This window comes from Paenibacillus sp. Dod16 (genome assembly GCF_049893405.1).
Classification (GTDB): domain Bacteria; phylum Bacillota; class Bacilli; order Paenibacillales; family Paenibacillaceae; genus Paenibacillus_AQ.
The window spans coordinates 6,823-64,493 of record NZ_JBNDYG010000028.1; the positions used below are offsets into that span (position 1 = coordinate 6,823).

General features: G+C 48.9%; 50 protein-coding genes, 2 pseudogenes and 1 riboswitch (1 of these 53 running past the window's edge). Of the genes and pseudogenes, 7 read left to right on the top strand and 45 right to left on the bottom strand.

The genetic code is table 11. From position 1 onward, the window contains the following. The 8 genes and pseudogenes from ACPV3A_RS19490 to ACPV3A_RS19525 all read right to left on the bottom strand — a co-directional run. A pseudogene (locus ACPV3A_RS19490) lies at positions 1-370 on the bottom strand (heparinase II/III domain-containing protein); the annotation flags it as partial. An 8-nt stretch (positions 371-378) separates the two neighbouring features. Then, a complete protein-coding gene (locus ACPV3A_RS19495) occupies positions 379-1,146 on the bottom strand; it encodes an SDR family NAD(P)-dependent oxidoreductase (protein WP_426200633.1) in 768 nt (255 codons plus the stop codon). A gap of 15 nt (positions 1,147-1,161) precedes the next feature. Then, entirely contained in the window at positions 1,162-3,033 is a 1,872-nt protein-coding gene (locus ACPV3A_RS19500; RefSeq protein WP_426200634.1) for a cache domain-containing sensor histidine kinase, read from the bottom strand. Beyond that, on the bottom strand, positions 3,030-4,079 hold the full coding sequence (locus tag ACPV3A_RS19505) for a response regulator (RefSeq protein ID WP_426200635.1): 1,050 nt from the start codon (positions 4,077-4,079) through the stop codon (positions 3,030-3,032). The genes ACPV3A_RS19500 and ACPV3A_RS19505 overlap by 4 nt, the downstream gene beginning before the upstream one ends. A gap of 110 nt (positions 4,080-4,189) precedes the next feature. Beyond that, a pseudogene (locus ACPV3A_RS19510) lies at positions 4,190-5,712 on the bottom strand (extracellular solute-binding protein). 125 nt (positions 5,713-5,837) lie between these two features. Next, positions 5,838-6,710 carry a carbohydrate ABC transporter permease gene (locus ACPV3A_RS19515; RefSeq protein ID WP_426200636.1) on the bottom strand — a complete coding sequence of 291 codons (873 nt, stop codon included), beginning with the start codon at positions 6,708-6,710 and terminating at the stop codon, positions 5,838-5,840. Positions 6,711-6,728: 18 nt separating this feature from the next. Then, entirely contained in the window at positions 6,729-7,694 is a 966-nt protein-coding gene (locus tag ACPV3A_RS19520) for an ABC transporter permease (protein ID WP_426200637.1), read from the bottom strand. A gap of 6 nt (positions 7,695-7,700) precedes the next feature. Then, positions 7,701-7,883 carry a tautomerase family protein gene (locus ACPV3A_RS19525; protein ID WP_216532209.1) on the bottom strand — a complete coding sequence of 61 codons (183 nt, stop codon included), beginning with the start codon at positions 7,881-7,883 and terminating at the stop codon, positions 7,701-7,703. 261 nt (positions 7,884-8,144) lie between these two features. On the opposite strand from ACPV3A_RS19525, the gene ACPV3A_RS19530 reads away from it, so the two are divergent. After that, entirely contained in the window at positions 8,145-9,338 is a 1,194-nt protein-coding gene (locus ACPV3A_RS19530; protein WP_426200638.1) for a glycoside hydrolase family 88 protein, read from the top strand. A gap of 24 nt (positions 9,339-9,362) precedes the next feature. Here the strand turns inward: ACPV3A_RS19530 and ACPV3A_RS19535 are convergent, their stop codons facing one another. The 12 genes from ACPV3A_RS19535 to purT all read right to left on the bottom strand — a co-directional run bounded on the left by ACPV3A_RS19535 (position 9,363) and on the right by purT (position 24,984). Then, the gene (locus tag ACPV3A_RS19535) at positions 9,363-10,445 is read right to left on the bottom strand and encodes a sensor histidine kinase (protein ID WP_426200639.1); all 1,083 of its coding nucleotides are present in this window, start codon (positions 10,443-10,445) and stop codon (positions 9,363-9,365) included. After that, entirely contained in the window at positions 10,442-11,134 is a 693-nt protein-coding gene (locus ACPV3A_RS19540) for a response regulator transcription factor (protein ID WP_426200640.1), read from the bottom strand. The genes ACPV3A_RS19535 and ACPV3A_RS19540 overlap by 4 nt, the downstream gene beginning before the upstream one ends. Before the next feature lie 158 nt (positions 11,135-11,292). After that, positions 11,293-12,132, bottom strand: a complete 840-nt coding sequence (locus ACPV3A_RS19545; protein WP_426200641.1) for a sugar phosphate isomerase/epimerase family protein — start codon at positions 12,130-12,132, stop codon at positions 11,293-11,295. 3 nt (positions 12,133-12,135) lie between these two features. Next, a complete protein-coding gene (locus ACPV3A_RS19550) occupies positions 12,136-13,206 on the bottom strand; it encodes a Gfo/Idh/MocA family protein (protein WP_426200642.1) in 1,071 nt (356 codons plus the stop codon). A gap of 408 nt (positions 13,207-13,614) precedes the next feature. Continuing rightward, positions 13,615-14,634: a galactose/methyl galactoside ABC transporter permease MglC gene (gene mglC, locus ACPV3A_RS19555; RefSeq protein WP_426200643.1), complete on the bottom strand. Its 1,020-nt coding sequence runs from the start codon at positions 14,632-14,634 to the stop codon at positions 13,615-13,617. Then, the gene (locus tag ACPV3A_RS19560; protein ID WP_426200890.1) at positions 14,612-16,144 is read right to left on the bottom strand and encodes a sugar ABC transporter ATP-binding protein; all 1,533 of its coding nucleotides are present in this window, start codon (positions 16,142-16,144) and stop codon (positions 14,612-14,614) included. Before ACPV3A_RS19560 ends, mglC begins: the two co-directional genes overlap by 23 nt. A 116-nt stretch (positions 16,145-16,260) precedes the next feature. Continuing rightward, complete coding sequence (locus ACPV3A_RS19565) at positions 16,261-17,313, bottom strand: galactose ABC transporter substrate-binding protein (RefSeq protein WP_426200645.1); 1,053 nt, start codon at positions 17,311-17,313, stop codon at positions 16,261-16,263. Positions 17,314-17,484: 171 nt separating this feature from the next. Continuing rightward, the gene (locus ACPV3A_RS19570) at positions 17,485-18,486 is read right to left on the bottom strand and encodes a substrate-binding domain-containing protein (protein ID WP_426200647.1); all 1,002 of its coding nucleotides are present in this window, start codon (positions 18,484-18,486) and stop codon (positions 17,485-17,487) included. Then, positions 18,479-20,308: a cache domain-containing sensor histidine kinase gene (locus ACPV3A_RS19575; protein WP_426200649.1), complete on the bottom strand. Its 1,830-nt coding sequence runs from the start codon at positions 20,306-20,308 to the stop codon at positions 18,479-18,481. Before ACPV3A_RS19575 ends, ACPV3A_RS19570 begins: the two co-directional genes overlap by 8 nt. Positions 20,309-20,313: 5 nt before the next feature. Then, positions 20,314-21,948 carry a response regulator gene (locus ACPV3A_RS19580; RefSeq protein ID WP_426200651.1) on the bottom strand — a complete coding sequence of 545 codons (1,635 nt, stop codon included), beginning with the start codon at positions 21,946-21,948 and terminating at the stop codon, positions 20,314-20,316. 198 nt (positions 21,949-22,146) lie between these two features. Continuing rightward, a complete protein-coding gene (locus ACPV3A_RS19585; protein ID WP_216532198.1) occupies positions 22,147-23,505 on the bottom strand; it encodes an MATE family efflux transporter in 1,359 nt (452 codons plus the stop codon). 318 nt (positions 23,506-23,823) lie between these two features. Next, a complete protein-coding gene (gene purT / locus ACPV3A_RS19590) occupies positions 23,824-24,984 on the bottom strand; it encodes a phosphoribosylglycinamide formyltransferase 2 (protein WP_426200653.1) in 1,161 nt (386 codons plus the stop codon). A gap of 83 nt (positions 24,985-25,067) precedes the next feature. Beyond that, positions 25,068-25,148, bottom strand: a riboswitch (ZMP/ZTP riboswitch). Between the two features lie 253 nt (positions 25,149-25,401). On the opposite strand from purT, the gene ACPV3A_RS19595 reads away from it, so the two are divergent. After that, entirely contained in the window at positions 25,402-26,844 is a 1,443-nt protein-coding gene (locus ACPV3A_RS19595; protein ID WP_426200655.1) for an ATP-binding protein, read from the top strand. Positions 26,845-26,854: 10 nt separating this feature from the next. On the opposite strand, the gene ACPV3A_RS19600 is transcribed toward ACPV3A_RS19595, so the two are convergent. The 5 genes from ACPV3A_RS19600 to ACPV3A_RS19620 form a co-directional block, all read right to left on the bottom strand. After that, positions 26,855-27,487, bottom strand: coding sequence for a YdcF family protein (locus tag ACPV3A_RS19600; protein ID WP_220684843.1), 633 nt, complete (start codon positions 27,485-27,487; stop codon positions 26,855-26,857). A gap of 266 nt (positions 27,488-27,753) precedes the next feature. Further along, positions 27,754-30,189 carry a diguanylate cyclase domain-containing protein gene (locus ACPV3A_RS19605; RefSeq protein WP_426200658.1) on the bottom strand — a complete coding sequence of 812 codons (2,436 nt, stop codon included), beginning with the start codon at positions 30,187-30,189 and terminating at the stop codon, positions 27,754-27,756. 102 nt (positions 30,190-30,291) lie between these two features. After that, on the bottom strand, positions 30,292-30,813 hold the full coding sequence (locus tag ACPV3A_RS19610; protein ID WP_194543232.1) for a GNAT family N-acetyltransferase: 522 nt from the start codon (positions 30,811-30,813) through the stop codon (positions 30,292-30,294). A 256-nt stretch (positions 30,814-31,069) separates the two neighbouring features. Beyond that, positions 31,070-31,534: a DinB family protein gene (locus ACPV3A_RS19615; RefSeq protein ID WP_194543233.1), complete on the bottom strand. Its 465-nt coding sequence runs from the start codon at positions 31,532-31,534 to the stop codon at positions 31,070-31,072. 129 nt (positions 31,535-31,663) lie between these two features. Then, the gene (locus ACPV3A_RS19620; protein ID WP_426200660.1) at positions 31,664-32,578 is read right to left on the bottom strand and encodes a LysR family transcriptional regulator; all 915 of its coding nucleotides are present in this window, start codon (positions 32,576-32,578) and stop codon (positions 31,664-31,666) included. Between the two features lie 330 nt (positions 32,579-32,908). Between ACPV3A_RS19620 and ACPV3A_RS19625 the strand changes: the two genes are divergently transcribed. After that, positions 32,909-34,117, top strand: a complete 1,209-nt coding sequence (locus tag ACPV3A_RS19625; RefSeq protein WP_426200662.1) for a peptidase — start codon at positions 32,909-32,911, stop codon at positions 34,115-34,117. Between the two features lie 117 nt (positions 34,118-34,234). Here the strand turns inward: ACPV3A_RS19625 and ACPV3A_RS19630 are convergent, their stop codons facing one another. The 3 genes from ACPV3A_RS19630 to ACPV3A_RS19640 form a co-directional block, all read right to left on the bottom strand. Continuing rightward, a complete protein-coding gene (locus ACPV3A_RS19630; protein ID WP_071218688.1) occupies positions 34,235-34,954 on the bottom strand; it encodes a YebC/PmpR family DNA-binding transcriptional regulator in 720 nt (239 codons plus the stop codon). 137 nt (positions 34,955-35,091) lie between these two features. After that, complete coding sequence (locus ACPV3A_RS19635; protein WP_426200664.1) at positions 35,092-36,015, bottom strand: NADP-dependent oxidoreductase; 924 nt, start codon at positions 36,013-36,015, stop codon at positions 35,092-35,094. After that, on the bottom strand, positions 36,012-37,385 hold the full coding sequence (locus ACPV3A_RS19640) for an MFS transporter (RefSeq protein WP_426200666.1): 1,374 nt from the start codon (positions 37,383-37,385) through the stop codon (positions 36,012-36,014). The genes ACPV3A_RS19635 and ACPV3A_RS19640 overlap by 4 nt, the downstream gene beginning before the upstream one ends. Positions 37,386-37,562: 177 nt before the next feature. Here ACPV3A_RS19640 and ACPV3A_RS19645 point away from each other — a divergent pair, with 177 nt between their 5' ends. Together ACPV3A_RS19645 and ACPV3A_RS19650 are read left to right on the top strand one after the other, a co-directional pair. Continuing rightward, positions 37,563-38,435, top strand: a complete 873-nt coding sequence (locus ACPV3A_RS19645) for a LysR family transcriptional regulator (protein ID WP_426200668.1) — start codon at positions 37,563-37,565, stop codon at positions 38,433-38,435. A 234-nt stretch (positions 38,436-38,669) separates the two neighbouring features. After that, positions 38,670-39,875, top strand: coding sequence for an MFS transporter (locus ACPV3A_RS19650; RefSeq protein ID WP_339294162.1), 1,206 nt, complete (start codon positions 38,670-38,672; stop codon positions 39,873-39,875). A gap of 91 nt (positions 39,876-39,966) precedes the next feature. Here ACPV3A_RS19650 and ACPV3A_RS19655 read toward each other — a convergent pair whose 3' ends face one another. From ACPV3A_RS19655 to ACPV3A_RS19665, 3 genes are all read right to left on the bottom strand, one after another. After that, positions 39,967-40,200 carry a sigma factor gene (locus ACPV3A_RS19655; protein ID WP_426200671.1) on the bottom strand — a complete coding sequence of 78 codons (234 nt, stop codon included), beginning with the start codon at positions 40,198-40,200 and terminating at the stop codon, positions 39,967-39,969. A gap of 81 nt (positions 40,201-40,281) precedes the next feature. Beyond that, positions 40,282-42,006 carry an assimilatory sulfite reductase (NADPH) hemoprotein subunit gene (gene cysI / locus ACPV3A_RS19660; protein ID WP_194543240.1) on the bottom strand — a complete coding sequence of 575 codons (1,725 nt, stop codon included), beginning with the start codon at positions 42,004-42,006 and terminating at the stop codon, positions 40,282-40,284. Between the two features lie 36 nt (positions 42,007-42,042). Next, complete coding sequence (locus ACPV3A_RS19665; RefSeq protein ID WP_426200673.1) at positions 42,043-43,881, bottom strand: assimilatory sulfite reductase (NADPH) flavoprotein subunit; 1,839 nt, start codon at positions 43,879-43,881, stop codon at positions 42,043-42,045. Between the two features lie 249 nt (positions 43,882-44,130). Between ACPV3A_RS19665 and cdaS the strand changes: the two genes are divergently transcribed. Then, on the top strand, positions 44,131-44,748 hold the full coding sequence (cdaS, locus tag ACPV3A_RS19670) for a sporulation-specific diadenylate cyclase CdaS (RefSeq protein WP_194543242.1): 618 nt from the start codon (positions 44,131-44,133) through the stop codon (positions 44,746-44,748). Positions 44,749-44,908: 160 nt separating this feature from the next. On the opposite strand, the gene bshB2 is transcribed toward cdaS, so the two are convergent. The 9 genes from bshB2 to ACPV3A_RS19715 all read right to left on the bottom strand — a co-directional run bounded on the left by bshB2 (position 44,909) and on the right by ACPV3A_RS19715 (position 52,442). Beyond that, positions 44,909-45,565 (bottom strand): bacillithiol biosynthesis deacetylase BshB2, encoded by a 657-nt coding sequence (gene bshB2 / locus ACPV3A_RS19675; protein WP_113061801.1) that lies wholly within the window; start codon positions 45,563-45,565, stop codon positions 44,909-44,911. A gap of 22 nt (positions 45,566-45,587) precedes the next feature. Next, on the bottom strand, positions 45,588-45,932 hold the full coding sequence (locus tag ACPV3A_RS19680) for a YojF family protein (RefSeq protein ID WP_071218620.1): 345 nt from the start codon (positions 45,930-45,932) through the stop codon (positions 45,588-45,590). Between the two features lie 102 nt (positions 45,933-46,034). Continuing rightward, on the bottom strand, positions 46,035-46,526 hold the full coding sequence (locus ACPV3A_RS19685; RefSeq protein ID WP_194543243.1) for a DUF523 domain-containing protein: 492 nt from the start codon (positions 46,524-46,526) through the stop codon (positions 46,035-46,037). A gap of 134 nt (positions 46,527-46,660) precedes the next feature. Beyond that, positions 46,661-47,455 carry a helix-turn-helix transcriptional regulator gene (locus ACPV3A_RS19690; protein WP_426200677.1) on the bottom strand — a complete coding sequence of 265 codons (795 nt, stop codon included), beginning with the start codon at positions 47,453-47,455 and terminating at the stop codon, positions 46,661-46,663. A gap of 188 nt (positions 47,456-47,643) precedes the next feature. Next, on the bottom strand, positions 47,644-48,732 hold the full coding sequence (locus tag ACPV3A_RS19695) for a Gfo/Idh/MocA family protein (RefSeq protein ID WP_426200679.1): 1,089 nt from the start codon (positions 48,730-48,732) through the stop codon (positions 47,644-47,646). A 14-nt stretch (positions 48,733-48,746) separates the two neighbouring features. Beyond that, positions 48,747-49,694 carry an AraC family transcriptional regulator gene (locus tag ACPV3A_RS19700; protein WP_194543245.1) on the bottom strand — a complete coding sequence of 316 codons (948 nt, stop codon included), beginning with the start codon at positions 49,692-49,694 and terminating at the stop codon, positions 48,747-48,749. A gap of 22 nt (positions 49,695-49,716) precedes the next feature. Next, positions 49,717-50,718, bottom strand: coding sequence for a Gfo/Idh/MocA family protein (locus ACPV3A_RS19705; RefSeq protein WP_194543246.1), 1,002 nt, complete (start codon positions 50,716-50,718; stop codon positions 49,717-49,719). A gap of 158 nt (positions 50,719-50,876) precedes the next feature. After that, on the bottom strand, positions 50,877-51,401 hold the full coding sequence (locus tag ACPV3A_RS19710) for a YfiT family bacillithiol transferase (RefSeq protein ID WP_194543247.1): 525 nt from the start codon (positions 51,399-51,401) through the stop codon (positions 50,877-50,879). Between the two features lie 60 nt (positions 51,402-51,461). After that, positions 51,462-52,442 (bottom strand): aldo/keto reductase, encoded by a 981-nt coding sequence (locus tag ACPV3A_RS19715; protein ID WP_426200683.1) that lies wholly within the window; start codon positions 52,440-52,442, stop codon positions 51,462-51,464. Between the two features lie 113 nt (positions 52,443-52,555). On the opposite strand from ACPV3A_RS19715, the gene ACPV3A_RS19720 reads away from it, so the two are divergent. Then, a complete protein-coding gene (locus tag ACPV3A_RS19720) occupies positions 52,556-53,983 on the top strand; it encodes a PLP-dependent aminotransferase family protein (RefSeq protein ID WP_426200685.1) in 1,428 nt (475 codons plus the stop codon). A gap of 116 nt (positions 53,984-54,099) precedes the next feature. Here the strand turns inward: ACPV3A_RS19720 and ACPV3A_RS19725 are convergent, their stop codons facing one another. The 5 genes from ACPV3A_RS19725 to ACPV3A_RS19745 all read right to left on the bottom strand — a co-directional run. Next, on the bottom strand, positions 54,100-55,008 hold the full coding sequence (locus ACPV3A_RS19725) for a hypothetical protein (protein WP_194543250.1): 909 nt from the start codon (positions 55,006-55,008) through the stop codon (positions 54,100-54,102). Next, entirely contained in the window at positions 55,005-55,370 is a 366-nt protein-coding gene (locus ACPV3A_RS19730; protein ID WP_194543251.1) for a glyoxalase superfamily protein, read from the bottom strand. The genes ACPV3A_RS19725 and ACPV3A_RS19730 overlap by 4 nt, the downstream gene beginning before the upstream one ends. A gap of 175 nt (positions 55,371-55,545) precedes the next feature. Further along, complete coding sequence (locus ACPV3A_RS19735) at positions 55,546-56,181, bottom strand: DedA family protein (protein WP_426200688.1); 636 nt, start codon at positions 56,179-56,181, stop codon at positions 55,546-55,548. 18 nt (positions 56,182-56,199) lie between these two features. Then, positions 56,200-57,441 carry an MGDG synthase family glycosyltransferase gene (locus ACPV3A_RS19740; RefSeq protein WP_426200690.1) on the bottom strand — a complete coding sequence of 414 codons (1,242 nt, stop codon included), beginning with the start codon at positions 57,439-57,441 and terminating at the stop codon, positions 56,200-56,202. 22 nt (positions 57,442-57,463) lie between these two features. After that, positions 57,464-57,671, bottom strand: the final stretch of a protein-coding gene (locus tag ACPV3A_RS19745) for a phosphatase PAP2 family protein (RefSeq protein ID WP_426200692.1). The gene runs 329 nt beyond the window's last position; only the last 208 of its 537 coding nucleotides appear in the window; the start codon falls outside the window, past its right edge; the stop codon is at positions 57,464-57,466.

A 57,671-nucleotide genomic window follows, 5' to 3' on the forward strand; every position in this document is an offset into this window, starting at 1 on the left:
GCTCCGCGTAGCGGACGATCAGCTTTTTTCCAAGATCGGCGTAGACCTGCTCTCCCGTACCGGCATAGACGGCGGCAGATTGCAGAACGTATCGGGCCATAGCCTGATGCTTGAATACCAGCCAAGCTCCCCTGTACGGTTCCCCCTCCACTTCGCAGCCATAGGGACAACGATACGAGCTGCAATCGGCTTCCAGCGGATCAAACATCAGTTCCGTATGATGTTCGGGACACACGTATTGGTGCCACCAGCCGCCGGGCTCGACAGGAACATCCAGCTTCCGTTCGATGACCTGGTCAAGCTCGGCCTTCAGGACATCGACTGTACGTTCGCTCCACGGATAGAATATCAACTTCGATTTGACCTTCATCCAATCCCTCATCGCATGAACATGCCGCCGTTAATTTCGATCGTCTCCCCCGTTAAATACGAGGACAGCTCCGAGACGAGGAACTGAACGGAGCCGGCGACATCGTCAGGGGTGCCCTCCCGTCCCAGCGGAATGCCCTTGATCGTTGCTTTTCGCGCTTCATCCGGGGTAAAGGTGGCGTGAAAGGCCGTCTGTCCGATAAAGCCCGGCGATACGGCATTCACGTTAATTCCGCTTGAAGCTAGCTCCTTCGCTAGTCCCTTGGTATAGCTCAGGACGGCCGCTTTGCTGGCAGCATAAATGCTTGCGCCGGGTCCGCCGCCGTTATGTGCCGCAACAGAGGTCATATTGACAATGCGACCTTGACCGGCGGCTTTCATGCCCGGAATGACGGCTTTGCTCATGAATACCGTGCTTTTCATATTCACATCCATGACCTTGTTGTAGAGCTCCTCGGTCATTTCCGCATTCGCCAGACGCTCAACCAAATGCCCCGCATTATTAACCAGGATCGTAACCGGTCCGCCAAATGCCTTCTCCACATCAGCTACAAGTGCCTCTGCCTGCTCCACATGCGTAACGTCTGCTCGAAATGCATACGCCTCGCCGCCAAAACTTCGAATCTCCGCCACGGCTTCTTCGGCGGCTTCCTTGCTGTTCAGATAGTTCAGCGCGACCTTGGCTCCGCTTCTTGCCAGCCTTAATGCTACCGCACGACCGATCCCTCCACTCGAACCTGTGACTAAAGCGATGTTACCCGATAAGTTAATATGCATATTAATCCCTCCTGATTAGGTTTGCAGCTGTTTCAGTCTGCTTTCTTGATCACGCACTCTTTCCATTCGCGGCATTGTCATGATGATTTTTGTGCCTTGATCCGGCGAACTATGAACTGTAATCCCATACTCTTCGCCGTAAACCATCTGAATTCGCCGATGGACATTAACGATACCGATTCCGCCCTTGCGCCGGACATGCATTCCGTCTTCATCGTCCACCAGACGGTTTTCCTCGAGCCTCTTACGCAGCTTAAGAAGCTTATGGTCCGCTATGCCTGCGCCGTTGTCCTCTACAATAACCAGCAAATTGTCCTGTTCTATTCTCGTGTCAATCCGAATGTAATGCCAAACTTCGATCCCTTCCGGAAAAGCATGCTGAAAAATATTCTCGACAATCGGCTGCAAGGAGAGCCTGACCATCTTCTCCAATAAGAGCTCGGGCGGCGTCGCCACCTCGATCTCGAAATCGCGCCCGATGCGATGCTTCAATATCATCATGTAATGCCGCACATGATTGAGCTCGTTGGCAATGGTGATCTCCTCCAGGTTCGTCTGGATGGAGTATCGAAGCATGAAAGCCATCGCCTCCACCATGTCCGAGATCTCGTCGGAATCCTGAACGATCGCATAACAATTGATCGTTTCCAGCGTGTTGTACAGAAAATGCGGATTGATCTGTAATTGGAGCGCCTGGAACTCTGCCCGCTGGCGCTCCAGCTGGATGTCCTGCAGCTCCAGCTGCGTTTTCTGATTGTGGAGCTCCGTGTCATAAACCTGCTCGATCATATCGGACAAACGGCTGACCATAAGATTGTAGCTATGGATCAAACCCCCGATCTCGTCCTCCCGCGGTTTCACGTCGGTGATATGCGTCCAGTTCCCCTTCTCCGTCTGCCTCATGCCGTTCTTCAGATTGCGGATCGGATTTACAATCGATTTGCCGAATCGATAGGCGAGAATGAGCGCAATGATCAGTGTAACGAAGCCTACGATAATCGTAGTGGACCGGATACCCGAAATCGGTGCCCGAAGCTCATCCAGCGGCATCATAATGACGAGGCTCCAGCCCGAATACTCCGACTGGCGCGTAATGATCATCGTTTTGTCGCCAAGCACCGGTTCTATGAATCGATGATCGCCTTTGGCGATAATACGATCCGGCAGGTTGGTCGAAGTAATCTCTTCCATATCCACGTGCTCAGGTGCATAGACAACTTCGCCTTCGCGATCCAGAATGAAGAAGAAGCCCTGCTCCCCAAGATCAACGCCGTTCCATAAACTCGACAGCTGGTCTTCATTGAACTCAACCGCCAGCACGCCTTTCACGTCGTACGAGTTCATTCCCCGGATTTTGCGCGCTACCGTAATGACATTGTCCCGATCCTTCTCCAGCAAGCTGGTCTTCAATATGACAATCTCCCCGTTCTCCGGCGTCTTCTCCGTGAGTTCGCGAAGGCGGCCTGACGGATCAATCGACATGGCGGAGAAGCTCTGATTCTGATCAAAAATCGCTCTGCCATGAAACCCGAGTATATACATCATGTGAGTCTGCGTCGGATATTGTATAAAGATCTTCTGAAAGACATCCTTGCGGATAAGATTGGTAAATCGGTAATGTTCATAGCTGTCGCTTGGGTCCATATCCAAAAAGCGTTTGACCGAATCCTGCAGCAAAATCGTACTGCTGATCCGCTCGAATATCTGCAGCTGGTTATCCGTTTGCCTTGCCGCGTTCGTGATGACGGTGGTCATATACTTCTCAACCTGTTCATCAATCGCTTCGGATGATTTGATATAGAAGAATACGCCAACCGTTGAGAGCGAGAACAAAATAACAATAAAGAAGTACAAGAAGATTTGACGAGACAGGCTCTTGCGCATCATTCGATCCCCAACAGCTCCCGATATTCGGAAGGGGTGTAACCGGTGACCTTCTTGAAGGTCTTTGTAAAATGGGGATGATCCGCGTACCCTACTTCGAACGAAATATCCGTAATTTTATAATGCGGAAGGGCGAGGAGCTTCTTCGCTTTCTCCATTCTTTTCTTGATTCGGTAGTGAACAAAGGTCTCATCCGTCATCTGTTTAAACAGCTGGCTGAAATATGACGGGTTGAGCCCAAGCATATCGGCAACCTCATCGAGTGAGAGATCACGGGACAAGTTACGCTCGATATAAGCCTTCGCTTCTTCTACAGGCTCTTTGGCATTTCCTTTCCGCTTGTCGCGTATGAGCTTCACCGTCTGATCCACGGCTTGACGAAATCTCTCGAAATAGTGATGGTTCCCTCCGGGCGCAGACCCCGTGATGCCTGTCATACGCTCGAACGAATACACATCCCGGCCGTTTAACTGCTTGATCAGTTTCGCATACAGTTCATCCAGCAGTTCCTGAAGCTGAATCGATTCAAGCCTGCGCTCGTTGCAGTAATCCTCGATTTCTTGCAGCTTGTGCTGGATATCGTTCATTTGTAAATGCCATACGGCCAGTTCCAGCTTCTCCAGCCAATCCTCCAGCTTGGAGAGCGGAAAATAGATCCGCTGCTTCTCTTGCATGGACTTTCGATCCGCCATCAATTTATTCATGGTGTTATGTACCACCGATTTGGTCACAGGCTTGAGCAGATACTCCTTAACTCCATACGACATGCATTTCTGGGCGTATTCGAAATCACCGTAACCGGAGATGACAACGACCGTGATATCGCCGTATGTTTCATAGAGCTGCTTGCTGAGCTCCAGGCCGTCCATCTTGGGCATTTTAATATCCGTAAAGATGAAATCCGGTCGCGTTGTCTGGATCGCTTCCAGTGCTTCCATGCCGTTGCCGGCCGTTGCCGCTTGAATCATGGCTGGATCCGTCTGCGTGATCAGTTTCGCCAAGCCCATCCTTATCATAGGTTCATCATCAACGACCAGAATGCGGTACATTACCCATTCCCCTTTCAAGACAGCGAGAGTAGTCTAGCTTTAGCAAGATACTCCTCTGCTTAGGCAAGCAGAGGAGTCATTCTTCAACACTATACTAAAACATGCTCTGCCTATTCGAAAGCGTTTTCTTTCTCGTTATATCGTTTCGTAGCCTCCTCAATAATCTCGTTGCCCCCTTTGGACAGATACTCCTCGAGCACCTTGCCGTAGTTATCAATAGGCTCCCTGCCGTATACCATGCGGAGCACATGCTCCAGAATCAGCGGCGGCAGTTCATCCGACTTCGGATTCAGCTCCGGATATTTCACCATCGCCTCCAGTCGCGGATCGAATTCAATGCCGCGGCGACCCTCGTTCGAAAGCATGTTATCAAAAGCATCAATCAGCTCTTTGCCGGAATCGGACAACTCGGATACGCGTTTGTTATAGGTTGTATCCTGCACCAGCCACAGCCAGTAGTTCAGATAACGCATCTTATCCGCACCTGCCGCGTCCGTCGGAACCTCGAAGACCGGCTTGCCGTCGGTTACCTGGTAATCCTCGCCTTCAATGCCGAAGCTGAAGAACAATTCCGCATCTTCGCTGACCATCCAGTTGAAGAACTTCACGATATCCTCGGCTTTATCCTTTGCCTTCGCATTGATGAAGAAGGAGCGCGTGACCGGATTGTAATGAGCATATCCCCCTTTGCCGTCAGGCCCTGCCGGCGAAGGAATCAACGCTACTGTCGCGTCCGGGACATTCTCCTCGTGACGATGGATTTGAAGTCCGCGCTTTCAATCGTCGCGAATTCCTTGCTGATCAATCCTTCCTCATGCATCGTCTTATAGATCTGAATAGCTTGCTTCATATTTTCTTCATCGAAGAAGGTTGGCTTTACTTTGCCGTCCGGGAACACCTTGAATTGGTTCAGGTAACCCAGCACGTCATAGGCACCGAAGAAGGTATCCGCGTATTTGAAATTCTGGCGTCCGGCATAAGGTTGCTCCACCCCGGCTTCTTTGAAGGCGCGCAGCACATCCATCGTCTCTTCCACCGTTGTCGGGATCTCCTTGCCTACTTTCTCCAGCAGGTCGGTCCGAATCCATGTGGCTCGTCTGGACGGATTGGACAAGATCTCGGGAATCCCGTAGATATTACCCGTCTTGGAATCCGTCATCCGCTTCCAGGCTTCCTCGGGTATAAACTTGAGCAGGTCCTGCCCATGCTCCTGCAGGAGGTCGTTCAGCGGGAGAAAGACTCCGTTCTCCACGGCACCCGCCAGCTCGGGACCGCTGATTCCGCCAGTACCCTGCACCACATCCGGAATGTCGTTTGTCGCAAACATTTGCACCATTTTATCCTGATATTCGTTATGCGGAATCAGGCGGATATCCAGATCCGTGTTCGTCATTTTCTCTAGCTCCAGCACGTACTTATCCTTGTTGATATCCGGATTCTTCTCGACGTAGGATACGTTAAGCGTCCGCATCGAAATGGAGAATTTCGTTGGCCCTGCTTCACTACCGCCTTGCCCGTTGCTGTCACCTCCGCCGGCATTGGCTCCCCCGCCTCCGCCATTATTGCCCGAACAGCCAACGAGCAGGGCCAGTACGAGACCTGACGTAAGCATACGTGTCCAACTTTTTCTCATGAATACCCCTCTTTTCAAGCTAATATAGTCGCTCATAATAGCGCTTTCAAACTTAATATCAGTATAGAGAGCCGTCTGGGCGGGAACAAGGAATGTCTTTGGCTCGGTTTGTCGTTTTTTTAGGATTACTCTTTGATCGATCCAATCATCATCCCATGAATGAATAAGCGCTGCAGAAACGGATACAAGAGAATGATGGGCACTGTGGCTACCAGAATAACCGCCATTTGTATGCCTTGTACGGACTGGGAACTTGCCTCAAATGCAAGGTTCCCCGTATCGGTCAGGCCCTCATTCACCAGAAGCTCCCTTAATTTGACCTGCAGCGGATACTTGGCGCGATCATTGATATAGTAGAGGGCGTCCATGTATTTGTTCCAATTGGTTACGGAGTAGAATATCCCTACTGTCGCCAGCGCCGGTTTGGATAACGGAAGCACGATGCTCCATAGCGTACGGACCTCGCTGCACCCGTCAATTCGGGACGAATCGATCAATTCGCTCGGAATTTGGGTGAAGAAGGTTCGAAGCACAAACAGATTGAATGCGCTGATCGCCGATGGCAGCATCAAAGACCATAGCGTGTTGACGAGATTCAGCTCGCGCATCAGAATGAATTGCGGGATCAGCGGTGCCGTGAAAATCATGGTCATCAGGATGATAATCATGATCGTTTTTCTGCCCACGTATTCAGGCCTGGAGAGCGGATATGCGAGCGATGCGGTTGCTGCCAGATTGATGAAGGTTCCGAATAGCGTAATATAGACGCTGATCCCGAATGCTCTCCAGATGGAGATATCGTTGAATACATGCTGGTAGTAGGCAAAGGTAAACTCCACCGGCCAGAACATCACTTCTCCGCGATCAATAGCACCCGGACTACTAAACGACTGAGCAATGACATTGAGAAAAGGGAGCAGCATGGTGAGTGCAAGAAAGGTAAGGATGATATAGTTCACTACAAGAAACAGTTTTCTGCCTGCACTGTCATATTTCACGTTGGTTGTCACTCCCCTCTAATACAGCGACTCGCCGGTCGCTTTCTTGCTGATGGTGTTTGCAATGGAAATCAGGAACAAGCCGACAACGGATTTGAACACCCCGATAGCGGTTGCATAGCTGTACTGGAGCTGCTGCAAACCGGCTTTGTAAATGTACGTGTCCAAGATTTCGCTGGACTGAATGTTGAGTGGGTTCTGAAATACGAATACGCGTTCAAACCCATAATCCATGAAGTCCCCGATCTTGAGCAGGAACAGGATCGTTATCACGGGAAGCAGCGCCGGCAGGGTAATGCTGAGCGTCTGGCGCCATCTCCCCGCTCCATCGATTTCGGAGGCTTCGTAGAGGTCAGGATTAATGCCTGCGAGTGCCGCCAGATAAATGATGGTCCCCCATCCGACATCTCTCCATAATCCGGAGCCCACCAATACCGTTCGAATGTAGGAATCTTCGCCAAGGAAATAGATCGGCTCGATGCCGAACCAGCCGAGCATAACGTTCACGATCCCTGACGATGGAGACAGGATCCCCACAAAGATACCGCTTACAATAACCCATGACAGAAAATGCGGCGCATAGAATATCGTCTGTACAATTTTCTTGTAAACGACCTGGCGCACCTCATTGAGTAATAAAGCCAAAACGATGGGGGCAGTAAAAGCAAACAGAATGTCATATGTACCCAGCAGAAGCGTATTCCGCAGAATTTTCAAAAAATCATAGTGCTGGAACATTCGTTGAAAGTGCTCAAGGCCCACCCAGGGACTTCCCGTCACGCCTGCAAACAGATTATAGTTCTGAAATGCGATCACAGAGCCCATTAACGGAACATACTTGAATAATCCGAAGAACAGCAGTCCCGGCAGCGATATGAAGTACAGCGCTCTGTATTTCCACATGAATCCGAGTAGTCTTCTGCGATTATCGATCTTTCCCTCCAGCTTTGGGCTAACTGCTGCTGCTTTGCTTGGCTCGGCCATCTGTCATCACCTCTTGTTTCTCAAATTGGCCGGTGCGTTGTCATCAATCGGAATTTCGTCAAACTGAATGCTGATAAATTCAGGCTCACGATCAATGATCCGGGACAACTCCCTAGTGAAAACATCAACGATTTCGTCTTTCTGCTGATCCGTGCGTCCTTCATACATTGTAATCGTAATTTGCGGCAACGGCTTTCGCCTCCTTAGGAATGATGATGTGATGAATATCCTTATCCTATAAGTTTCGCGGGCCGGGCAGCAATGGAACATGATCGGTTCCCTTGTGTTTTTTTTAGGTGCTTCGAGGCGCTTGTGTTTTTTTAAGATCGGCTTGTTATTTCAATAGTTCTTAAGCTGTATATGTAGAATTTCCCAGCAATCTATGGAACAATGGATCAAAGCAGTTGCGACAATGAGCCACACGATGACATCAGTCTTGGGAGGTTAGCGATGAACGAACAACAACAGGAAACGATATCGCCCTATTCGTTATTATGGGGGAAATTGGAAAAGAAACTGTCGCGAATGACCGGGCAGCTTCAAGGCAAAGTTCCTCATGCAACAAAGAACGGAATCTATGATTCCACCCGGATCGACTGGTGGACCTCCGGTTTTTGGCCGGGAATGCTCTGGATCATGTATGAGATGACCAAACAGCCGCAGTATAAGGAGTGGGCTTGGGAATGGGATATTCAGCTTGAACAAGCGCTTATCGGGGACAGTAATTTCCATCACGATGTCGGCTTTCAATTTCTGCCTACTGCCGTCATCAAATATAAGCTGACCGGCGATGCGGATGCCAGGCGGAGAGGATTGTTGGCCGCTACCCTGCTGGCAGGGAGGTATAACCCGGTCGGGAGATTCATACGTGCTTGGAATCAGGTGAAACCCGCTTCATGGAACCATGGGAATGAAGGCTGGTCCATTATCGACTCCACCATGAACCTCTCCCTCCTATTCTGGGCTTCCGAGGAGAGTGGTGACCCGAGATTCGCTCATATCGCCAGAGCCCAAGCGAATACGGTTGCCGAGTTTTTCATAAGACCGGACGGCTCCGTTCGGCACATCTGCCGATTTGATCCGTTAACGGGAGAATTTATCGAAGCGTTGGGAGGACAAGGCTATGGTCCGGAATCTGCTTGGAGCCGGGGAGCGGCCTGGGCATTGCATGGCATGGCTAACACCTATCGCTATACCCGCGATATTCAGTACCTTGAAGCCGCCAAGCGGGTTGCCCATTTCTTCATAGCTTCTCTTGAGGAGGATTCCATACCCCGCTGGGATTTCCGTGCGGAGCGCAAGGAGATGGAACCATCCGCTCATGAAGAGACGGAAGCATCCCCAAAGACTACCGAGCCCCGGGATACGTCTGCAGCATCCTGCGCCGCTTCCGGTCTACTTGAACTCGCGGACCTGGTGCCTATAACCGAAAGAACTCTGTACCGTGAAAGTGCCTTGCGTATCATCAACTCCTTAACGGCCCATTACGCCGAATGGGATGACCCCGCTTATGAAGGCATACTGAAGGAAGCCACGGGACATCTGCCTGCCGGACAAAATATAAACGTTTCGCTGATCTATGGAGATTACTATTATGTTGAGTCCGCTGCCAAGTTAATGGGATGGAAAAACCGGATCTTCTGATCCGGTTTTTTGCGTGTCATCCATCTACTCTTCTTTAGGTATCCGGATATAGAAGCAGCTGCCACCCGCATGCTTCCCTCCGCTCTCAGCCCATACCTGACCGCCATGTGCAGTTACCAGCTGCTTGACGATAGCAAGCCCCATACCGCTCCCGCCACTTGACCGATTCCTTGATTTATCGCCCCGATACAGCCTTTCGAAAATATACGGCAGATCGGAGGAAGAGATCCCCTGACCTGAATCCTGTATTCGAATCAGGGCATGTGCCCCTTCGTCCACGAGCTCGGCTTGTACCGTTCCTCCAGCTGGCGTGTAGTGCAAGGCATTGCTTAACATGTTGATCAGAACCTGGAGCATTCGGTCGGCATCCACCTTGGCTAGAATCGGCGAACCGCCGACATATTGCAGGTCCACCTTTTTTTCATAATACATTGCAGTCGCCAAGGTGATGGCCCTCTCCATAATATAGCCAAGATCCTGCTTGGATCGGGATAGCTGAAACTCGGGTGATTCCATGTCATGCAGATCTTCGAGCTCCGTTACAAGCTGAATCAATCGATCAATCTCTTCAAGGCACGTTTGAAACCGATCTGCGGTCGGCTCCCAGATCCCATCCTCAAGTGCACGGGTGTGACTCTTTAATGTGGTTAACGGCGTTCGCAATTCATGTGCGATATCTTGGGTCATATTCCTGCGCAGCAGCTCCTGCTTCTGTAACTGTACAGCCAGCTCGTTCAGCGAAGAACCAAGTCCCGCGATTTCATCGTACCCTTTGGTTGTCACACGGATGTCCCAATTCCCCCGCGTCATCATCTCAGCCGCTCGTTTCATCTGGACGAGGGGAGCCGATATTCTCTTCGCAATGTATATGCCGCTCACGGAAGCAATGGCAATCGATAGGAGACATGTCAATATGATGGATTGCATCTGCGCTTGCTCCAAATGATAATTCAGCTCAGCCATTCCATCATGCACGGATGATTGCTGCTGGAACATGGCGATATGATAATGGTTGGTCACAATATTGATCACGGTAAACATGATCAATATCCCTGCCGTGATACTGATGATGATAGCGGCAAGCCTCAGGTCCAGCCGATGCTTCAAACCCTATCACCTCCAAAGCGGTATCCGAATCCGTAAACGGTGATGATATATTGAGGCTGCCTAGGGTCGGATTCAATCTTTTGCCTCAGATTCTTGATATGCTGATCAATAATTCGGATGTCGCCGATAAAGTCATAGCCTAACACGCGATCAACCAGTTCTTCGCGCGAGAAATTGCGCTGGGGGTACTTGGCCAACAGAAGCAGCAATTTGTATTCGCTTGGCGTCAAGTTTACAACCTGTCCATGGCAGGTAACTTCGTGTTTCATCGAATGAATGGCCAGCGCGCCTTGGTGATACACAATTACGTCCGCCAAGAGCTTACTGTCATCTCCTCGTCTCAGAACGGCCTTGACTCTTGCTACAACTTCCCGAGGGTCGAACGGCTTCACGATATAATCATCGGCTCCGATGGCAAACCCGCCAATCCGGCTGCTCTGGGCCACCTTTGCCGTTAACATGATAATGGGTACCGGGCTGAACGTTCGAATCTCCTGGCATATCCGCTCGCCATCCATATCCGGGAGCATGAGGTCCAATATGACAAGATCCACGGATTGCTCTCGCAGGAAATCGAACGCTTCGGCACCGTTGGCCGCTTCCAGCGTCAGATAATGTTCTTTGTTCAGGTAGGATACAAGAACTTCTCGAATATTCGGTTCATCATCCACGATTAATATGGTCTTCATTCCGGTTTCTCCTTATGGTATCCTTCATCCGTACAAGTCAACTTTAACATAAGACCCTATTGTAACTGAAACTTATGAAGATTCGATGAGGATGAACCAAGAAGCCCCTAGCCCATGACATTCATAGGTGCAGCTGTTGTCTATAGCTCTGAAGCTCGTCATAACTTGGCCGCTTCGATTTGGGACTTCAAATAAGAGATGCTTTGCGGCACTTCACGTTCATGCAAGCCATGAAGAATCAGCGGTCCACTGAAATGGGAAGCGTGCAGGAGCTTCATGTATGCTTCGTAGTCCAGTTCACCGGTTCCGGCTGCCCTATACTGTAATCCTTCAATAGTCGAATAATCTTTGGCATGGGCTATAATGACATGTTCACTGAGCAGCAACAGCGCTTGTTCAATTACCTCTGTTAAAGGCATCCCTTCGTTCGGGTGGAACAAATTCGCTGCGTCCATAACTATCTTTAACCGGGGGGAATCCATCGTATCCAGCAGCCTTCTGGCTTTGACCGCATCGCTGATCACATTGGCGGGCTCAGGTTCGACAGCCAGCTCCAGCTCGTACTCGACTGCGATATTCACTAATTCACGCATGGTCGTAAGCAGGTCATCCCATGCTTCCGGTGAATTGTTGTCCGGATGTGCCCTCCACATATTGTCCTTATCCCTTGTGCCGGTACACAGGGTAATGACCGACGTTCCCATCGAATGGCACATGGCTGCCAAGTGGCGAAATCGTCGGATATCATCCCGCAATCTCTGACGGTCCGGGTGAATCATATTGAAGGTTCCGGATACTGCGGCTATATGTAGATGCCGTTTCTCACATTCTTCTCTTATATACACCGCGGTTTCCAGATCGATCTCGTGCGGCAGTGATGGGAGACCCGCGCAGGAAAGATTGAATTGAATGACACTCAGCCCGGTTGCTTTCACTGCGTCCAAATTCCCCTCCAGTGTCGGCCTCTCAAACGTCTTGGAGAAAATGCCAAGTCTCATGCTTCATACACCTCCCGTTACGTCAGCCAGCCTCACCGTATCCCCGCTTTCCACCGATCGTGCAATCGCCGCCATGGCACGCATAGCAGCCACTCCATCCTCCAGATTGGCCCCTCTCATGGCAACCTGATTCAAAACCGTATCCGCAAAGCCTTCAACCTGCAGCTTGAAGAAATGGGCATCTTCCCCGAGCGGTCGATGATAACAACCATCCCGTGCCGAGAAGACTTCTACGTCGCTGGACTTAAAAAGCCAAGGATTATAGGTCTTGCCAATAACGCTTCCGTGTTCGCCGTAGATCTGAAAGCCCTCATGCCAGTCCATCCGCACGGCAACCGTAAGATCCAGATGTCCTACAGCGCCCGAGGCATACTGCACCGTGACAAACCAGTTGTACGCTCCGAACTTCTGCGTGTTCCACGCCGTAACGCTTTCCATTTCACCGCCTAAAAAACGAGCCGTATCCACCAGATGACTGCCATGCGTCAGCATGAAGTAACGCAGCTTATCCAGCTTCGGATTACCTTCTGGCCTTAAAGCATTCGGACTAAGCTGCACCATCGGCTGCACGTTGTCGGTGACCGTATATCGGTAGGTTGAGTCGCAGTACCATGCTTTCAGCGCCAGCATCTCACCCATTTCTTGATCAATAAACTGCTTGGCATACGCGATGCCGGGATCAAAGCGCTTCATATTTCCGATTTGGACGATACATCCGGTAGCCCCGGCCTTCTGCTGCAATTCCTCACACTCTTCGACGCTGACGCCCAGAGGCTTTTCCACTAGGACATGCTTGCCTGCTGCAATGGCTTTAAGGGCAGCTTCCACATGAAATTGATCCGCGATGCCAATGATAACAGCCTCCACATCGGGATCGGCGAGCATTTTATCATAATCGCTGTAGATCTTGGCTGGCTGGTGGATTTCGGCCATGCGGCTCAGCAAATCCTCCGCGACATCACATATCGCATATAGCTTGGCATTGCGCGCTCTCCGGCAAGCCTCGAAATGTCCATTCTGCGATATGGGGCCACAGCCAAGAACCCCGATATTTAATTCCATCTTATCCATCATCAAATCAGCACCTCCTGTAATGGATGATTATAAGAATAACGTCTATCGACGTACTTTCTCAGAAGACAGACCGCGGTTATAGGATGTTTTTCTTGCGATATCAGGAAGGCCCGTGCTTCGAAGTTTATACTTTCTGATATCTAAAGAAAAACGTCTATCGACGTACTTTCTCGGAAGACAGACCGCGGTTAGAGGAAGTTTTTCTTGCGATATCAGGAAGGCCCAAGCCTCGAAGTTTATACTTTCTGATATCTAAAGAAAAACGTCTATCGACGTACTTTCTCAGACGACAGATCGCGGTTAGAGGATGTTTTTCTTGCGATATCAGGAAGGCCCAAGCCTCGAAGTTTATACTTCCTGATATCTTTACAAAAGCCGCAGGATATATTCCAGCGGCTTTTTTTGCTATTATTTTTTGGCCATGTATTTGCGAATATCAAATGCGACCGCTGCTACGATAATAAGCCCTTTAATGATCAATTGCCAGTATGGGCTGACACCGATAAAGGTTAATCCGTAATTGATGACGCCGAAGATAAGAACCCCAGCCATCACGCCCGGCACCGTGCCGATGCCTCCTGCAGTGGATACCCCTCCAACCACGCATGCGGCAATCGCATCCAGTTCATACATATTGCCGTAGTTATTCGTCGCGCCCCCGGTTCTCGCAGCCTCCAGTACGCCGGCGATGCCGTACAACGCACCGGAAATAGCGTAGATCGCTATCAGATTACGGGCTACATTGATCCCCGATACATGCGCCGCTTGCACGTTGCCGCCGATCGCATACATATTTTTGCCGAGACGGGTCTTGTTGAATATGACCCAGCAGATAAGTGCAACGAAGACGGCGATAATGACGATGAAAGGGAGAGAATATCCACCCCCGAAGTCGATGTAGCCGCTGCCCCACACGGTAAAGTCCGGTCTTAAGCCGCCAATCGGCTGGGATTGGTTCGGCTCCATATCAAAATAGATGGAGTTGACGCCATATATGCCGACCATCGTACCTAGTGTCGCTATGAACGGCGGCACATGCAGTTTAGCTACGATGAAACCATTGATGAACCCAACGATAAGTCCCGCTGCAATACCGATAAGGATCGGCAATACAACCGATACTTGAGGCAGGTCCGGGAAGAAGCGATTTGCGTATACATCCGTTTGCAGCATGGAAGCCGATACGACCGCCGTTAATCCGACAACGCGTCCTGCGGAGAGGTCAACCCCGCCGGTGATCAGAATGAACGCCGCGCCGAGCGCGATAATTAATCGGGTGGAGGATTGCTGCAAAATATCCCGGAGCGTGGAGAAGGCCAGAAAGTTGGGATCTGCGACGGCAATCCCGATAACAAGCAATATTAATACTACGAATATGGCGCGCTGCGCCAAATAATCTTTAACCTTACCGATGGTTTGCGTATTCATCGACTTCCCCTCCCGAATCGGCTGACCGCTGCTGTGCGGCAAGCCGCATGATTTCCTCTTCGCTTGCTTCCTGCCCTGCCAGAATTCCCGTCAACCGCCCTTCACTCATCACAATGATTCGGTCGGACATTCCGAGCAGTTCTGGCATTTCGGAGGAAATCATAATAATGCTCTTTCCTTGCTTGGCTAGCTGCGTAATGATGGAATAAATCTCGAACTTCGCGCCGACATCAATGCCACGGGTCGGCTCATCCAGCAGAAGGATCTCAGGCTCGGTCAGAAGCCATCTTGCCAGCAGCACCTTCTGCTGGTTCCCGCCCGACAGATTCCGTATCTGGGTATGGACCGAGGGTGTTTTAGTTCTAAGCTGCTCCACGTTCATTCGCGCATCCTGGATTCCTCTGCGTTCATTTAACAGAAACGCCCATTTCTGATACCTGCGAAGATTGGCAATGACGGTATTCTCATAGACCGAGAGCACCGGGAATATGCCGGTAACTCTGCGCTCTTCCGTCAGCAGCGCCATGTTATTTTTCTTGGCGTCCGATGGTGATTTGATCTTTACCGGCTTCCCGTTGATCGATATAGTTCCGGAAGCCACCGGACGAAGTCCGAATATGGCTTCAACCAATTCCGTTCGCTGTGCGCCGACAAGGCCGCCGATGCCCAATATCTCCCCCCGCCTTAGCTCGAAGGATACATTCTGAAATGATTTCGGATTCGTGGAGCTTAATTGGTGGACCTGCATCCGGGTTTCGCCGGGAACGTTCGCCCGTTCCGGATAGCGCTCCGTCAAATCCCGTCCCACCATGCGGGTGATAATCAAATCGGTTGTCAGTTCGCCGGCTTGCCAAGTCCCCACATATTTACCATCGCGCATGATCGTCACGTCATCGGATATGCGCAGGATTTCTTCCATTTTGTGCGAGATGTAGACGATCGACACCCCTTGCGAACGCAGCCTGTTCATGATGCCGAACAGATGCTCCACCTCATTCCCGGTGAGCGATGAGGTCGGTTCGTCCATTACAATCACCTTGGAGTGATGAGATACCGCTTTGGCAATCTCAAGCGATTGGATCTTGGATACAGACAGCGCTCCTGTTCTTGCCCTGGGATCAATATCGATATCGAGCTCGCGGAACAGGCGGAGCGTATCTTCTGCCATCTGTTTCTCGTTCACGAATTTCAAAGGCCAGAAACCCGTCATCGGAAATCTTCCCAGCCATATATTCTCCATCACGTTGCGGTGCGGCACGGGATGAAGCTCCTGATGAATCATGGATATTCCGTGATTCAATGCGTCCCTGGAGCTGTTGATGGTTACCTTGCTGCCGTTTAAATAAATGTCGCCTTCATCAGGCTTGTAGATGCCGAATAAACATTTCATCAGCGTTGATTTACCTGCCCCGTTCTCCCCCATGAGCGCATGCACGGTTCCGGGTCTCACCTTGAACGTTACGTCGCTTAATGCCTGAACGCCTGGAAACGCCTTCGATATATTCCGCATCTCCAGCACATACGATTCCGCCACCTTGAATACCTCCTTCGCAGGCCGGGTGAAAAGAGCCCAATATAAAGGGACAACGCTACGAATAGCTGCTGCCCCTTCCCATAACCCTGCTATTATTTCGCGTCGGCGATATTGTCCTTCGTTATTTTTTTGTAAGCGATCCATACGTATTTGCCGTCGGTAATATCAAATCCGGTGTTGTCCTTGTTCGGCGTTTCTCCTTTGGATAGCGCTGCGGCAATCGCAACGGAAGCTTTACCCTGGCTCTTGGCGTCATTAAGCACGGTGCCGAGAAGCGTGCCGTCTTCCAGCGCCTGAATGGCCGGAGCTGTCGCATCTACGCCCACGACCGGCATATACTTGTCGCCGCTGAAGTAACCCGCCGCTTTCAATGCTTCAATAGCACCGAGCGCCATATCGTCATTGTTGGCCAGAACCGCTTCAATCTTGTCGCCATGGGATGCAAGGAAGGCTTGCATCTTTTCCTGTCCCTTCACGCGGTCCCACATGGCGGTATCCACCGCAAGCGCTTCGACTTCGATCCCGGCATCTTGAATCGCCTGAACGGAGAATTTGGTCCTCAGCTCGGCATCCTGATGCCCCGGCTCACCCTGCAGCAATACATACTGCAGCTTGCCATCCCCGTTCTTGTCCGCCTTGGGATTGGCCTTCCAATAATCGACGATAAGCTGACCCGAAATCGTTCCGGATTCCTCCGCTTTTGCCCCTACGTAATACACCTTATCCCACTTGTTCATGTCTTCCGCGATCGGCTCCCGGTTCAAGAATACCACTGGCGTATTCGCAATTTTTGCCTTATCGATAATGACGCCGGCGGCCGTCCGATCCACCGGGTTGATGATCATGGAGCTGTATTTCTTCGAAATAAACAGATCGATTTTCTCATTTTGGGTTGGCTGCGCATTTTGGCTATCCACGATATCCAGTTTGGCTACGCCATTCGCTGCATCGGACATCGCGTTCCGAACGCCTGTCATGAACGTGTCGTCGAACTTGTAAATTGCCACCCCGACTTGAGGTGTGCTGCCGCCTGCCGCCTCATCTTGCTTGCTTTCGCTGCCGGTTGAACTGCTCCCGCCGTTATTGCATGCCGCCGTGGTCAGCATCATGCCGGCTATAAGGATTAACAGCCATTTTTTCTTCACCTGGGTTGACCTCCCTGTTTCATTCGAATTTTCAGTGACGGATACGGCGTTCCTGCGCCATATCGCACTGTCTACCGCCATTATGCCGCAATGCTCCTGACATTCGAATTCAAAATCCTCATGCTTTCTAGCAAAATTCTCATCACTTTGCCTCTAAGTTTCGCGATTTCTTTACTTCACAAATGGAAACAGGACCTTCTGATTATCCATCCAGAACATGTTGTCCGCATCAATCACCTTGGTCTCAAGCACAATCGGCTTGTCATATTTCGAACCATCCAATACCTTTACAGCCTGTTCTACTCCCAGATACCCCGTGCTGAACCCGTTCTGCACAATGAGTTTATGAAGGATGCCATCCTGCAGAAGCTGAAGCTGCTCCAGGTCGCTTCCAAAGGTGACAATCTTGATCTTCCCCTGAACGTTCCGTCTTGCGACTTCTTTTGCCGCTCCCAAGGAGGCCTGAATATCGAGTGCCAGTATCCCGTCAACCGATTCCCGGTCCAGCAGCTGCTTGGCCGCCTGCCAGCATGCATCTTCACGTTTGCCGCATGCTGCCCCGTCCGCTATCTGAATCCCGCTAATTCCCGACAATACGCTTTTGGCTCCCTCTTCGCGGGCAATGAGGTCGGGATCCTCCCTGTCGGATCGAAGTATGGCGACAACCCCCCGATCGCCAAGTAAGTCGGCCAGCTGTTCACCCGCCTTGCGTCCGGCCGCCTCATTATGGATTGCGATGGCGGACAGGACACCTGTGGTCATTCGCTCATCATTCAAAGCAATGATGGGGACATCAGCTGCTGATGCATGATCACCTAATTTCAACAGTACGGCTTCGGATGCCGGATCGATCAGAATCGCGGAGGAACCTTTCTCCAGTACCTTCAATGCAGCTTGCAGCTGCTCCGCTTCATCGTCACTAGGCTCCAGCGGGATATAATCAAGCACCATTCCGTATACCTTGGCAGCCGCCTCGGCGCCTAATCGGATGGCATCCCCCTGCTCTTCGGCGTGTATGGGAGCCACAAGTGCAATGTGCCGGAGTTTGGGCTCATTCTCATCTATGGTTGCGCCTGATGAACACGATGTTAAGAAGATCAAGGATAGAATGAGTACAACAAGACGGCCTTTCTGTACAACCGGTATCCATAACACACGCTGCATGCTAATCATGCTCCCGCTCCTCCCCTGGCTCGTGAATAATCGGTATCCGTATGCGAACGGTAGTACCCTCTTCAAGCTCGCTCTCATATTCCAGACCGTAACGATGCCCATAATATAATTGGATCCGGTCATGAACATTTCGAACGGCCACGCCGGAGCCTGCCGTATTGATAAATGGAGCCGGATGTTGTCGCAGCGCTTCAACCTCTAATATCCTTTCAAGCATCTCGGGAGACATTCCGACTCCATTGTCCCTAACCGTCATCTCCAATAGATCGCCTTGTATAGCAGCCGTTATGTGAATATGTCCTTGATCCACCATATATTCAATGCCATGTACTATGGCATTCTCGATTAAGGGCTGAAGCACAAGCTTTAGCGTGTAGCAAGACTGCGCTGCCTCATCCGCTTCGATCATAAAATCGAATTTCTGTTTATATCTCATCTGTTGGATGGTCAAATAATGCCTTGCATGTTCCAGCTCCTCACGGACGCTTATGGAGGTCTTCCCTTTGCTCAAGCTCAAACGAAACAGCTTCGACAAGGAAGTGATCATCGTAATGACTTCCTCCTTCTTGCTCATGCCCACCATGCGGACAACCGAATTCAAGGTGTTATATAAAAAATGCGGGTTGATCTGAGCCTGCAAGGCTTCCAGCTCGTATCTGCGCTTCGATTCCTGCTCTTTCACAATCTGTTTCATGAGCTGCCTGATCTTATCCAGCATCAGATTGAACCGGCTGGACAGCTGTACCACTTCCAGTGGCCCCTGCATCGGGAGCTCCACATTGAAATCGCCACGTTCCACCGCCTTCATCGTTCTGCCCATCCGGCGGATGGGGCGGGTCAGCATAGCCGAGAGAATCAGGGAAACTACGATGGCAAGCACCAGAACCATCGCGACGACCTGAACCAGATAACGATTGACCTCTTCTCTTGTGGTCATGATTTCATCCAAATAGGAAACCCCAACGATTTTCCATCCTATATTAACGACTGATTTCACCGTGTTCAGCCGCTTGACTCCATCCGATTCATCAATGTAGCTGTCAGTGGAAGTAAGTGACCGCTCAACACTCTCATTCCGAAGCCCCATGTAAATTAATTGCTGCTGGGGATGATACACGATGTTTCCCGCTCCTTCATCGATGATGTACGCATACCCCCGCTTACCCAAGCTAATGCGGCTGCTTAGCTCATCGATTTTCTTGAAGTTGATATCTACCAGCAGAATGACATATGTTGGCTCCCCGTTATGAACAACCGTAATTCCTTTGCTCATCGTGACAACCCATTTAAATGTATGGTCGTACAAATTCTGCACATGCGGCAGTGAGAAGCTCAGATGGTTGGAGACTCTCATGGCCGAGTGAAACCAGCTTTGTTCCGTCACCCGCGCGCTGGCCTTAACCGGCATAGCCGGATGGTTCCTCAGCATATCGCCCTGTTCATTAAATAATGCGATGGAGACGATGTCATCCCGGCTTCGCATGATGGTGTTCAGCTGTTGAGTAACCTGCTCATCGTCCCATTGCCCGTCCGCTAGCATGTTTTCCTCAATGGCCCGATACAGCTGTGCCATCCCATCCACATAATCCTCGAGATTATAGCTTACTTGATCCACGATTTGCTGGGCATTCAGAAACACGCTTTGCTCCGCCGATCGGGAGAATTTATTGAACAACAGAACGGCTACCACGATCACGATCAGCAAAATAAATGCCGAGAAGGACAACATGATGATCGATTGAATGCTGTGTGCGCGAAATCGCCTAATCCATCGCTGAATGGTTGGTTTAATCGAGTTCCGCTTGGCATACGCGATTTTCACCAGATCTACCCCCTCGCTTGTGTCCGGTATTCCTTGGGCGAGATGCCGACCAACTTCTTGAAGCAGAAGCTGAAATAATTCGGATCGGCAAATCCGACACGCTCCGCGATTTCGAAAGCTCTAAGATCCGATGATCGAAGAAGCTCCTTAGCCGTTTCCATCCGAAGCTGCATCAAATACTGCATGTAGGTCATTTTGACTTCTCTTTTAAACACAGCGCTAAAATAGCCTGTACTAATATGAAGCTGCATGCACAGCTTCTGCAGAGATAATTCCGAATCAATGTAATGCTCCCGTGTATATTGGAGTGCCTTCTCCACAATGTCTTTGTACGCATGCTGCCTGGAGCTGGCAATATGCTTTCGTATGGTCAAACTAATGTCCTGCAGCCAGGCTTTAGCCTCCTGTAATCCGGAAAACTTAAAAATCTCCGCATGCAGCTGAAATCCTGAACCGAACAACGCCTCGATCTCAACCCCGGATTCTTTGGCCGATCGCAAGACGGCCGTTACAACCTCCAGAAGGTATACCTGAACGTCCTGAATGGTACATGAGGCGCCAATGAGTTCATCGAATATATGCGAAATGACTTCGGTCAATTCCTCTTCGGTTCCGAGCTTTAGACTGCGGATCAGCGCTTGCTCCTTTAATTCATCCAGACGAACCCCCTCCGGTCTCGGACGCTCGACATCATCGATGAAAATGACTTTCTCGGCACCCAGAATCAATCGGTAGTCGAGCGCCAGCAGCGCACCCTGATATGAAAGCTTCAGGTCTGTTAGATTCCCCACCTGTGAGCCCACGCCAATCGTAACCGGCAGCTTCAAATAATGAAGAATGCTTTTTAATAAACGGTCAAGTGTCACCTGCAGCTCGCTAAACCACGCTTCTTCCTCCCTCTCATCATTCGCAATCAGCAGCACAATGCTGTCCTGATATATGAATGCGCTTACAAGAGATGAGGGATCCAGAAGCTCCTTAGCGATGTTCAGCATGGCATGCAGCATTAAATCCAAGTCTCCAGAATGGCGTAGGGAGGCTGAGGACGTTTGCTCCTTATCAACAGAAGCGGGATATAAGGCCATAACCGCAGCAAGGTAACAACCTCCATTCAATGATAATTCGTAATTTCGAATCTTCTCCTCAATAATCGAGCGGGGTAATTTCCGGGTGAGCAGCGACGAAAGAAACGATTCCCGCAGCAATGGCAGGCTCGTGCGGTAATGCTCCTTCAACTGGCGCACATCCTCGCGCTCTGCAACCTCCAAATCGATCTTGCCCTTGATCTTCCTCAATAGCTCCATAAAGCTTTCGGCTGAGAAAGGTTTAAGCAAATACTCGTCCACGCTAAGCGTAATCGCTTGACGGGCATAATCAAATTCATCGTATCCGGTTAAGATCACGATTTTGCACAGCGGCTGAAACTCTCTGAGCCATGAGGCCAGCTGGAGCCCATCCTGAAACGGCATACTGATATCGGTAATGACAACATCCGGCTCCAATCGCTCCGCAAGCTCCACAGCCTCTCTCCCGTTCTCCGCCGTTCCCTCGATCGTGAATCCGCAGGCTTCCCACTGGATTTCCTGCACGAGTCCCTCTCTTACGTCGGCTTCATCGTCCACTAACAGCACTTTGTACAAGGCAACCCCTCCTGTTCTAATCTGTCAAATTAGTTAAAAGAATCTAATGTGATCTTACCGCGGCCCATCCAAATTTGGAATGCATCATTTACACGCTGTTTTGAGGCAAAAAAAAGAACGAATACATGGCTCTTGAACAACAGAGTGATTTCTGTTCGTTAAGTCATGATTCGTTCTGAACTCGATTGTATAAAATCCTTACGCCTGGGCCGGTATGGAGACGGGATTAGCAGGCGTGCCTAGCCTTTTAATGCTCAGGTAGTAGGCAATGCCGAGCGGGATGACGGCTCCGAGCCAAGCCAGCGGGTTCGCCAGGCTTGCGCCGAGGAACCCGATCTGCGCGGTCAGGAAGATGGCAGCCAATACCCGCATAATCAGTTCCATGATGCCGGCTACGGTTGGGATAAAGCTCTGTCCCAGTCCCTGCAGCGTGAAGCGGTAGATGAACAACAGCGACAGAAGCAAATAGGTGCTTCCGTTCGATAAGAAATACAGCCTGCTAAGGGACAGCAATTCTTCCTGTCCTTGACCGACAAAGAGGCTGACGGCTGCAGGACCCGCGAATATAACCAGCAACCCCACGGCGATGCTGAAAGATCCCGAGACCCATATACATTGTTTAACTCCAAGCTTGATTCGGTCTATGCGATTCGCACCGAAGTTCTGGGCCGCAAAAGTCGCCATCGTAATGCCAAAGGAACTCATGGGCTGCGTAGCGAGCATGTCAATCTTCTGAGCAGCAGTATATGCGGCTACGGCTGTTGCCCCAAGACCGTTAAGCGTAATCTGAAGAATGATGGCACCGATTGCAATGATGGAGGCTTGGAAGCCCATCGGGAAACCGACCCACATATGCCGGCGTATAAACGTCCAATCGATGGACCAATCAGCATTCTTGAATTGCAGAAGCGGAACTTTTTTATGAATGTATAACAAGCAGAGCAGGCAGGAGAACAGCTGCGATACCACCGTGGCAAGCCCTGCTCCGGCTACTCCCATCTTAAATACGAGAATAAATAACAGATCGAGTACGATATTCAGAATGCTTGCGACCACCAAGAATAGAAGCGGTGTCCGGCTGTCCCCAAGCGCTCTGAGCAGGTTCGCCAGCAGGTTGAACAGGACGGCTGCCCCAACACCCCAATTAATCACGATTAAGTACGAATAAGCATCATCCAAGATTTCTGCCGGCGTGTTCATCATGACGAGGACAGGCCTCGTGAATATGACACTCACAATGGTCAGAAAAACCGTGAATACAAGGCTAATCCATATACTCGTTCCCACGCTTTTGCGAACGCCCGCGATGTCCTTGGCGCCAAAACGCTGCGCCGTTATGATGGATAAACCTGCCGTCAAGCCTTGGGCAAAGCCAATAACAAAAAACAAAATACTGCCGGTCGAGCCAACGGCCGCTAGTGCGTTCACACCAATGGTGCGCCCAACGATCAGGGTATCCGCCATATTATAAAATTGTTGAAAAATATTTCCGATCAAAAGCGGGATCGTAAACATGATGATCAGCTTGATCGGACTTCCTTGCGTCATGTCTCTCATGTAGATTCTCCTATGCCGTCACTAAACGTTCCTCTATATTTTTATTAGATAATATAACGTAAAGCCTATAGAGCAGCACTTTGAAAACATTATAATGGGTGAGGGTCGTTTGTATTCTTGTGTATCTTATCATGAAAGAACATAAATTTCTGCATATTTATCATCAAAACCACTAACAAAACTAAGTCACTATGGTCAGAACGGCTCATACCGGATTTTGATCCGCGAAATCATTTCAATAAAAAAAAGATCAACCGGTAAATCGGTTGATCTTTTTTCATGAGATTATGGATGCACCACCCTAAGAATCGGTAATGATTAAGCTTCTTCAATAACAAGCTCATCCAAAGCCTGCTTCGCACGCGAACGCGCTTCCTCTACTGTGCCGGCGGTTGACAACGCAACTGCGACCCGTCTTCCAACCTTGGTCACCGGTTTCCCAAAAATGCGCAGCTGCGTATTCGGAACAGCCAGTGCTTGCTCGGCACCGGTAATTGTGTAGTTCTCCAGCTCTCGCGCAGCTTTCAGCGGACGGCTGGCTCCCGGCGTTATTAATTCGATCTCCGGGATTGGAAAACCAAGAATGGCACGGACGTGAAGCGCGAACTCAGATAAATTTTGCGTTACCAGGGTAACCAAGCCGGTATCATGCGGTCGCGGAGACACCTCGCTAAAATACACTTTATCCGCAGCAAGGAACAATTCAACACCAAACAATCCATATCCGCCAAGCTCGTCGGTAATCGTCCTTGCAATATATTTAGCTTCCTCCATTTGCTCATCGGACATGTTGTGCGGCTGCCAGGATTCGATATAGTCCCCGCTCTCCTGAATATGACCGATTGGCGCACAGAAGCTTGTTCCATTAACGGAGCGAACGGTCAGAAGCGTGATCTCTGACTGGAACGTAATGAATTCCTCAATGATCACTCTGCCGTTCTGCACGCGGCCGCCTTCCATCGCGATGTTCCAGCAGGACTCGATATCCCCTTCGCAGCGGCATACACTCTGGCCTTTGCCTGAGGAACTCATCAGCGGTTTAATTACGCACGGAAAACCCATGTCCAGAACAGCCCGTTTAAACTCCTCATAAGTATCGGCAAATCGATAGTCCGCAGTAGGCAGCCCCAATTCTTCGGAAGCTAACCGGCGAATCCCTTCACGATCCATCGTAAGCTTCGCAGCTCTGGCAGTAGGAATAACCCGGTACCCCTCTTCCTCCAGCCTAATCAGCTCCGAAGTAGCCAGCGCCTCGATTTCGGGTACGATCAGGTCCGGCTTCTCCAGCTCGATGATTGCGCGTAATTTCTCCCCATCCAGCATGTCGATGACATGGCTGTGATCGGCAACCTGCATGGCAGGAGCGTCGGCATAACGATCGACCGCTACGGTTTCAACACCCAGTCTCTGCGCCTCAATCACGACTTCTTTTCCCAGTTCTCCCGATCCTAGCAGCAGTATTTTCTTCGTTTTTAACATCGTTGTTTGATCCCCTTTTCGTAGTTTCAGAGACTTATAAAAAAGCAGAAAATAATAAAGAGGTAAGGGAAATAAGCTTCCCTTACCTCTGCCCAGGCGTACGGCCGTCGTCATCTATGTGCTCCCTCATGGTCCCCCATGCTACGCCAGTTACACATAAACCTATACATTGTTATTTAAATCATACTTAATCTTCCCGTTAATTGCAATATCACCGTAAGGCGACATTAGGATTTAGACTTCAGCATATCGATGGCATCCTTCAGCGATTGCGAAAGCCACTTCTTAGGGTGGATTTATCGCCAAAACGAGAAATTTCGTTATTGATCTATCGCTTTAAAGGATTGATGAATGATAGGGTCCAACATATAATATGGATAAATTCATTCCTGTCAGATATTTGAAAGGAGACTTGCTGTGCTGCCCTATTCCAACCCCAATCATGATTTTGCCTTTGAACAAGCCGTAATCGGAATGGCAATGATATCGCTTGATGGTTCGATTCTTAAGGTCAATTCGGCACTAAGTGATCTATTGGGATATTCACAGCAGGAGTTAACTGCCGGGGCGCCACAAGAAGATAGCAGCATTCGCGCCTTATTGAATCAAGTGGTTTGGAACGCAAGAGCCACTCAAGATCAACAGCAATCCATAACCCAGTTTGAATATGTTTACCACCATCCATCCGATCGTGAAGTATACCTCAGTGTACGTATCAGCGTTAAGGAGGAGCTGGCGCAGAATTTCCGTGGCTGCTTGGTACAGTTTGAAGATCGAACCTTGCTGAGACAACTTATGAAGCAGCTGGAGCTGAAGGAACAGAAGCTAAACGAGAAGGAAAATTCGTTTTTGCAGCTGTTGGAAGGACTCCCCTTATCCGTACTCATAACAAAAAAAGGCATTGTCCACTATGTTAATCCTGCCGCGCTCAGACTTGTTAATGCTGCGCATCCCCGTGACGTCCTCGGGATTTCAACCGACGTGGTAGTCGACGCATCGCACCATAACAAACTGATGAAACGCAGGGCAAAATATGCCGAGAGCGGAGAGATCGGAAGCGTCGATTATCTGATACGCTGTCTGGACGGGCAGGAGAAAATGGTCACGGGATTCACGTTGATCATAAATTATGAAGGCGAAAAAGCGGCGGTCGGAATCTTCAAGGACATCACAGAGCAGCAGATGGAAGAAGATCGCGTGATGCAATCCGAGAAGCTGACCACCGCCGGCCAGTTGGCCGCCGGCATTGCCCATGAAATTCGGAATCCCTTAACTTCGATTAACGGATTCGTAAAATTGCTGCGATCTGCGGAACGAAGCAACGAGCTCTATTTTGAAATCATTGAATCGGAGCTCAAACGCATCGAACTCATTGTCAATGAACTCCTGGTGCTCTCGAAACCGCAGAGCGTTCATGTCAGCGGACCCATCGACGTGTTTGCCATTATGGAACAGATCATTACCCTTATGAAGGTTCAAGCAGCCCTCAAAAATATCGAGATCATCCCTCATTATCCGATGGCACCGGTCTTCGTTCAGGGTGAAGTAAACCAGCTCAAGCAAGTGTTCATCAATCTGCTGAAAAATGCCATGGAAGCGATGAATCAAGGGGGAACCATTACCTTGGACATTTTGCACAACGCTCAAGAGGTTCGAATCATCGTGCAGGACGAAGGGATTGGCATGACGCAGGAACAAATCCAATCCCTGGGACAGCCCTTTGTTACGACCAAAGACACCGGGACGGGACTCGGACTGATGATTACCAAGAACATTATTCATAATCATGGCGGTACGATGAATGTAGAGAGCATACCCAATCATGGGACAACCTTTACGATCCATTTACCGGCTTTATAACGCATACATATTATCGGAATGGTGATGCCAGTTGATAACCGATGTAATAAAAGACTTCTCTGATTAGAAAAGGAACTTTGCTTCTCAGGCTCTGATACGCGCTCCGGGCTGCGGGCGAAGGATTGGCTTCCAATCCCATATCTTCCGCCATCATCATCGCCCGCTTCATATGCAGCGGGTCACTTACAATGAGGTAAGAGGACAGTCCTGCTGAATCTCCTACCTTATTGGCAAAGTGCAGATTCTGCTCCGTGATCGTCGAAGCCGTCTCGACAAGGATGTCACTCTCCGGAACACCATGCTCGATGGCATACTGCCTGGCAACATCCGATTCGGCAAGTTCATCCTCCGAACTGCGTCCCCCTGTAAATATCAGCTTGTCTACGTACTGCCGGTCATACAGCCATAGCGCATGATCAATGCGTCCCTGAAAAACAGGCGATGGCTTCCCTTCCCATACAGCAGCCCCCAGCACGATGGCTGCATCAGACGGGATATTGGCTGTTCTTTGCGCATAATTCCAAATGGTGATGCCCACATACAGCGTATAAATTAACAGGATTCCAATGAATACCCCCAACACATAAATCACGGTACGCTTTCTTCTGCCCCGAGCTTCCCTTGCCGGCATATTTCGTGTCATGCTGCACCCCCAGCGCCCAATCTTAATCTACCCTTAGTGTCCATTCTATCATTTTCAGCAAAAAAAGCCTGCTTGCTCCCTTATTGAGAGCGTCGGGCTTTCTTTGCTGTCAACTATCGTTTTTTTATTCTAGCACTACCGAGAGTAACACAAACTCGAATCTACCGTTTAATCCGCATCATATCCATACAGCGTGACTCTGTTCTTCCCTTTGCTCTTGGCAATATGCATCGCTTTCTCCGTCTCCGCGATCAAATCCGTGAACTTTAACATGGGCATGCCGCCCCCACGCTAACGGTCATAAACCCATCCTCTGCCGAGCGATCCTTGGGAATGCTGAGTGCAAGCACGCCAAGGCGTATCTTCTCAGCCAATTCATAGGTACGTTCGGGGCTTTCGTTTTTCAGCTTCAGGATAAAGGTCCCGCCACCGTAGCGTGATATGGACGCTCCGTAGGGTTCGCCAATAATTTTCAGGGCATCGGCTATCCATTGCAAACATAAATCACCGCCATATAAACCATGAAGGGTATTATATACCCGGAAGTCGTCAATATCGACCATCATCAAGGCTAAAGGCAGCTTATTCTGAACACATTCCTCCCAGTCCATCGACAGTTCTTTTTCAAAAGTCAGCGGATTGGGCAGTTCGGTCAGCGGGTCTGTTGTCACATAATTTTGAAGCTGATCCAGCACATCGGAGTATACCCGATCCGGGCCATCTTCCGCCGTACCTTCTCTCAGAATCACCATAATGTAGGATTTACGCCCTTGATGAATAGCAGCCAGCATAAATTCAAGCTCGATCCCGTTGCCCTCCAGCGTAACAAACCTGCCGCTGCCGGATACTAACTGGGTTTGATTCTGCTCCATCCGTTTGATCTGCTCTCTCAGATCAACTCGCGAATCTTCTCTAGCCAACTTATATATCTCAAGCTGCAGCAGCTCTTCGGGTTTCTTTGCACCGAACAGCGATTCGGCCTGCACATTGCAATACATAATGGTACCTGCCGTTGTCAGTGACAAGAAAGCGACAGGCGACAGGCCCATGAGCTGCAGGTACCGTTCTTCGTTCTCTCTGAAAATTCTCGCATTCTGTATGGCCTGTTCTTTTGCTTGCCTTAATTGATCATCCGTCTGCTTGCGAACGATCGACTTCAATTGCGGGAGAACGCTTAACTCCTGTGACTTCCAAGAATATGAGGTCCCCTCAACCACTTGTCTCCATTTCTCGAAAGATTTACGCGGAGATAAACGGACCTTATCCTCCTCTTGGATAATGGCTTTGGCCGGATCGCCGGCCCAATCCACAATTTGAACAACCTCGGGCCTGAACCACATGACATAATTTTGTTGGCCTGGTGACAAAGCGAGATACAATACACCTGATGCGATATCCTTATAAGCTTTAGCGGGTTCATATTCGGCACTGAGTTCAGAACTGTGGTACGTATAATCTTCGGCCTGGGCAGATAACCAGCCGGCAAGCTCCATGACTTGCTTCGAAGTTGGTGTCGTACCGTACAGCATCAAATTATCTTGATAATAAACGACAGCCCCGGTAGCTCTCATTAAATCGAGCAAGGTCTGCTCCTCGTTGTCAAGCTGTTCGATAACATGGAATACATCGGTTTGGCCGATGAAAATTTCGGTAATGCGGGCGGATAAAATTCTGAGCCTCAACTCGGTTTGATAATCGTCGAGCTGCTGTCGTTGATACAGCTCGTTGGAGAAAAAGGAGCCCAGAAAGTTGCACAGGTTGCGGGTCCGGTGGGATACATATTTTCTACTATAGTGATGACAAGTAATCAAACCCCACAATTGGTTGTCATGGATAAGGGAAATCGTGGTTGTCGCGCCAACCCCCATATTATGAAGGTATTCGATATGAAGCGGAGATACACTCCGCAGCGCGGATAAACTGAGATTCAATGGCTTGCCAGTCAATGGTTGTACCGTAGGAATAATCTCGACCGGCGTATAACTCACATCAACAATCGTCCGCAGCCAATTTCTTAGATACAGTTCACGGGCTTGCCTAGGAATATCCGATGCCGGATAATGGTGTCCCAAAAAAGGCTCCAGCTCCTGCTCTTTAGCTTCGGCAACCACTTTTCCGTTCCAGTGATCATCAAACTCATAGAGCATTACGCGGTCATATCCGAGAATATCCTTCACGAGCTCGCAAGCCACTTGACTCGCCTCCACACGATTCTCGGTTCGTTTCATGCGACTGAAAAACGTCTGTATCCTTTCAAAATCATCTGTAAAGGCTACGGTATCTTCCAATACCAGCTCCAATTCAAGCAGTATCAACCCTTCGCTTTCGTGGACAATTCCGAAAAACGCAACCGGCTCATCCCCAACCGGAATCGTTAAATTGATATACTGTAAATCGGGCGTGGCGATCGCCTGAAGATCCCGATGAATCATCAGCTCAAATTGGGCCTTTCCAATAAGCGCTTCCAAATGCTGTCCCAGAAGTGCTTCTGCGCTAATGCCTAAGAACTGATTGGTATTTCGGCTGCATTGGGCGATCCTATAGTCATCAATAGGGTTAATGGCAAGCAGTACGCCATGGGGCTGAATAAATCCTGGAATGTGAATAGGTTCTTTCTCGCAATTCGTCAGGTCGATCGGTCCATCCGTTACATAATCGCCCTCCGTCAGCAGCTCTCGATTTAGTGGATCCTGTTCCGTCATTGCTTATCAACTTCCCTTATTCACAGATTTAATATCAAATAAGCCCAATGCATCTCATTGTTATAAGAGATCCATTGGGCACAGCATATTATAACAATAGAACTATGAGATTGTACGCCATTCAGTCTTCAGCATAGCATAGTAATACTCATCCCACCAGATATCGCCACGAGGAATACACTGTTGAAAATAGCCTTCTCTCCTCATACCCAGCTTCTCCATCACCCGATACGAAGGTGTATTCTCAGGCTGGCATGTCGCAATGATCCGATGCAACCCCATTACTTCGAAACCGTGCTGAAGCAAAGCTCTGGCAGCTTCCGTGGCATACCCCCTACGGTGATAGGTTGAATTAAACACCCAGCCGATTTCATAGGTATGTTCGCCGAACCATGGATGAAACACCACATGTCCTATCACCCGTTGTTCCTTTTGCAGGCAGACGGCATAATGATGAGCTTTATCGCCCTTGTTCTGAGCAAGAAATTGTTTTACTGTTTCTTCCGTATGCACAGGCTCAGGCATGTAATGCATCACCACCGGATCGGATGTATATTGCAGAACATCCTGCCAGTCTTCTGGTTCAAACTCGCGAATTATTAATCTTTCCGTTACGATATCCATTTGCCCGACTCCTCTTCAAAATGTATTCAAGTGTCCTCTTCATACCGCACACTTCAATACAGAGGCAAATGCGATTCGCCGTATATACAGATCTTTCTTAATTACGCCGGGTCACCCTCTTTCACTTTTCAACTTACTTTCATTAAAGATTCGATCAAAAGAGTGACATTCCTTCATAATATGTCAAATTTCTGGTTATTTTTCCGCTTATCGCTCTCATCTCAAATTGTTTCTTTGTGTTTCATTTCATTACAACTTAGACTTGGCTGAGAATCGATTTCATTTTATCAAAATGCATGCCTTCATGATACAAGCAAAAGCTTAAGAATTCTTCGACCCGGGTTAACTTTAAACCTTTGGAGGTTGTATAGGGGGATAAAACCGTATCGTGCAAATGCCCGTTGTACCTGCGTTCGATTCGGTGGACCTGACCCTCAAGCAGTTCGACAAGCTCGTGTATGGATGGCCATGCTTCGCTAATCTCCCTTGGCTTTGAACCCGATCGGAACAGCTCGGTATATTCAGAGGGAAGGGTTATAGGTTCTCCGTTCACGCCGAACGCAAACCTTTCCGCTATGAATAAAACATGTCCCATATTCCATTTCACGTGGTTATTCATTCCACTCGGAATCAACTCCGCTATATCATCCGGGAGATCCCTTACAAGATTCAACGTTTGTGCACGCACAAATTCCAAATGTTCAAACAGGTATGCTCTCATGCAGCCCACTCCTTCTCATTAATATCCAGCGTCCGCTTTAACCGAGTGTACTCCATATGCGGATAAAGAAATAATATTGTTTTCACTCCGTTTCATAAAAAAAATGGATGAATCAAGGGCAAGCCTTCATCATCCATGGATATACTGGTTTTTTTCGCGGATATCCGCTTGAATATAAGAAATAAACGAATGGACTTGCGCAGGTCTCGCTTCTTGTCTCTTGATGCATACCCGAATAGGGTGCGGGAAAGTTACGCCAGACACTTTAACCTTGCCAAGTTCGCCCGAAACCAGTTCTTTCTTGATAGAAAGAGCAGGAACTAACGCAGCCCCGTATCCCGCTTTTACCGCTTCAATGGATTCCTTCAACCCCTCTATCGTTATGGAACAGCGAGGTTCGCGTGCATCCGATGACTCTATCAACGACCATAACCGTTTTCGCGTGTAACTTCCTTCTTCCCTCAACACAAAGGGTTCCTCCATAAGCTCAAGGAATGTCACTTCTTTATCGGCTAGTCGATGAAGGGCAGGCACAGCAAAAATTAATTCATCTTCCATTATTGTAAAGGACTCGATATCTTCCGCTTCAATGGACCAGCTGCCGCATACGATGGAGATATGCACCGAATTGTCCTGTAACCGCTGCAGCGCAGTTCGGGAATTTCCTTTCAGCAGCTGCACCTCCATCCTTGGATGCTCCTGCTTATACCCAACCAGCCATCCGGGCAGCAAAGCGCTCTCGGGCAGCTCGGTTGCACATATTCGCAAACTTCCCTGCTGACCGGATTTGATGGCCTCCATCATCTCTTCCATCTCGGCTTCCATCGCAAATAACCGTTGGGAATGCCTGGCCAAGGCAATGCCTGCTTCAGTCAATTGAATATTGCGTCCGTTAGCCTCAATCAATTTCATGCCGAGCTCCCGCTCCAAATTGCGGATTTGGGCCGTAACGGCTGGTTGACTTAACAGCAGATTGCTGGCCGATCTCGTAATGCTTCCCGTCTTGGAGACATCATTAAAAATGCGTAGTGCATGAAGATTCATAGGTCATCCCTCGATTCTTGATCTATTCACCTGGTCAATCTGTTGCGATCATTTAGATCGTTTATATCCTAAATGAAGTCCATTTGTAAACTGCTGAATCGAATATAGGACACATCGAGGGGAGTGCTCTGAATATAAGGAGCTCTGACTTCTTGGTGATCCGAGTTCGTAATCAGCATGATGATCCGTTTTCATGATTCTTCATGGTCCTGCAACCTTTTAACATTTCTCCCGTCTATAGTGGTGCAGCAAGTACATTTTACCAATTCATGATACGACTTAGCTGAATCCTAGCGTTCTAGGATAATCTACATTTGGAGGATACCTACCATGAAAAAAATCTACAAAGTACTAGCAACCGCTACGGTTCTCGCGATGGCCGCACTGCCAATAGCAGCGAATGCACAGGCCGTCCCTCCTGCTGCAGCCCATAAGGGACAAGGCAACATCACAAATCAGGTGAAGAAAAGCGTTCCTGGAACGATGGGTTACATAACGGACTTCGTCAATGACAAATCAGGCACATGGATTATCGTAACCGGCCGCGGCTTGGCAGCAACCGATCAACAAGAAATCAAGCTCTCGATATCCAAAGATACTAAAATCATTGATGCCAAAGGCAACCAAGTCCAGCTCCAAACGATCGTGGATAAAAACAAAGCGATAAAAGCTTTCTATAACCCAAACATAACGAAGAGCCTACCCGCTCAAGGTTCGGCTCTTACGATCATTGTACAGGATAACGACCTCGCCGGTATTGATGGAACCATCTCGGAGGTAACCAAACAAGGCATTCTGGTGGAAGGAACCAATCTGTACAACGACAGTGAAGAAACCATGCTGCTTCATCTGGATCCAAAAGCAAAAATCATCGATCAAAACGGCAGCGCACTGAAAGCAAGCGACCTGGAAGCCGGCATGAGTATTCGCGCTTTCTATGGACCTTACGTGGCGTTAAGCATGCCGCCTCAATCCTCAACGAATTATATACGGGTCAACACGAATGCCGAGAATAACGATCAGGAGCAAGCTGCCGGCATTGACGGCATCCTTACAGAAATGAAGGATGGAAGAATAAGCGTTTCCGGTAAACCAGCTAAAGCAGGTGACCTCGAATACGTTGTGCTCGCTGTTGATGGCGACACAAAGATTGTAGATGCCGGGGGCAAATCGTTAACGGCTGAAGCCTTAAAATCGGGTCTGCGAATCGAAGCTGAATACGTGTCCGTGATTTACCCTGCCCTGCCGCATGCAGATAAGATCGTGGTCTCCGACACCTCAGCGCCCAAAGTCGAAGGCACGATAACTACATCCGAACGCACGTCAAAGGATCAAGTGTATATCAATGTAGGTTCAGATCAATCCAACGACAACGACATCGTCATCAACATCTCCAAGGATACTCAAGTGATTGGACTGAATCCCGACGAGAAGCTGGAACCCGGCATGAACATCGTGGTCTTCCACTCGCCTATCATGACCATGTCCATTCCAGCAATCACATCCGCTGAAGTGATTATGGTTCAAGCCGACAACTAAGCTGTTGCTCTGGCTGCTTACCGCCGCTGCTAAAATAAATCACAAAAAAACACCATCGTACTCAGGATTCCTGAATACGATGGTGTTTTAATGTAGTAAGATATTAATCGTTACGAACTATTCCTCAAATTCCACGTTGTGATACACCTGCTGAACATCCTCGAGATCTTCAAGAGCATCGATCAGCTTCTCAAACTGGGCAACGCCATCTTCCGGTAAGGTGACAAAATTCTGAGCCAGCATGGTAAGCTCGGCAACGGTAAATTCCGTAATACCAGCGGCTTTGAATGCTTCCTGAACCGCATGGAACTGGTCGGGTTCTGCATAGACGATCACAGCTTCTTCCTCTTCCAGGATGTCACGGACATCCAGGTCGGCTTCGAGCAGCAGATCCATGACTTCCTCAGCCGACTTACCTTCGACGCCGATGACTGCGGTTGGATCAAACATATAAGACACTGAACCGCTGACGCCCATATTGCCGCCGTTCTTATTAAAGGCAGAACGTACAGCAGGCGCCGTACGATTGACGTTGTTGGTTAAAGCGTCAACAATGATCATCGAACCGTTCGGACCAAAACCTTCATAGCGAAGCTCTTCATAATTCTCATCCCCGCTGCCCTTGGCTTTATCCAAGGCGCGGTCAATAATGGCTTTCGGCACATTGTATGTTTTGGCGCGCTCAAGAACAACCTTCAGCGCACGGTTGGACTCGGGATCCGGTTCCCCCTTCTTGGCTGCCACATAAATTTCGACACCAAATTTCGCATATACGCGACTTGTATTTGCATCCTTGGATGCTTTTTTCTCTTTAATATTATTCCATTTACGGCCCATATATTTCCGCTCACTTTCATTATTGAATCTGTAGCCGGTATTCAATAAATACCCTCGTCCATTATATATCTATTAAGTCCCTTGAACAAGGTTAAGAGCGTAGATCCGGAAAATAGACACGTCCCCGTAACCATCAATCAGTGCTGTTCACCGACAAGTAAGATCACCTTTCCCCGGCCATGACCCGTTTCAACAAGGCGATGCGCCTCCGGCGCCTCGTGCAGCGGAAACACCTCTCGAATATGAATGCGAATATAACTCTCCATATATAAATCCACCAGCTCCTGCAGTCTAGCTGCCGTTCTCGTGCCGCTTAGCACGGGTATACCCAACTCCACAGCAGTCTCGTCCGACACCATCGTGCGGATACGCTCCTTGTTGTGCACAAGCTGGGCAGAAGCCCTTAATGCCTCGGGGCCGGCAGCATCAACTGCAGCATCGATTCCTTGCGGCGCGATTCTGCGGACCCTTTCCACAAGCCCAGCGCCATATGCAACCGGTATAACGCCGATGGACCGCAAATATTCATGATTGCGCTCACTTGCGGTTCCAATGACAGCTGCTGCGCCCCAGGCTTTTGCCAACTGGCATGCAAAGGTACCAAACCCGCCTGCCGCGGCATGGATGAGCACGGTGTCTCCTTCCTCAATTCCAACAGATTTCAATGCCATATGTGCCCCCTGGCCATTACCGGAGAAACCTCCAGCTATTTCCCATGGCATGCGCTCGGGTTTGATTACAATCTGATCCGCATCCACCACGACATATTCAGCGTAACAATGGAGCAGTGAGAACCCAAGTACCTCCATGCCCACTGCGAATTGATCGACGCCTTCCCCGACCTGATCGATCACGCCAGCGAACTCATTGCCCGGTATCATCGGGAAACGCTGTTGACGGACATAGCCTATGGTTCCGTTGCGAACCCCGCAATCAAAGGGCAGCACGCCAGCTGCCTTCACGCGGACTCGCACAGTACCCGGTCCTGCCTGCGGCTGCTTCATTTTCGTTAATTTTAAGACCTCAGGTGGACCGAATGAAGTAATGGCCATAGCTTTCATCTGCAACATCTCCTCTTTTCGTAATGCTTATTAAAAAATGAAATAAAAAGCGCCGCTACAACTGCAATCATGATCATCAGCATGAAGTATATATTGCTAAAGACATACGCGCTCAGATCGTGGATCAACGGGTTCCAAGCCTTAGCGGCTTCCAGATCCACCATGGTTCCGTAAAGGCTGGCAAATATCGCTCCTGCCATGAAATTCAACATCGACAATATACCCATTCCCACTCCACTTTGTTCATGCGGCAGCGTCAATGAAATGGATTTGGACAGCGCAATCGACATAAAGGCTTGCCCGACACCACCGAGAATCAGGAACAAGGCAATCCATACAGGCGAGGCCCCCGTAAATGACGATAATAATAGAAAACAGAACAGAAATAAGCTTACGGCGATGTGGAACAGATATGAAGTGCCTTTACGGTCCGCCATCGTGCCTCCAAATTTGCTGAGTAATGCGGTAGCGATTGCTGCTGGCACCATAACATATCCCGTCAAACCCAGCCTCAATTGGTGAACTTGCGTTAACAGCGTCGGCGTCAGGAACACAAGAGAATATCCTATTCCTGTTGCTGCGAAAGCAATTACCAAGCCAAGCGTGTAACGAACGTTTTTGAATACCCCCGGGTTTATAAAAGGAGCTGCAGCTTTCCGGATTCTCCAGATGAAACAAGTCAATAGCAGGACAAAACTGATCAGGGTCAATGCTGTTGGATTCGTAATAGAGAGCAGCAGGCTAGCTACAGCTCCTGCTAGCAGACCGCAACCGGGCCAATCCATTTGGGCTGTGCCAACTCTTTCATCATGTAAATATTTGTAGTAGAAAGGCAATGTCAACAGAATGAGTAACGGCATGCAAAATAACACGCGCCAATGGACAATGCTTACAAGCATTGCCGCTACGGCTGGACCAGCTGCACTGCCGATAGCGCCGCCTGTCATCGATATCCCTAAAGCTCTTCCCCTTTGCTTCGGAGGAAAATAGCGCACGGGGATGATGCCGGATATCGCCGGTATGACGGCTGATCCTGCAGCCTGCAGCATCCTTCCGAAGATGAGCATTCCGTAAACCTGAGACAGCATCCCGATAACCGAACCGACTATAAAGGTGATAAACCCGATGGAAATCAAGATTTTCAGCTTGTAACGATCGGCAAGCTTTCCGTAGATAACACTTCCCATAGCAAATACAAGCAAATACGATGTCGTTACCCAGCTGACTTCGGCCATGCTCAGCCCAAACTCTCGCCTGATTTCTGGGAGCACGATATTAAACATCGTTGCATTCATAACCGATATGGCAAGAGTAAGTGCCAGAACGCTGATTAATGCTTCGCTTGATGACTTTCTTTTCCCGATTCCCATAAAAGCCCCTTCCTTCCGAATTTTAAAAGGGATACCCTATTACGTTTGTGTACCGATGTACAAATCTTAAAAGGGATTGTTTTCCTCTCGTTGTTTATTTTATAATGGGTTCGAAATAAACAAAAATATATAATGTGCTATATAGATCATATACTGGAGTGTATAGGGGGATGAAGGATGGAACTTCTGCAGCTGCGTTATTTTCAAACCGTAGCCCGAACGGAACACATGACGAAAGCAGCTCAAGAGCTTCATATTGCACAGCCTGCTTTAAGCAAAACCATATCCAGGTTGGAAGCGGATGTCGGAGTTCCGTTGTTTGATCGTCATGGCGGGAGAATCCGATTGAATACATTTGGGAAGCTCTATTTGGATAAAGTTGAACGTGCACTTCATTTGCTGGAGGAGGGCCAGAAAGAAATCAATGAACTTGCAGGACTTCATCATGGCAGTATTCATCTGGCAACCTCAACCCTGGATCCGTTATCCGAACCGCTGAGTCAGTTTCTGGCGGAGCACCCTGACGTTAATTTTCAAATATCCCAGGTCGGAACGGATGACATGATGAAGATGATGGAAATGGGGCAGGTCGATTTATGCTTTACTTCGATGGCGATGGAGCAACCCCTGTTATCTCAAGTGACCGTGCTTCGCGAGGATGTGTATTTGGCTGTACCCCAAGCGCACAGGCTCGCTGACCGTACGTCCATTAACTTGGATGAATTGAAGGAGGAAGCTTTTATCGGCTACAAGGAAGATTTTATATTCCAGCAAATGAACGATACATTCTTTCAGGAGGCTGGAATTACGCCCAGATATGTATGCCGGGTTGACGAACCTCCGGCTATTGCAAGTCTGGTTCGTGCCGGTCTTGGTGTTGCCCTCTTCGGATGTTCTCATGTCCAAGACGCCAAGCTTAAGCTTCTGCCCATTGCGAAGCCCGAATGCAAACGGCACTATCGGCTTATCTGGCATGAGAAGCACTATTTATCCTTAGCGGCTCGTCAGTTCCGTGATGACGTCATTCATTACTTTTCGGAAAAATCGTAATACACAGCAAGATTCCAATCATATACAATTTCGATTATTGAAGGCACTTCCTGCTCATGAACAAATGCAGGAGGTGTTTTTTTGCGAGAGAAATGTAGATGAAACAAAAAAATGATTGATTATTAATAAACAAAATATTATTATGTCTATGTATAAAACAACGAAATGCGCATTCGTTTGTTTTTACGCTATCCGATCTGTAAAGTACAGACCTCGAAAGGAGACTCTTTTATTTTGCTTAACAACCCCTATGTTCGAACGATTGTCTTGTCACGCGTTCTCTTGAATCTTGGCATTTGGGTTCGTAACTTTGCCATTCTTCTATACGTTACCGACTTGACGGACAATAATCCTATGTATGTATCCCTCATATCCGTAGCCGAATTTGCGCCGATTTTCTTGTTTGCCTTCATCGGAGGTACTTTCGCGGACCGCTGGCGGCCTAAGCGTACCATGGTCAGTTCTGATGCATTGTCTGCGATATCGGTATTTCTCGTGCTGATCGCCGTTCATAACGGGTCGTGGCAGGCATTACTGGTACTTACGTTCTTCTCAGCCGTCCTGTCCCAATTCTCTCAGCCTTCAGCGATGAAGCTGTTTAAACAGCATGTCCCCGCTGAACAGCTGCAATCCGTGATGGCCATGTTTCAATCGATGGTTGCCTTCTTTACGGTGATCGGCCCAATCGCCGGTGCATTTGTATATCAAACGTTCGGCATTGAAGTATCGCTGGTCGCAACAGGAGCGTTATTCCTGGGTTCTGGATTGATTCTGACTTTGCTGCCCCGTGATATGCAGAAAGAGACACAATCCAAGCAGCAGAACCTGAAACAAGAGCTTATCGAAGGCCTTCGCTATGTATGGAATAATCATACGCTCCGAACCCTTGCCGCGACCTTCGCCGCGGCTGGCTTGGCAGCGGGACTTATTCAGCCGCTCGCGATATTTGTGACGATTGAGAACCTCGGTCGGGATAAGTCATTCTTGCAATGGCTGTTAACGGTCAATGGAGCGGCGATGCTCGTCGGAGGAGGCTTCGTCATGGCATTTGCCAAGAAAATCCCCCCTCAAACCTTACTAGCACTCGGTCTGAGCGTTAGTGCCGTCGGGACCCTTGGTATTGGCTGGTCAACCAGCGTCATCTTTACGATGCTCCTTCTAGTGATTAACGGATTCTTTTATCCCACCATACACATTGGAATCAACACCATGATCCTAAACAATACGGAAGGGCCATATATTGGTCGGGTCGGCGGCGCCCTAACCCCGATTTATATGGGAATGATGGTGCTGGGCATGTCGATCGGGGGATTGCTCAAAGACCAGCTGTCCCTGTTCGTCGTTTATGCGGCTAGCACACTCTTGTTCCTGACTGGTTCGGCTCTGCTGCTTCCATTATTTAAAAAGAGAAAGAGCACGGCCGGCGTATTGGAGCAATGAACAACAAAAAAGAGCCGCCTCACATTTTAAGAGGCGGCTCTTACTCAGCTAGAAACCGTGTAGCAACTGGCGGTCATGTCGTCTTATTGTTTCAGGCTCGGATGATCCAGGCTTTGAATGCCTTCCCTTCTTTTAGCGTTGAACGCTTGACCCATGCTCTGCACGTCATCTCCTGAACCGCTTCCAGCGCATCATATCGGTTCCGCAAGTAACTGTAAGCTATATGGATCAGTGTTTCCTTGTGTTCCATAATGGCCTGGTAAAAATCGGTCTCATCATCCGTTTTCGTCAGTGCCACCTTTTTCATCTCTGCTTGGGAGCCCATCATGATCTCCTAAAGTGCTATAAACAAAAAAACCGAAGCTCTTCTCAAGAAGAACTCCGGTTTGTTGATAATTGAGTATCATTATGCGTGAAATTGTTGTCCGTCCAACACTTCCTTCACATAGCCGGCCCGGATCACAAAGTCACCGAAATGCTCGCCCTGCTCACGTTCTTGTGCATATTGCTTCATGAGGGGACGAAGGGAATCCAAAATCTCGGCCTCTCCGATGTTTTCCTTATACAGCTTGTTCAGCCGGTGTCCGGAGAAACCGCCACCCAGGTACATGTTATATTTGCCAGGCGCCTTTCCGATAAATGCGATTTCAGCCAGCATCGGTCTGGCGCACCCATTCGGGCACCCAGTCATTCGAATGACGATATCCTCTTCGCGAAGTCCGTTCTCTTCCAGGATCACATCGATTTTATCCAATAACGTCGGCAGATATCGCTCGGATTCGGCCATAGCCAATCCACATGTCGGTAAAGCTACGCATGCCATGGAATTTCGTCTCAGGGCAGAATAATGATTACCGTCCGTAAGTCCGTAACGCTTGATGAGGTCTTCAATCTTTTTCTTCTTATGGCTGCTGACATTGGCAATGATCAGATTCTGATTGGCCGTCAGACGGAAGTCTCCATTATGGATTTGAGCGATTTCGCGCAGCCCTGTCATCAGCAGGTAATCGGATTCGTCTTTCACACGTCCGTTTTGGATGAACAGTGTAAAATGCCATTTGCCATTGCTGCCTTTAACCCAGCCGTAGCGGTCTCCGTTATGATCAAAATGATACGGTTTTGCCTCCTCCAGCTTCCAGCCCAGACGGCTGGTCAGCTCGTTGACAAACCAGTCGATACCGCGATCATCAATCGTATATTTGAAACGAGCATGCTTGCGCACCGCGCGGTCTCCGTAATCACGTTGAATCATCACCGTCTTCTCGGCCAAGTCAACGATCTGCTCGGGTTTGCAGAAACCAATGACTTTCGCCACTTGAGGATAGGTTAACGAATCACCATGCGTCATCCCCATGCCACCGCCTACCGAAACGTTAAAGCCTTTCAATTGTCCATCCTCAATGATGGCAATGAAGCCAAGGTCTTGGGAAAATACATCAACATCATTGGATGGCGGCACGGCCATACCGATCTTAAATTTCCGCGGCAGGTACACCGGGCCATAGATCGGCTCCTGCTCCTCTCCCTCTTGCAGGCTGTCTACAATCTTCTCGCCGTCCAGCCAAATCTCATGATACGCACGCGAGCGCGGATCGAGATGACTGCTAAGCATTCGTGCCCATTCGTATACCTCCGAATGAATTTCGGATTGATAGGGGTTCGGGTTGCACATCACGTTCCGGTTGACGTCGCCGCAAGCAGCCAATGTGCTAAGCATGGCTTCATTCACTTCTTGAATGGTGCTCTTCATATTCCACTTCAATACGCCATGAAGCTGAAAGGATTGGCGGGTGGTCAAGCGAATCGTCCCGTTGGCATACTTTTGGGCTACACGGTCCATCATCAGCCATTGCTCCGGAGTCACGACGCCGCCAGCGGCGCGAACACGCAGCATGAACTGGTATGCGGGTTCCAGCTTTTGCTTATGCCGTTCGTTACGCAAATCCCGGTCATCCTGCATATAACTGCCGTGAAATTTCATCAGCCGGTTATCGTCTTCCGGAATCGACCCCGTTATGCGATCCTCTAAGGTCTCTACAAGACTGCCACGCAGATAGTTGCTTCGACGCTTGATGTCCTCAACATCACTATGCGGCGCACTATGGGGTGATACTAGATTATTATCAGACATGTTCCTTTTTCTCCTCTCGCAACCACAGGGGTGATCTTAATACACATCCCGCTGATAACGTTTCTGTTGCTGCATGAGCGTCAAATATTCCGCAGCTTCTTCCGGACTCATCCGGCCTTCTTGTTCGAGAATAGACCCCAACGCAGAATGCACATCATGAGCCATCTTCTTCTCATCGCCGCAGACATAGACGCAAGCTCCTTCTTGGAGCCACTGATATAGATCCTTGCTATTCTCCAGCATGCGGTGCTGTACGTATACTTTTTTGTCCGTATCCCGTGAGAAAGCAACATCCATGCGCGTCAATACTCCATCCTTCAACCAACGCTGCCATTCAATCTGATAGAGGAAGTCCGTCGAGAAATGCTGGTCTCCGTAGAACAACCATGATTTTCCTTCTGCCCCCGTCTCTTCCCGTTCTCCCAGAAAGGCTCTGAAAGGTGCCACGCCTGTACCAGGTCCGATCATAATGATCGGGGTGTCCGGATTCTCGGGCAGCTTAAAGTTCGGATTATGCTGAATGTATACAGGCAGCGTATCGCCCGCTTTCAGACGTTCCGCCAATTGCACGGAGCATACGCCGTAGCGGCGGCGGCCATGTGCTTCATAACGCACCGTTCGAACGGTAACATGAACTTCATCAGGGAAGGCTTTGGAGCTGCTGGCAATCGAGTACAATCGAGCAGGAATTTTGCGCAGTATGGATACAAAATCGCTTGCCGCCACTTGCTGCAGGCCATAATCCTGTACCAGATCAAGCAAATCCCGTTCCTCGATATAAGTGCGCAATTCTTGCTCATGACCTGGCTCCAGCAATGTCCGAAGACCTTCATTCCCTGACATTTTAACCACTTGCTCGATCAGTGGTTTCGTGAGAACGGTAATCTCGTAGTGACGGAGCAAGGCATCCCGAAGAGCTCGCGCTTCACCTTGTTTATTAATAACGACCACTTCATCCGCATTCCATCCCATTGCAGCGATGAGGTCATCCACCAGCTGCGGATGGTTTTCCGGATAGACTCCTAAGCTGTCGCCCGGCTCATACTGCAGATTCGATCCTTCAAGAGAAATTTCGATATGACGAGTTTCACGGTCGGATCCTCTTCCGTTCAAATTCAGGTTCTCGAGAATTTCCGCTTGAAATGGATTGCTTCTCGAAAATTCCGATTCCGTACTATCGCTCAGGGCTACCGCACTCCCATTTTCGACAACGGATGATCCCGCTCCAGCTTCATTCAACGATAGAAGAACCTGATTCATCCATTCTGCAGCCGACTCATCAAAGTCCACATCGCAATCGACTCTTGGCGTCAGCCGCTTGCCGCCCAATTCCTCGAGCCGTTTGTCGAAATCTTTACCCGTTTGGCAGAAAAATTCATACGAGGTATCCCCCAGCGCCAGTACGGAATATTGAAGATGGTCTACCTGAGGTGCCCGCTTGCTGTGCAGAAATTCATAGAATGGTATAGCATTATCCGGCGGCTCTCCCTCTCCATGCGTACTGACGATTATCAGGAGATTCTGCAACTTCTTCAGATTATTGGGTTTAAAATCGCTCATAGAAGACATCGTGACCTGCAGGCCAACCTCTTCGAGCTTCTTGGATAGCTTTTTCGATAATCCATGACCATTGCCTGTCTGTGATCCGTACAGGACTGTGACTTCTTTAGTAGCCGTCGCCACCGGTGCCGATACAGCAGCTAACGTGTTCGCTTGTGGTGCTGCCGCAACTGCTGCTGCGGCTTCCGTTCCCTGTAACGCAGCGATGAATCCGCTGAGCCAGGTCCGCTGGGATTCCGTCAGTGTAGGCAGTAGGCGGTTCAGCAGTTCCACCTGCTCCTGATTAAAAGGACTGTTCATTACTTGAAGTTCCAACAATATCCACCTCTCAAAAGCGCACATTATTAATTCCTACTATTACGATACAATTAATTTTATTACTCCTCTGAACCTATCACAGCTTACCTGAACCGGTCAATTACAATGTTCTTATAGCATTTATCAGTTTTACTAATAAATCGATTTTCCGGGCTTTACTACAAGCGAAACCCGACCCTGTTTACGATAGAGAATATCGATATCTCCGAATGGCAATGATACCAATCATAAGGAGGAAGATTTCGGATGTTAAATCATGATTGCAATTTTACGCCGCTGAAAAACAAATTGAAGGAACAGCTCACAGATATCACAAGACAATTACAGCATATCATTCTCAATTTGGACCAGGACAGTTCATGTCTGCTGGGAGAGCTGGATCATGTCAGAACAAAATTTTTAGAAGCCGAATCGATTTCTTCTACGTATTATCTCAATTGTTTTCTCTTCCCCTTCACCAGCAAATATCAAGAAATCGCGAAATCCATATATCATCTCAGTCAAAAAAAACGGGGTGCGCTCATTGTGATTCAACGGGAAGATGGACTTGATTCGTTAATGACGCCAGGGATTCCCTTGTCCGCAGAAATCACAAGTCCCCTGCTTGAATCCATCTTCGTTCCAGACAGCCCGCTGCACGATGGAGCCGTGCTTGTACGCAAAGAGATGATTATTTCCGCCGCGAACGTGTTGCCTTTAACAGCCAAAACGTATGGGGATCGTAAGCTCGGCACGCGTCACCGTGCAGCCATTGGCTTGTCCGAGATCAGTGATGCCTTGGTCCTCGTTGTATCGGAGGAGACGGGCAAGACCTCCTTCTGCATGAAGGGCACCCTCTATCCTTTATCCATCAGCAGCCCCTAATATCTAATGCTTAATCGTAGAGCCTCCTAGATAGCAAATGAAGTGAAATCTTCCCTGAAGGCTGTCATCTTCAAACAAAGCACTCGATTCCAAACCATGCAAAAGAGCCGCAGATGCTGATTCTGCGGCTCTTTTTATGGATCATCCCATGGGGGGAATTTTATGCAAATGTATAGGTCCAGAAACGTTCCGTACCGAAGCGCTGTTCCACTTCCTTGGCCTTCATCTGTTTCTTGCCTAGCAGCTCTGCTGCCTGGAATTGAGAGCGATGGGCTTGAATGGAGTTCAGCTTCTGTACCATGAACATGGATACATCTTGATAAACATCCGGTTTACCCAATTCTTGCTCACAATTGTTGGAGAATGCCAGACATTGAACGACAGGTCTATCTCCTGCCGGCATCCGCTGAATCGTGCGGATTACGGCCGCGCCCGTTGCGTCATGGTCAGGGTGGACGCTATATCCAGGGTAAAACGTGAACACCAGCGATGGCTTGATCTCCTGAAGCAGAGAGGCAATCACGCTATCCAGCTTATTTTGATCCTCGAATTCAATCGTTTTATCATGGAAACCAAGCAATCTCAAATCCTGTATGCCTATAGCTTTGCAGGATTCCTCCAGCTCTGCTTTGCGAATGGTTGGAAGGGTGATACGGTTCGCAAACGGTGGAATGCCCATATTACGGCCCATCTCCCCAAGCGTTAAGCAGGCATAGGTAACATGAGCGCCTTCCATAATATATTTAGCCAGCGTACCGGACAAACCAAATGCTTCATCATCCGGGTGCGGCAATACGACCAGTATGTTTTGCTCCATCAATCCTCGTCTCCTCTCTCTATTAAAAAGGCTCCCGGCTCAACTGCAAAGCGACAACCAGTTTGCCCTGACTGTCATGACCTGCCATAATCAGCCGATCGGTATCCGTCTGTTCGAAATGGGTGAGTCCTTCGGTATATACCCAACCCTGACTCATTTTCAATCCAACCCGATAGGGTCCATTGCCGGATATCGAACCGTGGCTGTAACGAATGATTGCATTCGTAATAAAGTTAGCCGCGGGATGCTTCGTGCTGTCATAATGGGCAGCATAAGCGCCTGTCGTCATCTCAAGATGAATATATAAATCCTGGTCCTTCAATTTATCAATCATTTGTTGTACTTCGGTTTGATTTATGAGTTCCATAGTTCCCTCCAATATAAAGAATCACAACATGCAAGCAGTCGATAGGATCATTCTATCATAATTTTAGAGCAGGACGAAAATACATAAACCAAGACGCATGATTTATCTCGCAGTAAAAAGCGTGGCGTATTCCGGTTGTACTGCATATGCATTAAGCTCATGCTCCGAAATAACCGTATAGCCTTCCTTGCGCAGCAGAGCCGTTGTCACGCCATAACCGGCTGTTTTCTCATTGGCAAATTCTCCATTATAAATCATGGAGCTTCCGCAGGAAGGACTGCTCTCTTTTAATACGATCAGCAAAGCTCCGAGCTCTTGCGCCATTCGAAGCGTTTGGTATGCACCTTTTATATACATCTCGGTCACGTCTTTCCCGGATAGCTCAACCACTCTAGCATGCCCTGCCAATACATCATCTCCGTTTCCTCCAACGATCTCCGCCGGCTCCCGTGGAGTTGAGAATCCGCCAAGCAGTTCGGGACATACGGCCACGGCTTTCTTTGCTTCAACCAGCTGCTGAATATTCGTATCCAGGCTGTCCGTAGCGTTATAACGAACCTTCAAACCGGCTAAACATGAGCTTACAACAATCACAAAGGCCACCTCAAATCTCTCGTTCTTACCTTTTTACTACCTACTACTGCCTAAGCCGTTTGCACTTATTTTAGTATCAGGAATCGGAACTCAAATGTCAACGAAATGCATAGGGCACCGATCATATCCCTCATCTAACGGATCATGGGAGCAACCCTTTTGAGGAAGTGATTCATTAATAATGGCAAAGAAATCAATATTGGCGGATCATCCAGCCGGGGAACATGCAGAGTTACATGAAGATGCGGAGTCTTAGCGTTTGGGGTAACGATAATAGGTTCCTTCGAACGGGTACGCAGTGTGGTAGACTTCGGAAGCAAAAAATCGACCGCCTGCATGCCCCATGGTACCGAAGTAGCCATCAGATAATACGTTCCGGGACTGACGTCGCCGAACCGAAACGAGCCGACGGAAGATAACAAAGTTCCGTATAACGGAAGCCCTTCGGGAATCGGCTTGGCAAACAGCCCGATCAAGATGACGCCCTGAAATGGAGCCATTGCCTCTATCGTGCCTTCTACTGTCAGATTGGGATTCTCGACCGGTATGGAGTCACGCCAGCTGTTCAGTTTCTGCAGGGATGACAAATGCTCGTCCGCCTCTTCCTTCGAGTTTCGAAACTGGGAAGGGGTCACGCCTACTCTTTCCGTGAAGCGTGTCGTAAATGTGCCCAGACTCTGCTGACCGATCTCCATGGCGATATCCCGGATACTCAGATGTGTATGTAATAGCAAATCCTTCGCCTTCTCCAAACGAAGCGAGGACACGTAATATAATGGTGGCAGTCCGATTCGATCCTTAAATATACGTGAAAAATGATATGGGCTGTATCCTATGTAATTCGCCAGTGTTGATAACGGAAGGGGCTCATAGATATTGTTGTGAATATACGCGATTACCTCATCGATTTCAGCATATCGATCAGTCATCAGGTCTGCACCATCCTTCATTCCGGATATTATGTATGGGGCCATTCCAAAACGTTCGAGGAACAATTGTTCGCATTCATACTATCATATCCATCTAAAAAATGGAAGCTTTATATGTTAAAAATATCACCTCGCATGTATAATCATGCACATAAAAAAGCCGCGCTGCAAGCGCGGCTTTCTCACTATCAATCCAAGTTCGGAATATGAATCTCAACCTCTTTTTTGCTCTGGGAAGAACGCAAAATACCGTCCAGAATCGCTTGATTCCGAAGCACCTGCTCTCCCGGGATCGGCGCCGGCTTGCCTTCACGCACAGCGCTTACGAAATCCTTGATTTTCTCCTGGAATACGTTAAGCTCATGATGGACCAGCGGTATGGCGCTTTCGGTATGATGACCTTGGATATCATGGAACATGGAGATTGATCCTACCTTCCCGTCCCACACACCGCTCCAAGGGCCTGAACCTGCCGGGGTAATCTTCATGCCCGCATCCGTGCCCAGGAACATCGTCGCCCCCAGGGTATCCATATGCATAGCCCATGACGTTTTGAAGTTAAGCACAAGGTCTCCTTCGAATCGAATCATCGCTACGCCGAAATCCTCAACATTAAACGCACTGGATTCGGAGTGGTATTTGGGATTTGTTCCAAAATAATTCGATGTATACGCGGATACCGTTAACGGCTTGGGATATCCAAGCGCGTTCAGGGCCATGTCCAAGGAATAACAGCCAATGTCCGCCATGGCGCCTGCCCCTGAAATCTCCTGCCGGACAAACGTTCCACCCGGCATTCCACGGCGGCGGCCGCCTCCGGTTTCCACATAATACACTTTTCCTAGCTCGCCCTTTTGAATCAGATTCTTAATGATGCCCATATTCGGATCATAACGCGGCTGGAAGCCGACGTTGAGCATATTCCCGGTTTTTTTCGAAATCTGAACCATCTCGATGGCTTCATCCAACGTGACCGACATCGGTTTCTCGAGCATTACGTGTTTGCCCGCTGACAGCGCATCAACCGTGGTGCTATAATGCGCAACGTTTGGCGTACAGATGCTCACGCCATCCAGGTCGAGATCCAACAATCTGCGGTGATCATCAAATCCGATCGCTCCCTGAAGCCCCCAGCGCTCAATAAATTGATCGGCTCTGCCGGGTAAAATATCAGCTACAGCGACAATCTGCACATCGTCGATTTGTTTATAATATTTTGCATGCTCCCCCGCAATGCCGCCGCTTCCAATAATTCCAATTCGAATGGTTTTGCTCATGGCTGATACTCCCCCTACAATTTCACATTCATTGCCCGATATGTTGATGGCGTATATCCATATCTCTTTCGAAATACGGTATGCAAATAACTTCCGCTTGAGAAGCCTTCGTGTATTGCGATTTTATCAATCGACCAATTGGTATCGATCAGCTTCCTGCATACGGCTTCAAGGCGGACATGCTCCAGTATTTCGCTGAAGGACTGCCCTTCCGCTTGCTCCTTGAATATTCGCTGCAGCTGTCTTGAGCTGATATGCAGCTTCTCCGCGACGTCATCCAATACAACCTCTCCCGAAGAGTTCGCATGAATATACTCCAGTGCCAATTGATAGCGGTAAGCCTTCATATCCCGTGAAGGCAGTTCCGCTTCCGATGGCTCGGATTCATATGCGCGTACAGCGCGCAGCAGTATCTGAATAATGCACTGCTTAATCGTTGTATACAGACCCGAATACTTCTCTTGAGAAGCCTGATAAGCCTCAAGGAAATAAGGCATCGCACGATGGATATCCATCGTTGGCTTCAGCGGTAATCCTCTCAGCTTCTCCATACAGTCATCGGCTTCCGCCATTTCCCATGGATCCGAAGGAGGCAGTGCCGGACTCTCATGATCGGATACCTCATCGCGCGGAATAATGTCCACGTGCAGACATAATTCATCCATCGGCTCCGCTGCATCCGCCTCCTGATAATGAAGCACATTCGGACCTGTTAGATAAAACATGCCTTCCCGCAGCGCATAAGGCTCTTCTTCCATAATAACGCTCCCCTTGCCGCGGGGTATGAAATGAAATTCATACTCCGCATGCTTATGGAAAGAGACAATCTTTCCTGGCGGAAAGGTGGTGAGATGAAACCGAAGAACACGGATCTCATAACGTCCCCAATAAACTCTCAGGTCAAGTCGCTCCAAGGCATCCTGCCGATCTTTCATCAATTCGTATGGAAAATGGTTATTCATCCTGATGCATCATCCCTGTATCTTATGCTTGCAGTTCATCCAAACGAATGGCGCGATGCTCTTTGGCCGAACGGTTGGAGGCTTCCATCAGTTTGGTTAATTCAACCGCATATGCGATATTTTCCTCTGCAATGGTATCTTCTTGAATATGGGAAATCCATTGCTCAAATGCACTTGCACGATTGGCAGGCACCGGCAGCTCTACCCAGGCATCCTTGTACTCTTCTTTTTTCGTTGAACGAATAAGAAGTTTGTCGTCAGGCGTTCCGTACAGAATCGTTCCGTCCGTACCATGAATTTCAATTGTAAATGGCGAGAAGTTGTTTACAAATCCGGCTTCAACCACACCGACAGCTCCCGTAGCCGTAGAAAGCGTAGCAACGGCGTTGTCTTCCACCTCTTTACCCGTGATGTATCCGAAATTCGCATGGACATCAACCGCTTCTTCACCGAGGAACAAGCGTGTCAAATACATCGGATGGCATCCCAGATCAATTAATGCGCCTCCACGGCACTCCTCCAGGCTGTAGAAATGCTCAGGCAGCCAACCGGCAGTCGCGCCATTATGAGACAAGCGTACACGAACGAGTGTTACGGTGCCAAGCAGCTCTTGCTGCAATACCTCGCGGATCGCCAAGGTATAGCCGTCATTCAGCCGCGGTAGCGATACCGTTAATTTGACCTGGTGCTCATTCACGGCATTGATGATATCGTTGACCTCTTGCAGGGTGGCCGCAATTACTTTTTCCGTGAATATGTGTTTGCCTGCCGCCGCAGCTTTCAACATGACTTCTCTGTGCATGGATGTCGGAGCATCCACGATCACGGCATCGATATCGTCACTTTGCAGCATGTCGTCCAGGGACTCATAAAAAGGTACGCCTTGCTTCTCTGCAGCTTCTCTTCCGCGCCCCGGGTTCTCATCCCATACCGCTACGATTTGAGCATCCGGATGCTCCTGCGCTTGTTTCGTATAATCCCACGCGTGTACATGCCAATAACTAATTTTTCCGATTCTAATCATTCTCGTCACCTCAGTATCTAATATTAAGACATCATGCCATTAATCTATCACACGAACCGCCCGATTCACAGTGTAAAATTGCGACAATCAAGTTAGATATCACGACATGACGGCAAACAAAAACTCCGCCAGTTGACGGAGCAGAATCATCTGAAAACTCACAGTTTCAAGCGTTCTCTTGCAGTTGTGATATGTGCAGTATGATGTTTACCGTGCCAGGCGTACATGCCCGTTGCGTATTCCAGGCTCGTTTTTCGCTGGTTCTCGGGGTGATAGAACGTTCTGAGATAGTCCTCGGTATTCATGATGTTTAATAAAGCGACCCATCTGGCGTGTATGCCATCAATCAAAACGAGTGAAGCATCAACATCCGCCGTCATTGAATCCTCAAGGGCTGCCCACTTCTGCTCGTCATAAGGCTTAATCGTTGGGTTGTCTTCCGTCAAAGCAAGTTTGAACCGGATATAGCTGTTCATATGACTGTCGGCCAGATGGTGAACGACCTGTCGGATGCTCCAGCCTCCATCTCGATATGATAAATCCAGCTGTTCCTGGCTTAGCCCCTGCACGGCAGCCCTCAGTTTCTCCGGCAGGCTCTTAATCTCTTGAATCCAGAGCTCCCTCTGTTCAGGCGTCGATGGCCCTTCCCATTCAAATTGTCCTATCGGGTATCTCAAGTCCATGTTCCCTCACTCCTTGACCATCATTTTTTGAATCATTCGTATAGTAATGATAATAGCATTTTACAACGAGCCCATTATATCTTCAATTTCGTTTATTTGACCGTCCGATAGTGGTCCGAAAAGAGCGGCCCCAGTCAATTCCTCCACTTGCTTCCTCGTTTTAAAACCCGGAATCGGGATCGCGACGTGGCTTCTCCCCAAAATCCATGCCAGCGCCCCTTGCACCAAAGTCCGATCTTCACTGGTTAAAATCTCTCGAACCGCCTCAAGTTTAGCCAGAAACGATGGTACCGGTTTACCATCCTTGAAATAGGAAACCCAATCGTGACCGCTCCCCCTTACATCTTGATCACTGAACCTGGAGTCATGGTTGAATTTCCCGCTTAAGAGCCCCATAGCCAAAGGTGTATTATTGATGCTTGCTAAACCGTAACGCTCACAGAGGGCAAGCATCTCCTTGTCGTCACTGAGAACATTCAGCACATGTTGAATTGCCGCGGCTTCCGATTTTCGAGCAAACCATTCGGCATTGGCCACATCCCATGTACTCCAGCCATATGTTCGGATCAGCCCATCTTGACGAAGACCGTTCAAGGTAACAATCACCGACTCCACCTCGCCAAGACTTAATCCGCCTACATGAATTTGATAGACATCGATATAATCAGTGTCCAGGCGTTGAAGTGATCGCTCGCAAGCGCTGCGGACATAATCCGCTGAAACATTGTGACGAGTGAAAACCTCCTTTGTTGACTCATCATACGTAAAACCGAATTTGGTGGCAATCACCGCATCCTGCCGCCTTCCCTTTAACGCTTGGCCCAGGACCCGTTCACTATGGCCCGTTCCGTATACATCTGCAGTATCAAAAAAGTTAACGCCCCGTTCCAACGCAGCGTGAATCCCCGCTATGGATTCGCGTTCATTCCCCTCTCCCCACCCACCCGCCAAGCCGTCAAATGTAAATTTCCCGCCTATGGCCCAGCAGCCCAGACCGAGCGGACTTACCGATATTTGCGATCTGCCTAACATTCGTTTCATTGTTATATTTCCTCCCTTTTCGAATCAGTTCGTCATCATTATAATAAGGAGAATGGTCTCTGATGAGATCCAATGATAACGAATTTGGAGGAACCAATTAGAGGAGGGATACGGTGTACGGCATTCAGATCGATCGTGAATCTAAACTGACGGTAACCCGTCAGATATGTCAGCAGCTGCGAAGGATCATCGAATCGGGACAACTGACAGCCGGAACTCGTCTGTTTCCTACGCGCGTTCTGGCAAAAGAATGGGGGATTGCGCGCAATGTCGTCATTGAGGTATATGAGCAGCTGACGGCTGAAGGATATCTGGAGGGGCGTGTAGGCTCCGGCACCTATGTAGCGGAAGGTATCATCCCCGTTCCCAATCCGCGTACCGCTCCCTCTTCGAGCAAGCAGCCGTTCCAGGGGCAGACAACCACTCAGCATGAACACGTCATTGATTTTGCCACGGGCGTTCCCGATCGCAACATGTTTCCACGACACATCTGGGCCAAGTATTTGAAAGCAGCCTCTGAATCTTCCGAATATGAAGACCATGATTACGGTCACATCAAAGGGGATTCGACGCTGCGCTCTGCCATCTGCGACTATGTATTCCGGGCTAAAGGCATCCAATGCTCACCCGAACAAATTGTGATTGTGTCCGGTGCCACTGAAGGGTTCCTTCTCCTTGCCAAATCGTTATCTTCCAAGTTTCATTCCATCTATATCGAAGACCCAACAATCGATATTACCCGGGATATTTTTCAGACGATGAACTATAATCTTGTTCCGGTCGAGGTTGATCATAGCGGAATGCGCGTCGACGCCTTGTCGAGTATCGCTCCAGGTCATCTGGTTTTATTAACGCCATCACATCAGTTTCCAACCGGCAGCGTATTATCCATTCAGCGGAGACATCAGATCATAGGGATGCTGGAGGAAGCCGACTCTTTCGCTATCGAGGATGATTATGACAGCGAGTTCCGGCTTCGAGGGATCCCTGTGCCTCCTCTACAGACGCTGTCGCCTTCAAGGGTTATCTATGTAGGAACATTCAGCAAAACGCTGTCGCCCAGCCTTCGGATCGGATTTATGATTGTACCACCGAGTCTAACCGATACCATTGCCGAAATGAAAGATAAATTGAATTTACATACTCCGTACATCATTCAAAAAGCATTAAGCCAATTCATGTTGGATGGGTATCTGGAACGGCATATCCATACGATGAAGAAAATGTACAAGAAACGGCGCAATGTCATGACGGAGCAGCTTCAGCACTTATTCGGAGCAGATATTTCCGTTCTCGGCGATGATGCGGGAATGCATCTACAGATTATTTTCCATCCACAGCCCTACGCCCTTCTTCCATGGAATGACACGGCTTCTTACGGGTTCCGTGTTGAGCCTGTATCGAATTACAGAATCTCATCCTCTAGCCCCCTCCGTACAACCGGTATCGTGTTAGGATATGGAAACCTGTCATCCGAAGAAATCGAGGAAGGATTACGCCGACTTTACTTGTTTGCTTCCTCTTGCAAGATACTCACTTGAATATTTGACATGATATGGATTTTATATGGATTCATGCTTTCAACAACTATATTAAAAAAATGGCTCGTCCGCTGTATGGGAACCGAGCCATCTCTGTTTTATCCAGGGATTCGATGTCAAACTCCCTCAATCCGTTCAAAATTACGCAGCGTCCGAAGTGCATTCCATGTCAGAACGCCCTTCCATTCCTCCTTGGCCAACGGCCATACCTCTTCGTACTGGTACCAGCTCCAATTGGGCTCCCAGGCACCATCTTCCCCTTGATTCCCTATAAGCTCATCCAGTTCCAGCGGAAGAAGCTCGCGGTATTTGGCAAAATAGGGCGAATCCGGCGAATCCATAATACTGAGGGGCGTTGCTCCGTATCCCTCGCGGCTGCCAGGATCCCTGCTTATGCAATGATCCATGAAGACCTCAAGTGTTTCTCCGATCTCGGACGCCTGTTCTGTTGACAATCTTTCGTTCAAACGCAAATAACAAAACAATTCATGCATTTCATGAAGATCGCTGGATTGTTTCAGGTAGTTCACAGCATAATCAATCCTTGATTCCAAAAACTCCAAAGGGTATAACTCCCGCTCGTCGATAAAATAGGCGATAATATCCGCATTCGGATTTCCCCAATGATCTTTGAAGGCACCATACTGCCACCATATCGCCCTTGGAGACTGCTCGGCTTCCTTAGGGATGATATCCCACCCTGACCGTTCTGGCACATAGGAATGCTCGAGATACTTTAAAGCGGATATCACCCGTTCGTTCCGCTCCGGATGATCTGGATTCAAGCGAAGAATCTCCAGCGCTCTGGTTGTTGCCAGAGCAGATGACTCTCTGCACCGAAGATCAGGCTCAAGTCCATGACCATATCCACCGTCCTCATTCTGATAGCTATCCAACTCAGTCAACACGTCCGTAAACGACCCGTTCTCGAAATCATACCGGAACAATGACCGTTCAAGATCCCTGGCCCGGTGCAGCATATATTGCCTGGCTTGTTCAAATCGCATCCTGTTTAGCTTCTTCACTTGGGTTCCAACTCCTCGTAGAAAGTGATTCGGTTGCCGAATGGATCTGTGACACATAGCTCTTTGCTGTTCCATGGCGCAATCTCTATCCCGGGTCTGGAATACGGATAGTTCTGGTTTAACAGCTGTTCGTGAAACCCCTCAATCCCCGCCATCTCCACGCGAATGGCTGCTCCCGGGGAACAGTCACCGTAATGCTCCGTCAAATGAATCGTTACCGATTCCTTTGATATTTGCATGTAAAGCGGTGCCGTTTCATCAAAGCGGTGTTCCCAATCCAAAGTAAAACCAAGATAGTGAATATAGAATTCCCTTGCCTTCGGTTCATCGAACACTCTGAATAAAGGTATGACTTTGCTCATGGTCTGCCCCTAACTACACCCGTATTTTTTCTAACTCGTTATGTATGCGCTGCCGTTGACTTATTTAGAATATATCATAAATTCCGCCAGGCTCGTCCTAAATCTAAAAACCCAGCACAGATCCATACATCCAAAATGCTGGGCCATCTTTTGCAAGTATTCATTTTATTTATCATTATTCATTTCTGGTCACTTTGGCTAACTTCTTGGCCTTCTCGCGTTTTATACGACTCCACACCAGCAAAACGACAACTGAACTGGCCAGGCAAATGAAGATCACTTTCAAATAATGCTCCACCACGTTCAGAATGTACTGCCACTGCTCGCCGAATATAAAACCAATGCTGAAAAAAGCCAATACCCATGCAGCCACGCCCGTATATCCATACAGCCACACCGTCCGATAGGGAACCCGAATCATGCCGATAAAATACCCGATAAACTGCCTGACCCCGGGTATGAAAAAACATATAATGAGCAGCTTATTTCCATACTTGTTGTAATAGACCTGCGTCTTCTCTACAAGGGACGGCTTGATAAACAGCCATTTTCCATATCGCTCGATAAGCGGCATCCCGAGTTTGTATCCCAGAATATAGGTAATGGTTAACCCCATGGCCGCTCCCATAAAAGCAGATCCAACTGCAGGAACCATATCGATAATTCCTTTATAAGTTAAAAAACCGGTATAGGTCAATGTGCTGTTTCCAGGAGGAATTGGAAGAGCAATAAAATCAAGGGGGAGCCCAATCAATAACACTAGATAACCATATTGTTCAAATAACTGCTCAACCAATTCAAACAAATTCATGGGGAAAACTCCTTCATCTTACCGATAACTGTCATAGTAATGTTGTAGCGTTTCATTCACATAAACTTCTCTGTTCAGGACCTCGTAGGGCACCGGATTCACCTCTTCAGACCATTCACGGGAAAAGCGCTGATTCTGCTGTATATCCATCAGTCTTGTCAGGACCAGCAAAGCCGAATCTTTATGCGTGTTCAAGGCGGCCTGTCGTTTCATCTCTCGCAACAAGGACGGACTCTTAATTAATGTCAGCAGTTGTTGCTTCAATTCACCGGCCATGGCCTGCCGTGCCACGCCTATTCCCACCAGATAATCCGCATTATCCTGCTCTTGGCCTGGCAAGGGTTTTACTAACAGCATCGGCCGCTCCATCGTTAACGCCTCGGAAATCGTGAGTCCTCCCGGTTTTGTCACCATCAGGTCCGCTATCGCCATCAATTCATGCATGCGATCCACATAACCCATAACAGTGATTTGCGGATGACCAGCAAACTCCTCCAGCAGTGCTTGATATAACTTCATATTACGGCCGCACACGACCATAAACCGAACATCCTCTGGGTATGCCCTCGATTTCAAGAGCTCGATAATTTCTTTATCGATCATCCCTTCTCCGCCGCCCATGATCAACACAACCTGCTCGGATGGACGCAAGCCATAATGAGTTCGGAGCCGTCCGGGATTCATTGGCTGACTATATAGCGGATTGACGGGGATGCCGGTTACAGAAATCTTTTCGCTTGGCACGCCTTTGCGCTCCAACGCAACCTGTACCACATCGGAACCAACCATGTAATAATCCGTATGAGCGTGTATCCAGTAGCTGTGATCCGTATGGTCCGTCATGACGGTTGCCGTCGGTACATTGGTAAAGCCCATCCCTTTCAGCAGAGACATCCCTGCTGCTGCCGGCGGAAACGTGCTGACCACGATAGCCGGATTTTCCGTTTCCAGCATCGTGCTGAGCTTGTGAAGACTGAAGGTGCTGAAGCGTTTCAGCATATGGATGAGCGTGTTTTCCTCGCGCGTTTTTTGGAATAAATAGCCGTAAACGGATGGGAAATGCTTCATCCACTGCATAAAGAAAAACTGACCGGCCACATGCAGCCGCGGATGGGTTAACTCCATATAATCAATGACTTTAACGCGCAGATGAGGGTAGTTTCTTTTTGCTGATTCCACAATGGCCTTTGATGCCTGGTTGTGACCCTCTCCCAGACTTCCGGTTAATATGATGATTTTTTGCTCATATATGGATCTCATGAATATTACTCCTTATCTAACGTTATGTGATTCCAATGACATGCATCAGGTAAACGACCAGCCATCCTGAACCGAATCCAATCAGACTGCCTGCGAGACAATCCGTCGGGTAATGATATCCCCAATAAATACGGGATAGACCGACCAGCACAGCCAGGATAAGCAGCAGTATCGTCGGCAGCGGCGATACCAGAAAGAGCAGTGGCGTAATCACGGCAAAGATCGCTGTG

Excerpts from the sequence above, each read along its gene's own strand:
- ACPV3A_RS19645 (WP_426200668.1), top strand. The coding sequence starts at position 37,563 with ATGGAACTTCTGCAGCTGCGTTATTTTCAAACCGTAGCCCGAACGGAA.
- ACPV3A_RS19550 (WP_426200642.1), bottom strand. The coding sequence starts at position 13,206 with ATGATGGATAAGATGGAATTAAATATCGGGGTTCTTGGCTGTGGCCCC.
- ACPV3A_RS19700 (WP_194543245.1), bottom strand. The coding sequence starts at position 49,694 with ATGAATAACCATTTTCCATACGAATTGATGAAAGATCGGCAGGATGCC.
- ACPV3A_RS19690 (WP_426200677.1), bottom strand. The coding sequence starts at position 47,455 with ATGACTGATCGATATGCTGAAATCGATGAGGTAATCGCGTATATTCAC.
- ACPV3A_RS19605 (WP_426200658.1), bottom strand. The coding sequence starts at position 30,189 with ATGACGGAACAGGATCCACTAAATCGAGAGCTGCTGACGGAGGGCGAT.
- mglC (WP_426200643.1), bottom strand. The coding sequence starts at position 14,634 with ATGAATACGCAAACCATCGGTAAGGTTAAAGATTATTTGGCGCAGCGC.
- ACPV3A_RS19630 (WP_071218688.1), bottom strand. The coding sequence starts at position 34,954 with ATGGGCCGTAAATGGAATAATATTAAAGAGAAAAAAGCATCCAAGGAT.
- ACPV3A_RS19640 (WP_426200666.1), bottom strand. The coding sequence starts at position 37,385 with ATGGGAATCGGGAAAAGAAAGTCATCAAGCGAAGCATTAATCAGCGTT.
- ACPV3A_RS19715 (WP_426200683.1), bottom strand. The coding sequence starts at position 52,442 with ATGAAACGAATGTTAGGCAGATCGCAAATATCGGTAAGTCCGCTCGGT.
- ACPV3A_RS19620 (WP_426200660.1), bottom strand. The coding sequence starts at position 32,578 with ATGAATCTTCATGCACTACGCATTTTTAATGATGTCTCCAAGACGGGA.
- ACPV3A_RS19710 (WP_194543247.1), bottom strand. The coding sequence starts at position 51,401 with ATGGACTTGAGATACCCGATAGGACAATTTGAATGGGAAGGGCCATCG.
- ACPV3A_RS19680 (WP_071218620.1), bottom strand. The coding sequence starts at position 45,932 with ATGGAACTCATAAATCAAACCGAAGTACAACAAATGATTGATAAATTG.
- ACPV3A_RS19635 (WP_426200664.1), bottom strand. The coding sequence starts at position 36,015 with ATGAAAGCTATGGCCATTACTTCATTCGGTCCACCTGAGGTCTTAAAA.
- ACPV3A_RS19610 (WP_194543232.1), bottom strand. The coding sequence starts at position 30,813 with ATGGATATCGTAACGGAAAGATTAATAATTCGCGAGTTTGAACCAGAA.
- ACPV3A_RS19695 (WP_426200679.1), bottom strand. The coding sequence starts at position 48,732 with ATGAGCAAAACCATTCGAATTGGAATTATTGGAAGCGGCGGCATTGCG.
- ACPV3A_RS19735 (WP_426200688.1), bottom strand. The coding sequence starts at position 56,181 with ATGAATTTGTTTGAATTGGTTGAGCAGTTATTTGAACAATATGGTTAT.
- bshB2 (WP_113061801.1), bottom strand. The coding sequence starts at position 45,565 with ATGGAGCAAAACATACTGGTCGTATTGCCGCACCCGGATGATGAAGCA.
- ACPV3A_RS19705 (WP_194543246.1), bottom strand. The coding sequence starts at position 50,718 with ATGATTAGAATCGGAAAAATTAGTTATTGGCATGTACACGCGTGGGAT.
- ACPV3A_RS19585 (WP_216532198.1), bottom strand. The coding sequence starts at position 23,505 with ATGAGAGACATGACGCAAGGAAGTCCGATCAAGCTGATCATCATGTTT.
- ACPV3A_RS19740 (WP_426200690.1), bottom strand. The coding sequence starts at position 57,441 with ATGAGATCCATATATGAGCAAAAAATCATCATATTAACCGGAAGTCTG.
- cdaS (WP_194543242.1), top strand. The coding sequence starts at position 44,131 with ATGTTAAATCATGATTGCAATTTTACGCCGCTGAAAAACAAATTGAAG.
- purT (WP_426200653.1), bottom strand. The coding sequence starts at position 24,984 with ATGTTAAAAACGAAGAAAATACTGCTGCTAGGATCGGGAGAACTGGGA.
- ACPV3A_RS19625 (WP_426200662.1), top strand. The coding sequence starts at position 32,909 with ATGAAAAAAATCTACAAAGTACTAGCAACCGCTACGGTTCTCGCGATG.
- ACPV3A_RS19560 (WP_426200890.1), bottom strand. The coding sequence starts at position 16,144 with ATGCGGAATATATCGAAGGCGTTTCCAGGCGTTCAGGCATTAAGCGAC.
- ACPV3A_RS19505 (WP_426200635.1), bottom strand. The coding sequence starts at position 4,079 with ATGTACCGCATTCTGGTCGTTGATGATGAACCTATGATAAGGATGGGC.
- ACPV3A_RS19570 (WP_426200647.1), bottom strand. The coding sequence starts at position 18,486 with ATGATTAGCATGCAGCGTGTGTTATGGATACCGGTTGTACAGAAAGGC.
- ACPV3A_RS19655 (WP_426200671.1), bottom strand. The coding sequence starts at position 40,200 with ATGGGCTCCCAAGCAGAGATGAAAAAGGTGGCACTGACGAAAACGGAT.
- ACPV3A_RS19540 (WP_426200640.1), bottom strand. The coding sequence starts at position 11,134 with ATGAAGACCATATTAATCGTGGATGATGAACCGAATATTCGAGAAGTT.
- ACPV3A_RS19615 (WP_194543233.1), bottom strand. The coding sequence starts at position 31,534 with ATGAGAGCATACCTGTTTGAACATTTGGAATTTGTGCGTGCACAAACG.
- ACPV3A_RS19730 (WP_194543251.1), bottom strand. The coding sequence starts at position 55,370 with ATGAGCAAAGTCATACCTTTATTCAGAGTGTTCGATGAACCGAAGGCA.
- ACPV3A_RS19520 (WP_426200637.1), bottom strand. The coding sequence starts at position 7,694 with ATGGCCGAGCCAAGCAAAGCAGCAGCAGTTAGCCCAAAGCTGGAGGGA.
- ACPV3A_RS19545 (WP_426200641.1), bottom strand. The coding sequence starts at position 12,132 with ATGAGACTTGGCATTTTCTCCAAGACGTTTGAGAGGCCGACACTGGAG.
- ACPV3A_RS19500 (WP_426200634.1), bottom strand. The coding sequence starts at position 3,033 with ATGATGCGCAAGAGCCTGTCTCGTCAAATCTTCTTGTACTTCTTTATT.
- ACPV3A_RS19495 (WP_426200633.1), bottom strand. The coding sequence starts at position 1,146 with ATGCATATTAACTTATCGGGTAACATCGCTTTAGTCACAGGTTCGAGT.
- ACPV3A_RS19530 (WP_426200638.1), top strand. The coding sequence starts at position 8,145 with ATGAACGAACAACAACAGGAAACGATATCGCCCTATTCGTTATTATGG.
- ACPV3A_RS19600 (WP_220684843.1), bottom strand. The coding sequence starts at position 27,487 with ATGACACGAAATATGCCGGCAAGGGAAGCTCGGGGCAGAAGAAAGCGT.
- cysI (WP_194543240.1), bottom strand. The coding sequence starts at position 42,006 with ATGTCTGATAATAATCTAGTATCACCCCATAGTGCGCCGCATAGTGAT.